Genomic DNA, 57,671 nt, shown 5'->3' on the forward strand with positions numbered 1-57,671 from the left:
ATTCAGTCTCATTCTCTCATTTTTTCCTGAATTTATTCTCAATGCCCTATGAATTTCTCTTTAGTAGTCAAATGGGAATTAAAGTCTATATTTTTACTTTCTTTATTGCGTATTTATATTTAAGCCTTTATGCTGCTTATGATACTTGTATATATACTACATTTTGAAGTGCGGAATGTGGGTTTAATGATTTATGATGATAACCGCACTAAAGCCCAGGGGAAAATTACTGCTTTGTTGGAAGATTTGGTTTGAATTATAAGTAAGTCGGCGGGGAAATTTATAACTATGTAACGGAAATTTAACAATAATACCCATTGTTATGATTTGCTATTTTTTCCACGTACCACCCATGTGCATTTAACCTCACTACCTCTCCTCGGTCTTTGACTTTCTGTGGCACATCCACAGTTCTCAGTTTTAACAGCATTTCGTCTTGCTTACGAGTTAAAAATACCCTCAAACGAGCGCCCATATCTCTATCACCTTGGTAGATGTCTTCTCCGTATTTACTTATCTTTACATAGTTTGGTTTTTTCACGCCGACTTACTTACATTTTGAGAAAAATGTTTGCTAAAAGACTTGTTTTTTAGTAAAAACTATGAAATACTCCTAAAATAATACTTTAATCCGACCGATAAACCGTAGTTAATTTTAAGCCCTGGTATTTTGCCAGTCAAAAAAATGTAACTCGTAGAAGTGAAATTGCTTCACTTCTATCTTTGGCTGTCATTCAAGTTGCAATTTTTATAATTAGGAGATGCGGAATAAATGTAAAACATAGATAAATCAAAGGATTGAGGCGAAAAATAGAACAATGAGGTGCAAGGCTTCGCCGTGAGCGTCAGCCGATAGCGTAGCGTGGCGTTAGCCATACGGTTTTTCAAGATAGGAGTAGCAAAATTGAAAATAGTGAGCGTGAAATAGGGAAAAATTTGTTGCCAACAGATAGCCCAAACTCTTGTCTTTTGCCTGTCTATACGAAAATACTTTTATGGCTTACGCCACGCTATCAGCAAGCCCTAATTAACTAAAAAATCAAACAAATTCCAATCAAGGAAAGGACTAAATGAGTACATTACAAATTTATTTCGCTAAAGCCTCTACTTTTTCCCAAAGAACCCGTGTAGTGTTGCTGGAAAAAGGAATTGATTTTACACCAGTTGAAATTGATTTACAGAATAAACCAGAAGCTTTTACCCAAGTTTCTCGCTATGGAAAAGTTCCAGCCATCAAACATGGTAATGTGGAAATATATGAATCCGCAATTATCAATGAATATTTAGAAGAAGTATTTCCCGAACCAGCTTTATTACCTCATGATCCTGCTCAAAAAGCGGTTGCAAGAATTTGGATAGATTATGCTAATACCCGTTTAGTTCCAGCTTTTAATAAATTCCTACGTGGTAAAGATACCCAAGAACAAGAACAAGGAAAGAGGGAGTTTTTAGAGTCTCTTTTGTATATTGAAGAAGAAGGATTAGGTAAACTTTCTGGTAATAGTCCTTACTTCTTAGGTGAAAATCTGAGTTTAGTTGATATTAGTTTCTATCCTTGGTTTGAAAGATTACCAGTTTTAGAGAAATTCCGTAATTTTACATTCCCCACAGAAACACCTAAATTACAGGAATGGTGGCATAATTTACGTCAACGGGAATCTATTCAACAAGTTGCCAATCCTACAGAATTTTATGTAGAAAGATTCGCTAAAATTCTTGGTTTAACGGTAACAACGGCGTAGAATGCGGTTTTTGAGATTACTTTAATATTCCTGCTAATTAAAGTAATTTCACTAAGTAATGAAGATTTTGATGAAATAGAAATAAAGGTGAAAATGATGTTTAAAAGTTTTTCTTTAAAGAATCTGAAAAAACCTAAGTTATTTGCTTTGGTGACAGTGTTTTTTGCATTTTTAGTAAGTATTCCCTTATTACCTTTGCCAGTATTATCAGCTAATTCTCGCGCCAACATTCAATTTGTTTCGCCAAATTGGGTAGCTGAAAACGCCAAAGATCCTAACCTCAGAATTTTAGATGTACGTAATTTTCCTCTCGACTATATAGAAGGACATCTTCCTAATGCTGTAAACATTGCTGATACGGCTTTTAGAGGTCCAAAAGAAGGATTACCAGTACAATATTGGAACAATCAAAAATTAGGAGAAATATTTGCTAATTCAGGAGTAACAAATAACAGTCGTGTACTTGTATATTCAGATGGGAGAGATGTTTTAGGTGCAACAATGGTTGCTTATTTACTAGAACGTTCTGGATTGAAAGATATTGCCGTATTGGATGGTGGTTATGCAGGGTATCAAGCTGCTCAAGATGTAACTAAAGAGTTTCCTAAATATTCCGTTGGTAAATTCACAGTTAAAGATAATCCTTCAGTGCGTGTGAATTTAAATGATGTGAGAAAACTTATTGGTAAACCAGGAGTTGTTTTTATTGATCCTAGACCAGAAAAATTGTTCCGGGGTGAGGAAAATCTTTGGATACGCAATGGACATATTCCTGGTGCGCGGAATATTCCTTGGGTAACATTTACAGATGCTAAAAATCCTCACAAATTAAAGTCATTAGATGAAATTAAAAAAATTCTGGCAGATAAAAAGATTACTCCTGAAAATGACATTATTGTTTCTTGTAGTACAGGACGAGAAGCCACATTACAATATGTGGTTTTAAAGCATCTGCTTAATTATCCCAAAGTCAGAATTTATGAAGGTTCTTGGACAGAATATAGCACTCACAAAGATTTACCAGTGGCTACTGGAGAGGAGAAATTAACGTAAGCATTCAGCTTTCAGCCGTCAGCCGTCAGCCATCAGCTATATACCTGAAATATGGAAATACAAAGAATGAAAAGAAACAGAGGCAGATAACATTCCTAAGATGAAAACGTCTGAATACTGACAAACTAACTTAGAAAAGAGATCAGGTGAAAAATCAATCCATGAGATATGCAATTTTGTTAATTACTGCTGCAATGTTGATCTTTAGTTCTGGATATGTGTTTGCTGCTAATAATCTCGATCAAGATAACTTGGTCAGTTGTAGAAGTAGTCAAGAAGAACCTCCCAGTGATTCTACAAGCGATCGCTCAGGAGCTTAATACAACGTAAAATGCGGTTTTTAATATTGCTCCTCATTCAAGTAGTTGCACTGATATCGCTATTTACCAATTCACCAGCATTTGCCGTTAACCCCTGTCCTCCAGGAATGGTAATGATTTCTGGAGGTACATTCAAAATGGGAGCAGATGATTCTGGTTTTGAGAAAGAGCAAACAGCAGAAAATGTCACAGTTACATCGTTCTGCATTGATAAATACGAAGTGACAAACGCCCAATTTACAGAGTTTGTCAAAGCCACAAACTATGTAACGGTTGCCGAACGCCCTTTATCTAAACAGCAGTTTCCCGACTTATCAGATGAAGAAAGATTACCCGGTTCTCTAGTTTTTCAAATGCCAAAACCAGGAGTTAAGCGAGTTCAGCTTCTTAGTTGGTGGCATTGGACACCCGGTGCTAACTGGCAGCATCCCTTCGGCAGTGATAGCACAATTGTCGGTAAAGAAAACTATCCAGTTGTGCATATTGCTTATGAAGATGCACTAGCCTACGCCCAATGGGTAGGAAAATCACTACCAACAGAAGGACAATGGGAATATGCTGCTCGTGGTGGTTTAGAAGGTGCAACTTATACCTGGGGAAATCAGTATTCAGCCAAAAAAGCCAATACTTGGCAGGGGATTTTCCCATTTTTCAATACCAAAGCTGATGGTTATGTAGGAACAGCAAAAGTAGGCTCTTTCCCACCTAATGGTTATGGACTTTACGACATGACCGGTAACGTTTGGGAGTGGACTTCCGATTTATTCAACGATAGATCCCCGACTTCTCAAAGAAGTGGGGGATCTGTTAACCAAAGTTTTGATCCTAAAAAACCCACAGAAACCGCCCTGCACGTCATCAAAGGTGGCTCTTACCTATGTGCGCCAAACTATTGTAGCCGTTATCGTCCAGCCGCAAGGGAATCAGAATCTCCTGATACCGGAACAACCCATATCGGATTTCGCTTAGTCAAGAACTTGACGAGGTGACAGGTAACAGTCAGCAGAAGAACTTTATTAGTCTTCCTCATACAAGACTTATAAGAAAAACTCTCTGAAACCCTCTTTTCTTCGTGTTCTTTGTGTTCTTCGTGGTTCGTTTTTCTCTTATTTGTACATAAGTCTTAACACTCTTAATCTCTCTTTGCACCTCTGCGTGAGACAAAAAAATAGTCCTAAAAGGTTATTGTATGTTCCATTCAACTTTACGTGCGATCGCCTCCGGCGCTGCGCTCCGCGCAATCGCCCTATCTCTTTCCATCATCTTTCTAATTACAACAAACCCCGCCCTAGCCGCAACATCAAAAGTTTTACCAGTAAATCCACCATCTTTTGAAGGTAAAATTGGTATAACTTATCAAGAATCAACACCGGATTTTCCTGCACCTATTAAAGCCCCGGGAAAAGCCCCCAATGTACTATTAGTATTGTTGGATGATGTAGGTTTTGGGCAAGCGAGTACCTTTGGTGGACCCGTAGATACCCCGAATTTAACTCTTTTAGCTGAAAAAGGATTACGTTATAACCAATTCCACACTACAGCCCTCTGTTCACCTACACGGGCAGCTTTATTAACTGGACGCAATCATCATTCAGTCGGTACAGGTGTAGTTGCAGAGTTAGCATCAGGCTTTCCTGGTTACACAACTATTTTACCTAAGAGTGCGGCTACTGTAGCGGAAGTATTACGGCAAAACGGATATAACACCGCAGCTTTTGGTAAATGGCATAATACACCAGATTATGAAACCAGTGCAGTTGGTCCCTTTGATCGCTGGCCAACAGGGTTAGGATTTGAGTATTTTTACGGTTTTTTAGGTGGTGATACTAACCAATGGAGTCCGGCTTTAGTAGAAAATACTAAGCGAGTTGCACCACCAACCAATAACCCTGATTATCATTTGACACCAGATTTAGTAAATCATGCCATTAGCTGGATTCATTCTCAACAGTCTATAGCTCCTGACAAGCCCTTTTTTACCTATTTGGCTACCGGTGCTACCCATGCACCCCATCACGCCCCCAAAGCCTGGATAGACAAGTATCAAGGCAAGTTTGACCAAGGCTGGGATAAATTACGAGAAGAAACCTTTGCACGTCAGAAACAACTGGGTGTAATTCCTGCTAATGCCCAACTTACCCCCCGTCCCAAAGAATTGCCAGCGTGGGATTCCTTATCTCCAGATGATCAAAAAATCTATGCCCATGAAATGGAAGTATTTGCGGGATTTTTAGCACATACCGACCATGAAGTAGGAAGATTAATTGATGCCATTGACCAAATTGGTGAATTAGACAATACCTTAATTTTCTACATCGTTGGTGATAATGGTGCTAGTGCTGAAGGTGGTTTAGCTGGTAGCGTTAATGAATTAAAAGTTTTCAATAAAGTACCCGAAAGTCGAGAACAACTGTTAGCTTCTTTAAATGACTTAGGTAGTCCCAAAACCTTTAATCATTATCATGCAGCTTGGGCTTGGGCTGGTACAACTCCCTTTCAATGGACTAAACAAATAGCCTCTCATTTTGGTGGTACTCGTAACCCCTTAATTATTGCATGGGGGGATAAAATCAAAGATCAAGGTGGACTTCGTAGCCAATTCCATCATGTTATTGATATTACACCAACTATTTTTGAAGCTGCGGGAATTACTGCACCCACCCAAGTTAACGGGGTAAAACAACAGAAAATTGAAGGAACAAGTCTCGTTTACACATTTGATGATCCTGAAGCTGATTCTAAACACGAAACCCAGTATTTTGAGATGTTTGGAAACCGGGCTATTTACGATGATGGATGGATAGCTGCGGCGCGTCATCCCCGATTACCTTGGCAGGGTACAATCAATGCAGACTTCGAGAAAGATCCTTGGGAACTATACAACATTGAGGAAGATTTCAGCGAAGCCAATAACCTAGCATCTGAAAATCCAGAGAAACTGGAAAAACTGCAAAAGTTGTTTTTATCAGAAGCGCGTAAACACAAAGTTTTACCATTAGATGATCGCGTTTCTGAAAGATTTGATGTTCAAAGTCGTCCTTCTCCGGCCACAGGACGCACCACCTTTACTTACTATTCTGGTGGAGTTAGCATTCCCGAAGGTAGCGCCCCAAGTTTAAAAAATAGATCCTTTAGTATTACTGCTGATGTAGAAATTCCAGAAAGTGGTGCGGAGGGTGTTTTATTAACTCAAGGTGGACGTTTTGCTGGTTGGGGATTTTTCCTAGAAGATAGTAAACCAACCTACGTTTATAACTTTGCTAATTCCGAACGCTACATTATTCAATCTCCTGAAAAATTAGCCCCTGGTAAATCAACAATTAAATTTAATTTTGATTATGACGGTGGTGGAGTTGGTGCTGGTGGAATTGGCAAGTTATTTATTAATGATCAACAGGTGGCTGAGGGTCGAATTGAAAAAACTTTACCCTACCGTTTAGCTTTAAATGAAACTTTTGATGTTGGTCGAGATACAGGTACTCCGATTGTGGAAACCTATCAAGTACCGTTTGCGTTCACAGGTAATTTACAGAAAGTTACTTTGAATTTGAAGTAATTGTTTTCTCACGCAGAGGCGCAGAGGCGCGGAGAGCAAGATAGAGTATATTTTAAAATTCATGCTGAGTTCTTGCTTTCTTCTTTGCGTCTTTGCTCCTTGGCGACTTTGCGTGAAATAAAAAATTTATGCACCAAATTATTCCCATCCTTGACAAAATTGCATTTCTGGCTTTTGTTGTTGCTACTATGTTTGGTACAGGTTTAAAGTTAACTGTACAACAGATTTGGCAACCTCTTCGTAATATCCGTTTGGTTGTTTTATCGCTAATCACAAATTTTGTTTTAGTGCCGCTTTTTGTATATTTGTTGCTGCAATTAATACCTGTTAATGAACCAGTGAAAGATGGTTTTATCATTATGGCATTAGCATCAGGTCCTCCAGCTTTACCTAAGCTTGCCCAAATAGTGAAGGGTAATTTAGCCTTTTCTACAGGGTTGATGATGATGTTAATGTTCGGCACTGTTTTTTATATGCCGATTGTATTACCATTAGTTTTACAAGGTGTAGAAGTCAATTCTTGGGATATTGCCAAACCTTTAATATTGATGATGTTAACACCATTGGGAATTGGATTATTAATTAAGAATAAATCGGAAGATATCGCTTTCAATCTGCAAACAATTACTTTCAAAATATCTAATTTTGGATGGCTTTTAGGTTTAGGAGTGAGGTTGATAGTACACTTCAATGAAATTATTGTTTTATTGAAAACTGGTGTGATCTTTGTTTGTGCTATTTTTATTATCTTTTCTTTTACTGTCGGTTATTTATTAGGTGGGTCTGGTATTGATACTCGAAGAGTTTTAGGAGTTGGAACTGCTCAACGTAATTTTGCTGCTGCTTTATTAATAGGTACGAGTAATTTTGATGATCCAAACGTGATTAGTGTGATTATGGTGACGAGTTTATTAATGATGGTTTCAGTTCTGATTTTGGGGAAAAATTTACCAGAATTAGATCAAGGACAGAGTGTGGAAATAGAGCAAGAGCATTTGGAAGTTTCGTGATGACATTAAAATGATTGTATTCCCTCAATATTTTGGAGAAAAAGTTATTCATTTGAGGGTGCAAAAAGCAAGGTAAAACCAATATATGTAGGGGTTGCTGAGAAAGTCTTTCCGTTAAGGTAGGTGACAGGTGATAGGTGACAGTGATAAAAGCCTTTCAGTGTCTAAGTTTTAGTTTTGGTTGATGCCCTAACCGCCTTGTCTACGGCTATATTAGAAAACTATGTATAGGGGAGAGTTTGACGGTAAAAAAGAATGGTCTCGTCAAATTAACAAGACCACAAAAATAAATGTTACCACTATTTTATCAAACAATCCTGCAAAAATACCTGAGCAATAGCTATGATGCCAAGTAACTGGTATAGAGAAAGTTTAACTAATTGGCATAAGCCAACTTTTTGACATCTGGTTGGGCATTATTTACAGCTTGCACAAAGTTTTTTACAACATCTTGTAGGCGTTGTTCAAGTTCTTGATCTAACTGCAAGCTACCATCAGCTTGAATTTGAATTTGCTTATCCACTGCGTAAACTGTACTTAAAATATGCCTTGCACCTAATTCACCTAAAACTGGTTTTAGGGCATATTCAATTGATAACAAATGAGCAATTGTTCCACCCGTAGCTAAGGGTAAGATAATCTTATCTGTCAAAGCTTTCTGTGGTAGCAAATCTAAAAAAGATTTCAGTAAACCTGTATATGCAGCTTTGTAAATTGGAGTGGCAATAATTACGCCGCTTGCTTGTTCTAGAAGTGCTTTTGGCTGTTCTAAAGCTGGGCTGTTATAACGCCCATAAACTAAATCCTCAGCAGGTAAATCTCGCACAGAAATAATATTGGTTTCTAAACCTTGTTGGGAACTCAATTGAGTTGCATATTCCAACAGTCCATAGGTTCTGGAAGGATGAGAAGGACTACCAGCGATCGCTAAAATATAAGCCATGTTACAAAAACCTCTTGATTTAATTAATCTACAGTTGCTACTGTTGTTTCTCGAAGTTGTTCTTTAAGCTGTTGGGGAAATTCCCGGTTAGCAACAATCTCGCCAAAGGGACTTAATAGTTGCGGTTCTACTATTGGTAAATTATCCAAAGGTAAGCGAGGAAAAAGCAATTCGGCTACTCGATAAGCTTCTTCTAAATGGGGATAACCAGAGAAGATAAAAGTATCAATTCCTAAGTTTGCATACTCCTCCATTCTTTTAGCAACAGTATCAGGATCACCTACTAATGCAGTTCCCGCACCACCACGCACCAAACCAATTCCTGCCCATAAATTAGGGCTAATTTCTAACGCTTCCCGACTGCCATTATGTAATTCCTTCATGCGTTTTTGTCCTTCAGAATCCATGCGAGAATAGGCTTTTTGGGCTTTGTTAATAGCCTCATCATCGACATAGCGAATCAAATCATTAGCTGCATCCCAAGCTTGACTCTCAGTTTCTCTGACAATTACATGAAGACGAATCCCAAACCGTAAGGTTCTACCTTGTGCTTCTGCTAAACGTTTTACAGAGGCGATTTTTTCTGCTACTTGTTCAGGTGGTTCACCCCAAGTTAGGTATACATCAACGTGCTTGGCAGCAATTTCTTGGGCAATAGGAGAAGAACCACCAAACCACAAAGGTGGATAAGGCTTCTGAACATTAGGAAATAGTATTTTACCTTCTTTGATGTTGAGATAATCACCTTCAAAGTTAGAAATTTCACCTCCAGCAATTTCTCGCCAAACTGTTAAAAATTCATCAGTTAGTTGATAGCGATCATCATGATTTAGGTGCAAACCATCACCCGCTAATTCAACAGGATCACCACCAGTAACTACATTAATTAATAGTCGTCCGCCAGAAATTCTATCAAAAGTTGCAGCCATTCTTGCAGCTACTCCTGGTGACATCAACCCCGGACGTATCGCCACTAAAAACCGCATTTTCTTGGTGTGAGTTACCAAGGTTGAAGCCAAAATCCAAGCATCTTCACAAGAACGACCTGTAGGTAATAAAGCTCCTGTAAACCCTAATTGATCAACCGCTTGGGCAATTTGTCGCCAGTAATCAAAATTGACTGACCTTCCACCTATAGCAGTTCCTATATAGCGTCCATCGCCATGTGTGGGAATAAACCAAAGAACTTGCATGATATTTAAGTGTAAAACTTTGTGATCAAAAACTCAATCAATAACTACGGTAATTCTATCGGCAAACCGTATTATTGAGGTAATGTTTAAGAGTATTGCACAAATGAATCAAGAAAAGCAATACTTTTGCAGAAAATACTGTAACTATATCGAGTATTAGTAGATTAACCCTTTAAATAACTGGGATTCCATTGCAACCAATAATTTTCCAAAGCTCTAGCTATAACATCAGCCAGCTTACCAAAAATAGCATATATTAAAATGCTCAAAACCACCACATCTGTTTGCATAAATTCTCTGGCGTTCATCGCCATGTAACCAATACCAGAATCAGCAGCAATAGTTTCAGCAACGATGAGAGTTAGCCACATAATCCCTAAAGAAAACCGTACACCAACTAAAATTGAAGACATTGCACCAGGGAGAATAATTCGCCAGAACAAACCCCAAGTATTTAAACCGTAAATTTTACCCATTTCAATTAATCCCCTATCAACACTACGAATCCCATGAAAAGTGTTTAAATAAATAGGAAATATTACACCCAAAGATACCAGAAATAATCGTGCCTCATCACCAATACCAAACCATAAAATTACCAATGGAATTAATGCTAAGTTAGGAATATTCCGCAACATTTGCAGAGATGTATCTAGCAATTTTTCAGCAATTGGTGAAATACCATTTATTAAACCTAAACTAAAGCCAATACTACCACCAAGTAAGAAACCCGAAATTGCTCTGGCTGCACTAATACCAATATTTTTAAATAATTCACCAGAAGCACCCATTTTAATGGCTGCATTTAAAACAGATAATGGTGCAGGTAATATCCTAGTGGGAATGACTCCAACCGAAGATAAAATTTGCCAGACAATCAGGATTAGTACAGGTACAACCCAAGGAACGAGTGACTGAATATAGCGATTTTTAATTAGTCGGAACAGAAATTTATTTTTTTTCATTGCGTAGCTAGAGGAAATAGGCGTAGTTGGAAATGAGGATGATTTCATAATCGAAAAATTAAGAAGCTGCTGTTTACAAAATTTGTCTGTAAAATAAAAATGAACAAGTAAAGGAAATAATTTTCTTTCGCTCCTTCTTTTTAATCCTTTTGCAATACTGTCCGATTAAGAATTTTTGTAGGTTGGGTTAAACGATAGCGAAACCCAACAAATCCTTGTAAATTTTGGATTTCGTTCCTCAACCGAACCTACGTTATTTCATTTTTTTGAGCTTAACCAACAAATTTTGATTTCCTTTGTAGCTATACAGATTCAAGAAAAGAAGGCGACAGATGGATAGGTTGGGTTGTAGCTTGCTTCCCGGAGGTTACAAACTGAAAACCAACCTAAATCTGTAACCATCATTTTTAAATTGGTATTATCTGGTTATCTACTACTAAGTCTTGGGGGCGTGATACTTGCGTATTGTTGTGAACTTAAAAATGATTCTCTCACTGCAATTTTTTGAGGTATTACCCCCTCTTTATGGAACAAATCAGCAATACGTTGTTGTTCACGAATTATAGAGTCACTAATTTTTTGTAACCGAAAAGTGCGGCGACGAACTACCACACTTAATAGCGCGGGGTCAAGTTTCAATTCAGGTGCGAGAATTTTCACAACTTCATTAGGATTAGATTCAGCCCAAGCACCTAGCTTATCTATTTCCTCTAGAATTACCCGTACAAGTTCAGGATTTTCTCTGGCAAAGGCGCGTCTTGCCATAACAAATCCACCTTGAGTGGCAATTCCTGACGCATTTCTTAAAACACGGGCATTGGCAGTTCTTTGAACTACAGCAATAAAGGGGTCCCAAGCTACCCAAGCATCAATTTTCTTTTGAATAAAAGCATCACGGGCTTCCGCAGGAGTTAAACTTACTGGTTGAATATCGCTAAATTTTAATCCTACTTCAGCCAACGCTCTTAATAGTAAATAATGAGAGGCTGAACCCCTTTGGAACACTACTTTCTTCCCTTTTAAATCCCTGACACTTTTAATAGGGGAATCCGGCTGAACAACAATTGCGCTACCTTCACCTTTACTCGGTTTACGTGCAGCAAGATAGGCAAGTTGCGCGCCAGCAGCTTGAGCAAAAATAGGTGGAGTTTCCCCTACATTACCAATATCAACTCTATTGGCGTTCATTGCTTCCATCAGTTGGGGTCCGGCAGGAAATGGAGACCATTCTACCTTGATGCCTAAAGGCTCAAGACGCTTATCTACTACTCCTTTTATCTTCACAATATCGCCAGATGTTTGATAGGCCATGCGAACAACTTTGACATTAGCTTTGATACCCGTTTTATTAGCAGGACTAGCATTTTGTGCTTGCACAACGGTTGTAGCAATAGGAGCAGTGAAAAATACAGCCGCCAATGCTGAATATTTGATAAATTTTTGGACAACTGTGCGACGGGGTAAGTTGAAATTAAAGTTCATCATTTTTTATTGAAATTTGCGTGATTTGGAAGATGTTCAAGGTAGGAATTAATTGTCCAAGCTTGCACATATTTAATTTCATAAGTTACTTGATATTGAAAAGCAGATTTGTCCAAAATTTCTGCATAATTAACTTCTAGCGGTTTTTAGTTGCACGGTCAACAAATCTAAAAAGGACGACTACCCGCTAAACTAATCCGTTTTAAAACTCGACGTTGATTAGGATCAAAAGCTTGACGGTAATGCAATGTAGATTGATTATCCCAATAAACAATATCGCCTACAGACCATTTATGTTGATAATAAAATTGATGCTGATGCAGATGATATCGCAACTGTGCAATTAATTCTTGACCCTCTTGGGGATCTAAACCTACAATTTCAACTTCTGTGGCGTAATCTAAATATAAAATCTTCTTGCCACTTTCTGGATGTGTTCTTACTAATGGGTGAGGAAATACAGGACTAATTAGAGCAATATTCTTATCCTCACGATATTTTTTACGCGGTTCTCCTGGTTTATTTAAAAATGGATTATAAGTAATCAACTGTAAATTAGCAATTCGTTTTTTTGTTGATTCATCAAGGGTTTCATAAGCTAAATTCAGATTTAACCATGAAGTATCTCCCCCTGACGATGGAACTTCTAAAGCATAAAGTAAAGAACCACTGGAAGGAAAAGGAGTCCATTTGTGGTCAGAATGAAAAGCTAATTCACCTGTTCCTGTATAACCACCATCAACATTAGAAACAGGAATTATGACTGGTGTTACTCCGGGCTGAGAAGCGAGAACTGGAATATTATCTGGAGGGACAAAAAGAGAACCAAAGTAAAAACTAAAGTTTAAAAATTGCTCATCAGTCAAACTTTGATTTTTGAAGATGAGAATATGATAATCCCGCAGTGCTTGTTTTAATTGTAAAATAACTTCAGGTGCAATGGTTTGACTAGCATCTAGTCCAGTAACTACTGCTCCCAAAGGTGCATCAAGAGGAGTAATTTGAAATTTTGTTAAAGTTAGAGTTGTCATAGTTGAAATTTCAAAATCAATACTTGCAAATTGAATCAGCTATTTAAGCGAAATACTAAATCAGACCCATTATTACTTACTAGCTAACACTTCTTTGGGAGTAATTTCTGCATATTGTTCCGGTGTTAAAAACCCATCTTTAACATTAACTTTCTTGGGTATTAGTCCCAAACTGTACCATTTATCTGCAACTTCTTGTTGCTTGTTGATCACTGCATCGGTAATAGGCACTAATGCAAAATCATATTTGCTGTGCATTTTTTCTAATGTTGGTGGATCAAGTTGAGTCACAGGAGCTAACAATTGAGCAATTTCTTTGGGATTGTTCCTAGACCAAACCTGTGCTTTTTGTAATTCTTCCAAAAAGATTTTAATCACTTGAGGATTTTCTTGATAGAATTTACGGTTTGTGGAAATAAAATTATTAGTATCTCTTAAACCATTACTACCATCTATCAATACACGACCAACTTTGTTCTGCACATTTCTGGTAACGAATGGCTCCCAAATAAACCAAGCATCAACTTTACCTTGACTAAAGGCTGCATTAGCATCTGGAGGTGCTAGGAAAACAGACTCAATATCAGTTAGTTTTAAACCTTCTTTTTCTACGGCTCTAACTGTCAAATAATGCCCAATTGATGCTTTTTGAAAAGCAATTTTTTTACCTTTTAAATCCTTGACACTTTTAGCAGGTGAATTAACTGGAACTAAAAGAGAAACTGATTGACCATCTGAAGAATTAGCAGCTAAATAAACGAGAGGTGCGCCAGCAGCTTGGGAAAAAATAGGAGGTGATTCAGCAGTGGAAGCAATATCGAGTCCACCTGCATTTAAAGCTTCTAATTGTTGTGGACCTGCGGCAAATTCAGGCCATTCAACTTTATAACCTAGAGGTTCTAAGCGTTTTTCCAGAGTACCTTGTTTTTCTAGAACTGCTAAGGCAGTAAGTTGTTTAGAACGAACTATCCTCACTACTTTTTGGGTAGAGGTAGAACTATTCCCAGAGGTGGATGTATTAGTTGTATTAGATGCTGTATTATTTGTCTCTGAATTATTTTTTTGCGGACTATTGCAACTAAATAGTGTAGTTGATAGAACTAAACTATAACCAAAGGCAAATAAGGCATGACGACGAGTAATCCGTCGGTGTTTCCATGATTCAATTTTATCTTTCCAATTTGGCATTATTAAACTACCTTTTATTATTGATTAGGTCAAAAATTTGTCAGCTATTTAAGTTAAGAAAGTGAGGTGGGAAAGGAACACCCACCCCGTATAGGTGCGAGAAAAACTAACTGCCACTGACTGAGAAGAAAACTGAGTAATACTAGATGAAAGTTGCTAGTTATTGATTAATTAACCAATTTATGGGTATACAGAGTCCTGTAGAGTAAAGTTGCGAGTAAAGTTGTGGGCATTTAGGCGATCGCAGAACTAACAGAACTAAAAACGTATTCTACTTCTGGCTGTTGATGTTGATGTTCTGGTTGACCCATAACTCGGTTTAAAATCTTCTCCACTGTCTTAGCAAACTTTGCATCTCCTCTAGCCCGTGGACGTGGGAGATCAATTTTCACATCCATACTAATTTGACCATCTTCAATTAAAACTACCCGGTCTGCTAATACCACAGCTTCTTCTACATCATGGGTAATTAACAGTGCTGTAAACCCTTGTTCTCGCCACAAACGTTCTAATAATTGTTGCATTTCAATTCTAGTTAGGGCATCCAACGCCCCCAAAGGTTCATCTAGCAACAATAAAGAAGGTTTACTTGCCAATGCCCTGGCTAAAGCCACCCGTTGTCTTTGTCCACCGGAAAGGACAGAAGGCCATTCGTGGGCGCGGTCTTCTAACCCTACCTCACGCAGCACTTGTAAAGCTGTTTGCCGAGCATAAACTTTGGAATTAGCACCTATTAAACCTAATTCTACATTTGCCAAAACTCGCTGCCAAGGTAACAAACGAGAATCCTGAAACATCATCCGAACGGCTGGATTAATAGGTTTATCACTATATTTGCCGTTTAACAAAACATGGCCATCACTGGGCGCATCTAGCCCAGCCACTAGACGTAACATTGTACTTTTACCACAGCCACTCCGACCAACAATAGCCACGAATTCTCCTGGCTGAATCTCCAAATCAATTCCTTTTAAAACAGTTTTGTTGCCAAAAGATTTGATCAGTCCTTCAAGATTTAATTGCATTCCTTTATTAGTCATGTTCAAAACCTCTTACTTTTAGATTGTTTACTTGTTAGTGGGAGTAAAGCTGTCAAATAAAAATCAGCAATGCTTATGTAACAGTTTTCTGAGCCGAAATCCTTAGAAAATCAACATATAGCAGAAGACAGGAGGTGAAACACACTGCTATTAATGTTCAGTAATGTCCTAATCTGAATGGCTACAGCTATATTTATGCTCAGGCTTTAGGAAATATGCAAGATTGACAGCAATTCCTCTCTTTTATGAGGTTGATTATCGTATCTCTGGACAAAAAGCTTTAGTAAACAAGCCTCTGGCATTACTGCCAATATGCTTGTTTCTGTGTTGTTTGGTTTAATCTACTGTAAGTCGGTAGGAATACCGTAGCTTTATTTTAGTGTTGCACAATTAGATAAAAATTGCAAGCATCTTTGAGAAAAAATATGAAAAATAGACATAAAAAAATCCCCACTAAGTTATGAGGATTTATTCCATACAAAATTTTTGCAATTAATAGATTAATTGCTTACATCAAACAATAAGAAAAATTTATTTTTGAATATTCGTTAACAAATTCTGATCATAGGACTGAGGTCTAAGGGACTTCCAAAAAAAATATCCCATCGTTTTGATAGCAGAGGAGCAGGGAGCAGGGGGAGGAAAAGTCGTTTTGATGACAGTAATTCGTATAATTTATTTTTTGGAGTTCCCTAAACTGAAAATCAAGACTTTAACATCAAGCGGCTTTCACTCCTGACTCTTGAATTCTGCTATAATTATCGTAATTCAAACCCCAAATTATTCAGAATTTCCTTTAACCTATGACGACCAGATAAAGATTCAGCCGATGCTACTCTTTTACTAGAATGTTCCGACCAATCACCAGGAATATTGATATGTTGTGAATTGTAAAAATTTTCCATGATTTGGTTATATTCTGATATTCCTTGCTCTTGTTCTGCCAGGTTATATGTTTCTCGATGTAAAACTACAGATTGTGGTAAACGTGGTTTAATTGCCACATTGACAACGGGATCTGTATAGCCCACACACAAACCAAAAACAGCAACTACATGAGGAGGTAAATTCAAGATTTGGGCTACCTCTTGTGGTTTATTTCGTAATGCACCGATATACACAGTTCCTAATCCCAGAGATTCTGCGGCGACTACTGCATTTTGCGCTGCTAAGGCTGCATCTATAGCCGCCATCAAAAACATTTCTAAATAATCTAAACCTTGATATGGTAGTCCACGACTTTCGGCAATGTAAGTTAGTCTGGCTAAATCTGCTAACCATACTAAAAATAAAGGACATTGACGAATATGTGCTTGATTATTAGCTAGTTTTGATAATTCTTCTTTACGATTTGCATCTTCAACTGCTACTACACTCCATGTTTGAAGATTGGAGGAAGTAGAAGCAGATTGAGCAGCAGCGATTAAAACTTCTAAAGTTCCTGGGGGTAAAGCATCAGGTAAATAGGCGCGAATAGAACGATGGGATAACAGAGTTGCTAATGTGTCACTCCAAGGAATATCTGGATTAAATTTATCATTACCATACCTGCAATTTAGTAATTGAGTTAGGTTAGTCATAACTTTTAACTTTCGGAAAAATAATGATAGCAAAGAATGAAAATGTCTGAATCAGGATGTCCAGGATTAAAGGATTAACAGGATTAAAGACTTTTAATAAATACGGAATCCTGCCAATCCTCAAATCATGTAAATCTTGATATGGCTTGCGCTATATTATCAGAGGTATTGTACTAGGTTAAAACCTGAAGGTAGTACGCAGCCAACCAACTATACTAGCAGGATTGCTGGCATCTGAATCTGGTGCTGTCACCCAAATAAATCCAGGTGTAATCTCAATATTATCAGTGAGTTTATATTTATACCATCCCTCAATGTGCAGTGAAGTATCTTTGTCTGCTTGACCCTTACCTGCTCCTAAATCTACATTTGAACTTAAACGAGTCAGTGTTGGTGCTTGACCCACAAAAATAGCGCCTAAGCTACCTTTTTTACCCAAATCGGGAAATGTTATTCCTGCTCCCCAGTTCCAGACTTGACCATCTCCATTCCCTAGATAACGATGGGCTGAATAGCCTACAAAAGCATTAGCGGTTAACTTTGGATTTAGTCTGTATAATGCCCCAAGTCCATAGAGATTTCCCACGGTTCCCGCACCAGGTACGGTACTATTTGCTAAGTTACTACCAGCAGCAGGTCCAAAGTTTGTTCCCCCTTGACCAATTGCACCTGGTGGACTGTAGGTATTAGCATAACTCAACCCCACGCGAAAATTTTTATCGCGGCTAAAGTAGGTTAATTGTCCAAAAGCCACATATCTGCCTGTAAATAAACCATTATTAGGTAAGGGGTTATTACCATTAGGCGCACTATAGGATGCTCCTAATTGCCACTGGTCACTGAGATTATGGAGAATAGCAATTCCTGGTCCTGTATCTCCATAGTTATAGACCATATTGCGTCGGGAAAATCGTGTTATCCCATTAGTGAAAGAGCCTTCAAAGGGGTTAGTTGGTCCACTTAAACCTATTTCATTAGCTCCATCTGACTGAGCAAAAATATTAAATTGCGTCTTTTTACCAACAGGAAAACGATAACGAATACCACTAACAAAAATCTGATTGGGTTGAGCAGGATCAGGTCTACGATTATCGGCGGTTCTGCCATCAAATGTTCCAAGAAGGCCAGTCCTAGTTTGTCCCAAAGATTCAATATTTCCACCTGAAAGGACTAATCGCAGTTGATCTTTACCAGTAAAACTTGTGTTTAATGCTAATTGAACTGCATTTTGAAATGTGATAATATTAGGTGCTGGTTTTTTGGTGATCACGTTATTGCCCGCTAAAACACCTCCCAGCACGAACTGAGCCTGACCGCTCAGTGTAGTTGTTGTCGAAAACTGATTGGCTTCTATTTCTGCTGTTCTTGCTTCTAAGTTATCTAGTCTTCCGCGTAATTGAGCAAGTTCGGTACTAAATTCTTCAGTTAATCGCTGTATACTTTCTAAATCTGTTTTCACCGCTAAATCAGATGTAGATGAGGCAATAAGTTTGTTGACTTGATCTAAGCAAGCGTTTAAACCTGCTGTAAATTCATAGCGACTCAAGGCACGATTACCTTTAAATTTACTATCTGGATAACCAGCAATACAACCATAACGTTCTACTAAAGATTGCAAAGCTTGAAATGCCCAGTCAGTTGGTTGGACATCTGAAAGCTGGGATACCGATGTCAGTTGTGACTCACTATCTTGAAACTCATCAGATGAATAGGAAAGTTCTGGGTTAGGTTCTTTTTGGGCAATTATTTGAGTAACTTTTTGAGTAACTTTTTCAGAGTCAGGGATATTTATGCTGACAGTTGATAAGGTCTCTTTACCTGTCGTCTCCTTTTCTTTTCCTCTTTCACTAGCAAAAGATTTTGTACTAGCTGCTAAGACTAACAGGAATATAGACATTGGTAAAGTAAGCAATAAATTCCAAGCAGTTTTTTTCATTTTGGTTGATAACCCCACACACACACAGAATTAGAGCCGATACGAAATTACATGGAATTTCACACTGAATCACAGGAAAAAATCGAACTTCTCAGATAGAACTTTCTTGTAGGTCTATCTGGGTTAGTTTTGTATTCTTAATGACATGAAAACCTAGAGTAATGACATAATTACCTTATGTATAAAAATAATATACGGTAATTTGGTCGAGATACTGTAGTTAATGATTGATAAGTAGCACTATTTCATAAAAAAACTAAAATGTGAGTATTGATGGATACATTTTTTAGAATTTTAAATTAATTGCTACAAAGGGTTGTCTATCTCGTTTGGGTATGATAGGATAAGTTTTAAACTATTAACTCCGACAAATCAGTAGACTTAGTGTAGTTTCAGAAGATAGCCATATTTTTAGTTTTTGTAGCAAAATGGAATTAAGGAGCATTATTCAAACATTATGAAATACAACCAACTTGGTGCAAGCGACCTCAAGGTTTCAGAAATTTGCTTGGGAACGATGACCTATGGACATCAAAATACTATTGAGGAGGCGCATCAACAACTTGACTATGCTGTTGCCCAAGGGATAAATTTCTTAGATACTGCGGAAATGTATCCAGTCCCCCCTCGTGGTGAAACCCAAGGAAAAACTGAGGCTTATATTGGGGAATGGTTAAAGAAACAGCAACGAGATAAACTAATAGTTGCGACTAAAATTGCAGGTCCCGGTCGTCCTTTTTCCTGGTTGAGAGGTGGAAATAATAAAGTTGACCGTGAGAATATTACACAGGCAGTAAATGATAGTTTGCAGAGATTACAAACTGATTATATAGATTTGTATCAAATTCATTGGCCTGATCGTTATGTTCCTACTTTTGGACAAACAAGTTATAATCCAGAATTAGAAAGGGAAACTGTGCCTATTGCGGAACAGTTACAGGCTTTTGCTGATGTGATTAAAGCGGGGAAGATTCGCTATTTAGGTTTAAGCAATGAAACGCCTTGGGGGGTAAGTGAGTTTGTTCGCATTGCTAATGATTTGGGATTACCTAAAGTTTTGACAACTCAAAATGCTTATAATTTACTCAATCGTAATTTTGAATCAGGTTTAGCTGAAGTTTCTCGTTATACAGATGTGGGTTTATTGGCTTACAGTCCTCTTGGGTTTGGGTTTTTAACTGGTAAATACATAGAAAATCAACAATTAGAAAATACGAGAATATCTCTGTTTCCAGGTTTTGGACAACGTTATTTAAAGCCCAATGTACAAGAAGCTGTGGTAGCTTACGTTGAGGTTGCTAAAAAATATAATCTCACACCTGCCCAATTAGCGATCGCCTTTGTCAAAAGTCGCTGGTTTGTGAAAAGTACAATTATTGGTGCAACAACTTTGGCACAATTGCAAGAAAATATAGACAGTGTCAATGTGGTTTTGGATAAAGAGATTTTTGCAGAAATAGATGCAATTCATACTCGTTATCCTAATCCAGCACCTTAACCGGGGTTTGTAAAAAAAATACAAAACTAGATCCTCACTTCACAGAAGACGGCGAGGAAGCCCATATCTTCAATGGGTGGGAGGAATCGCCGCCTGCCGTATTGATTTGCAATTTGCTGATCAGGAATCAACAAGAATAAAAATTAATTAGGGTTTGCTGAAAAAGTCTTTCTTTGAAGATTAAGGATTTCAAGGAGTCAGGAGTTCAAGGATATCAAGGAGTTTTTTGTATTTGGAAACGAGGTAAAAACCAACAAAGTGCAAGGTTTTCCTACTCATAGTTTCCAAAACCTTGCACCTATTTTCTTTGTGATCACCCTCAAACTCTTTATTCATCGTGGTTTTCAGTTTATTCAGCAAACCCTAATTAGGGCTTGCTGAGAAAGTCTTTCCGTGAGGGCATAGGAGTCAGGAGTCAGGAGGAGATTTGAAAATTTCTTTGCCATCTCTCGAAATCCCAAAAAATGCACACTTTTTCCAATATACCCTTCAAACCCCTTGCACTTTTTTCCTCTTTATCAGCCTGTAACCTTTGATATATCTGGGTTTTACATTTATTCAGCAAAACCTAATTATTGTATTAGGTAATAAACAAACTTGATTTTTGATGACATATTTCATTATTATACGCCAAATATGCTATAAGTTAGGCTAAGAAGAACTAATGATGTAATGATGACATAGACAAAATTTCGCTGTAAAAGAAAAGTGAAGAAAGAAATGATCACACGTAAAATAGGGATAGCAATTAGTATTAACAGCCCTAATTGAATAATTCCCCGTCGGCTACCTGCCAAAATCGCTGTCACTACACCTGTTGGGGAGCGAAACTCAGATGGTGTGCCTAGAAATACTTGGTATTCAGCAGGTTCAGAGCCATGATGAATTAAGTACAATATACCTCCGAATAATACTATAGAACTAGCAATTAAAACTCCATATTTAAGAAGGTTACTGAGCAAATATTCTAATTGTTTTTCACTTGCTGATTTTGTCAGTTTTTGATTACTAATAATTTCATTATGATTTATGTGTGCTTTATGATTGAGGCGCTGTGCTTCTAGTTGTTGGATGTCAGAATCTTTTTCCTCTGATTCAAAAGTGGAGAGTTCAACTTCTGTGTCAGCTTGTGTTGAGCAAGTCCACCGGAAACCAGAATTTAATTTATACATAATTATAAACCCCCTATTAAACTGTTGTAAACCATTTTTAATGCCATTACCACCAGTACAAGACTGAAGATAATTCTTAAAGTTTGGGTTTTAGCACCGATTAAAATTCTTGCTCCCAAAAAAGCACCCGGTAAAACTCCTAACATGACAGGCATAGATAACCCAGGATCTATATATCCCCGGCTTAAATAAACACCAGCAGAAGTTGCGGCTGTCACACCAATCATAAAATTGCTAGTAGTGGTGGAAACTTTAAAAGGGAGACGCATGGCCTGATCCATTGCTAACACTTTGAATGCTCCCGAACCAATACCCAATAAACCAGAAAGCACTCCTGCTATTAACATAATGCTAAACCCAGCAGGTAAAGAATTGACATAATAAGGCATGACACCATTAGGAGTTGGGTAAGTACCATTTAGCTGGAGATATTCTGCTAGGGTATCGGTGGAAACAATTTCTGTATGTTCTGGTCTGGGTCTTTGAGACAAATATGCTGAATAAATCAGAACAACTGCCAGAATAATTGTGAGGAATTTGACAGAAACAAAGGCAGCTAATAAAGCTCCAATAATTGCACCAATGGTTGTGGATACCTCCAGAAACATTCCTAACCGCAGATTAGCAAAGCCTTTTTTGATGTAAGTAGAAGCTGAACCTAAAGATGTTGCAATGACTGATACAAGTGATGCACCAACGGCATAGCGAATATCAACACCAAAAACGGAAGTTAATAAAGGAACTATGACAACTCCACCACCTAAACCTGTTAATGATCCCACTAAGCCAGCACTAAATGATCCCAGCCAAACTAATAAAGAAAATGCTAATATGCTCAATTTTTTTTCCTCTTTGGTTATTGGTTATTAGTTATTAGTCATTAGTCATTAGTCATTAGTTATCGGTCATTAGTAAAAATATTTTCCTACCCATTTCCCCATTTCCCCATTGCTACTGTCACTTATTATCTACCAAAATTAATCAGACTAAAGCTATTACTATCAAGAAAGATAAAAGCACCTAATCCGATCAAAACATAGGGCATGAAACGATGACCATATTGAGTGAAAAGATGAGCGATCGCTTGGTTATGAGTTAACTTATATGCAATGTAGCATAATACTCCCACCAACAGAAAGAAAACACTCAAAATCACCAAAAGACTCTGCCAATTACTGCTGGCAAATATCGGCACGTAAATACTTATGTTATCTGTGCCATTAGCAAAAGTAATAGCTGCAACACTGTAAGTTTGCAGATTAAAAAATTTGGCTAACAGTGATTGATGAGAGACTTCTGTTTCTGTATCTACATTTTCTGATTCTTCAACTTCTGAAGTTAGTAAGCTTTTGATGGCAATGATAATTGGTACTAAACCAAACAAACCAATCCAAGGACGAGGCAGAATTAATCCACCAAAAAAACCAGGCAAACTAGCCAGAACTAAAGCTGTAAAACCTACATACTGACCAAGAATAATATGCCACCGTCGAAACTTCACATTTACTTGTGAGAAAAACAAAGTCAGAATTACTAAATCATCAATGTTGGTAGCACTAAAAGCAGCGGCTCCCGTGCTAATTGCAGTTATTAGTCCACTCATAGGAATTTTGGATTTTGGATTTTAGATTTTGGATTATTACTAGAAGTAAATGGATGATTGATTAATGTTGATTCTTGGCAATTACCAATCACCAATTACCAATTACCAGCCATTAATAGTTATCTCTATCGGTGAAACTTGCATGAATTTCTTCAACTCGTTGTTGCATTCCTATTACTAGATGGGGAGAACGTTGTTTTTTGATCAGAAACCAACCACAAGTGGCAACAAGATACATTAAGAACAGGTAGGGAAAATTATTGTAAGGAGCTTCGGGAACTGGGAAAAGGCTATTACCAGGAATACCTACACTACCAACAATGGGGATCATCATAAAACCCACCGCTAAAATGGAAAACATCACATCTATCGGACGGAGTTTTTTGATTTTGTATAGATAGACGGGAGCCGCAACGGAAATTAGAATATAGACAGTTAAAAATCCATAACTACAAATAGATCCTAAATAACCCATGCACTCGAAGAGTTTGATGTGAAAGAAGGACATTATCGCAGGGATCAAAAATGTCAATAATGAACACATTGTTAATGCAACGTGAGGCGTTCTATTAGCTGAGTGGGCATTACCTAAAGACGCATGAAATAAACCATGACGAGCCATTAAAAATGCTACTCTAGCCGCAGGATTAATACTGCCTAAAATACAAGAAAAAAAACTAAATAAAGCTCCTAAACCTACTAATTCTCCTAAAAAACCCACTCCAGCTTGTTGGGAAAGAAAACCCAGAGGTTCTTCTGTTTCAGCAATAGATACTCCAGTACCACTAAAACCAAGAACTTCTATATAAGTAGTGGAAACAAAAAATAAACCTGCAAGAATGACACTACCCATTACTGCTCTGGGTATTGTACGTAATGGTTTTTTGGCTTCATCTCCCAAGCTAGTAGCACTTTCAAAACCCGAAAAGCCAAACATTACTAATACTAAACCTGTGGCTATATTACCTGGATTCACACCAGATAAAGTTAACTGAGACATATCCACAGCAAAGCCTTTTTGCGCCCAGATAATTATGCACAAAATTACAATCAAAACCAAAGAAGCACCTTCTAACAAGAGCATAGCTACTGCTGAAAGTTGAATATCTTTATAAGCTGCATACCAGGAAATTCCTGCACCAATAGCTAAAAGTGTAATGCTAGAAGGGTGAATACCTAAATGGCCAATAAAAATTCCACTAAAATTCGCAAAGCCGCAAAGAACTGACATTCCAGTAAATAAATAAGCCAGCACTAAACTCCAACCGCAAATTACACCTGCTGTTGGTCCTAAACCTTTGGTGATGTAGGAATAGAGTGAACCGGGAGAAGCGGAACGACTAGCGAATTGGTTGATATTAATGCTGACTAATAATAGCCCTATCAACCCAATTACAAAACTGAGCCAAGTACCATTTCCTGAAAGTGCCACAATCAAACCAATATTAGATGCTGGTATAGTTGTTGGTGCAATGACGGCAAAGGATTGAGCTAAAACTTCCGAGAAAGAAAGGCAATTTGGCTTTAATCCATGAATACTTTGATGGGATGATATTTCTTGACTCGTTTTCATGTTTTTCTATTGTGAAATGACACATATGTAGATAGGCAATGGAGAGATTTTGACTTATGTCTGAGTAATACCTGATGGCAGCTAATAAAAAGCTAATAAAAGTTTCAAATCGTCCTTTTTGCGTGAATATTTGTAAGCCGATTGGACAGCGATCAATTCTTCGTCTGTATTTTGGCTATGGCTAATTTTTAGTTATACCTTTTAGGTTAGTCAGACCAAGGGAGCAACGCGATTTTGTGAGGTGCGGAAATCGGCTACGTAAATAGCCTATTTCACGATGCGATCGCAATGGAAAAACTGGATTTTATTGAGAATTAAGCTATGTAATTGAGAATTTAACCCCGATCTCACATTTTCGCGTTGCTCCCCAGACCAATTATTTGTAGGTTCTTGACACAGCTATCTATAATAATCTGCAACTGTACTTATAGATAAGTCCCCATCTCTATTAATTACAGTTACTATTATTACTATTATTTAGTTGTGTTTTCTTTGACAAAACAAATATTACCCTATGTATTTTTATTATGCAAGTCTTTTAGATTATTTTTGGCGATTTTATTTTTAATTTATCAATCCTCAAAAGTTCATCGGAATTTGAGGATATTTATTTGTATAAAAATTTTGTTAAATTTGATTTTTTCATAGTACAAAAAAATACATGCATTGATTATGGGATATTTAAATATAGGTATCAATAAAAAGCTTGAAAATAATAGAAAAATTGCATATATATATACGTATTTTAGATAATACACTGTGTATCATAAGACTGAAAGTGATATTGTTGCCAATATGAAGTGAGGATGGTAATTTAAAATTGCCAATTATCCAACCAGTAGAAATATCTATGACTTTGCAAATTTATCTGTGTCATAAATATGCTTTTTGACATCTTCTCAAAGTCCTTCCTACTGCGGCTTATGGGCATAAAATCAATATTATCAAGCCAGGAATTACCGTCATGAAAAGTCTGAAGTACATATTAATGATTGCAATATGCTGTATCAGTCTATTCTTTGCTGAATCTGCATTGGCAGATCCGCCACGATATACTAAAAATCCTGATTACATAGCACTAACTAAACAATTGAATCAATTAGAAACTGCCCAAGCTACACAAACCCCACCCGAAGGCTATACATTAGAGCAACTAGACCAAATCATCAGTGATTTAGAATTACAAAAATTGGCCTTTGAGTCAGGGATTGATTGGGGACAATGTAGTAATCAAACAGGTAAAACTCTAGCCATATATGGACCTGAACCAAATTTAGAAGAAGATGATTACTCCGAAGGAGCAGCATTATATTTTTTAGGTGATAATCAGACAACAAAAAATAAATGGAATTGCAAAGGAATCTATTTTCCCGTAGATGTCAAAGTTGCAGCTTTAGGGTTAGACGGACAAAGCCAAGAACTAACTGGTGGTATTGTCATCAAAGTGGCTAATGGCACTAAATTAGTGTTGAGAACCAACCCAGATACAGGTGCGATTGAATTTAACCAAGGCGGAACACAAATCTTCAAACCTGGTGAAATTAACTGGTTTATTCCTAATGTTTCCCAAGCAGTTGTAGATGCAAGAGTTACTAACGCACCTGCTAAAAAGGCTTAATAGTCATTAGTCATTAGTCATTAGTCATTGTTGAGAAGATGCAAGAAATAAGACTAGACAACATAAAAACTCAAACTCTTTTTCAGGTGTTCCATGATTCTGAAAACCTCTTAACTTCTTCTCCTGACTCCTGACTTCTTAATATAAAATCTATTTTTCTTCAGGTAATAGAGTAGTTTCAGGTTCTATGCTGCGATTAACAACGGTGACTCTATGCAAGTTAGGTTTGATAATTAAACTAACACCAATAGCCCAAGCTAATGCAACCATCCAACCGGCAAGAATATCACTGGGAAAATGCACTCCCAAATATAGGCGTGTCCAAGCAATAGCTAAGAGGTACAAACTACCAACAGTCAGAACTAGCCACCGCCAGGGACGATGCCAAGTTAAAATAAGTAAAATTGCAATCAATGTCATACTCGTCATTGCATGACCACTGGGAAAAGCATAATCAAATTCAGGTGCTTTTGATAGCCACAATTGAGGACGCACGCGGTGCATAAATTCTTTAGCGGTGCGGTTAATAACCAAGTTTCCTACAGATGTAATTAATAAATAAGCCAGTGTTCTCCATCTGTGTTTGCGTAATAAGAGGATAGCGATCGCACTCAACACAGGAAACGCAGTCCAGAATGATCCCCACTTGGTCAGCACTACAGCGATAATATCTAGTTGGGGATTAGCTGTAGAATGAATAGCCATCAAAATTGGCACATCCCAAGGAAACCCACCTTCATTTTGCCAAATTTTCACTGCTAGGATTTCTACAACCTGCAAAGGTAAATACACACCCATCAACATCAGCAATAAAGAACGCCAATGGGAAAGCAGCAGGTTTCTGATAAAAGTAAGCGGTGACTTGCGTCTCTCCTCAAATATCCTTGCTTTATTCATCACTACAAGTCTGATTGATATATTAGGTGAGTTTAAATATCTATACTATCTATTTTAAAAAAGAATAGGGAAAAGGAAAAAGGTTAGTTGTCAGTAATTAGCCATCTCATATTTTTTATTTGACTATTTAGTTAATTGAATAGCAATACAATCCCACACAACTGTAGTTTGTATTTTTCTATATTCGAGATCCTGTAATTATCTTTCCTTGGACAAATAATCACGAAAAAAGATAAATTTACAGACCTTTACTCTAGACGTTTGACAATTTTGATCGTAAAATACGGTAAGTCAATCGGAATTAAGTAATTTAGTTAAATTGAAAAAATAACCACCTGCATTTTCACCAAGCAGAAAAACTCATCCTTTAGGAGTTATGACAGTCTGCTCACGAGGTTTATAGTTATCCTTAACTCTTGCATATCACAGCTAAAACCCACTACCAAAAGGAATATGGACTACTTATTACTACCCGTTTTCAGCTTTTTCATTGGCATTGTCGTCGGTTTAACAGGAATAGGCGGTGCATCTTTGATTACTCCCATGTTGATTTTTGTTTTTCAAGTACCACCTTCTATTGCTATCAGTTCTGATGTTGTAGCTGCCACCTTAATGAAAGTAGTAGGTGGAGTGAAACACTGGCAACAGAAAACCCTTGATCTAGAAATAGTCAAATGGCTGGCAATGGGTAGCGTTTCCGGTTCATTAATGGGTGTAGGAGTTTTACACCACCTTAGAAGCAGTGGAGAAAATAACATAGACAACCTGTTGCTTCGGCTATTAGGAGTAATGATCTTGATAGTGACATTGACAGCATTCATACAAATGTTGTTAATGACATTTTTTCCCAAAATCAATTTACCCGAACTGCCAAAATTAAATGTCAAAACTAATAAAGGACGTTTTCTTACCGTACTTCTTGGCACAGCTTTAGGCTTTTGTGTCGGTATGACAAGCGTTTCTTCAGGTTCTATGTTTGCCTTAGTTTTGATAGCCTTCTTCCGTCTAGATCCACGTAAATTAGTCGGTACAGATATTACCCAAGCGGCAATTTTATTAATATTCACATCCCTGGGACACCTAACATTAGGAACTGTGAATTGGAATTTAGTATTACCAATTTGGATCGGTTCAGTTCCAGGAGTTCTCATTGGTGCTAAACTTTGCCAAATAGCACCACAACGTCCACTTAGATTTATTATTTATAGCATCTTGGTGATGGTAAGTTGGAAATTAGTCGCACACGCATGATTAAGAAATCAAAAATTAAAAATTAAAAAATACCTGCTACCGATTTAATCATGTCAAAAGTACCTCGTTCATACATAATAAATAACCCCAAACCAATTAACACAAATGGGACTATAGCCTTACCATAACGACTTAAAATATAACCAATAGTAGCTTGACGACTTAATAAATAAGCAATACCACACCAAACCCCTATCATGCCCAAAAAAACAGCCAAAATAATTCCTAAACTGGCAAAATTCTGCCCAGCAAATAGGGGTATGTAAATACTGATATTGTCACCACCATTAGCAACTGTCACAGCCGCAACTTTATAAGTATTTGAGTGGAGAATACTCAATAAGAAAGAGAATATCAGGTTAGGATGTGATGACTCTATAAAATCAGTATTGACAGTCTGAACTTCTGTATTTTCTTCTTCCCGATTTAATAAGTGTTTAATACCAATTACTATTGGTAATAATCCTAATAATCCAATTAGTTCTCGCTGTATGACTAAGCCACCAAAAAAACCTGGTAAGCTGAGAAGAATAATGGCAGCAAAGCCAAGGAATTGACCAATCAAAATATGTCTACGGCGAAAATTATTATCTATCTGCGAAAATAAAAGCAACAGAATAATAATGTCATCAATATTAGTGGCTGTAAAAGCAATGATGCCTTGAGTAAAAGCAGTAATTAGACTATTCATGGTCAAGTTTTATAATATACTGTTTATAAACATATCAATATTTGTCATCCTAAAATGAAAATTATCCAGAATGAATGATTTATTAACATCCATTATCACAGGAGTAGTTGCTTTTAGTGCCACCAATATAGATGATATTGTAATTTTGCTAGTGTTTTTCGCTCAGGTAGATGATAATTTTCGCCCTTGGCAAATTGTTATAGGTCAGTATTTAGGTTTTACTATTCTCGTCATTCTCAGTTTACCAGGCTTATTTGGTGGGTTAATTCTACCTGAAAATTTGATTGGTTTATTAGGTTTAATTCCTATCGCTATGGGAATCAGTATTGTTGTGAATCAAGAAACAGATTCATTGGCAGAAGTTTCACCAGAAATTACACTATCTACAACATCAAAAAATCGGATTTTTTTAAACTCCCAAATTTACACAGTCGCAATGGTAACTATTGCCAATGGCAGTGATAATATTAGCATTTATATACCTTTATTTTCTAGCACAAGCTTATATAGTTTTTTAGTAATCATCGCTTTATTTTTTTTCCTATTGGCAGTTTGGTGTTACGCAGCATATAAGTTAACCCACCAGAAGAAAATAGCCAATTTTTTAACCAAATATGTTAATTCTCTTGTCCCTTTCGTGCTGATGGGTTTAGGGTTTTTAATTGTCTGGAAAAGTCAGGCTTTTACTCTGATTAAACTCCTTGGTAGTTGTGTTTGTTTGCTGGTTTTAGTGAAGAAAAATTGACTAATGAGTAAAGTCTCAAACTTGTAAGCATTCAGCCGTCAGCTAAAACAGCTTATCAGACTAAGTTTAAAGGATTTTTAAGGTAGACTGATACTACAATCAATTCCTTATTCCTTACTCAAGATGCTCATAAATTCTAGATAATAGCTGATTACTGATTACTGACTGCTGAATACTTACTCAAACTTGCGTCAACCATTCACTTTCTTCTGGATCTTTAAACAACGGAGTGCTAAGGTAGCGTTCACCAAAGCTAGGCTGCACCATAACTATCAATTTGCCTTCATTTTCTGGACGCTTGGCTACTTGTAAAGCTGCATATAAAGCAGCACCAGTAGAAATTCCTGATAGCAACCCTTCTTCTTTTGCTAAACGGCGACTGTAAGAAATTGCTTGTTCATCTGTGACTTGAATGATTTCATCCACCAGTTCTGAACGATAAATGGCAGGAATAAATCCGGGTCCGATACCTTGTATTTTGTGTGGTCCTGGTTTTCCCCCTGCTAATACCGGACTATTGACTGGTTCAACGGCGATCGCCTGAAAGCTGGGTTTACGTTGTTTAATTACTTCGGAAACTCCTGTAATTGTTCCTCCAGTTCCTACTCCAGCTACCAGAATGTCAACTTCCCCATCTGTATCATTCCAAATTTCTTCAGCCGTAGTACGAGCATGAATTTGGGGGTTGGCAGTATTGCTAAACTGTTGCAACATATAAGCATTAGGGGTTCTGGCAACAATTTCTGTGGCTTTGGCGATCGCTCCCCGCATTCCCTCTACCCCTGGTGTTAATTCCAACTGCGCCCCATAAGCCCTTAACATCAGTCTTCTTTCTTGGCTCATGGTATCTGGCATTGTTAAAATTAGACGGTAGCCTTTAGCAGCAGCCACCATCGCTAAAGCAATGCCTGTGTTACCAGAAGTGGGTTCAACTAAAGTAGTTTTACCAGGAATAATTAAACCTTGTTCTTCTGCGGCTTGAATCATATTCACGCCAATTCTATCTTTTACGGAGGCCGCAGGATTCATACTTTCTAGTTTGACAACAATTCGTGCCAATGCTCCCCAGGTTTGAGGAATTTTGTTTAATTGTACTAACGGAGTGTTGCCAACCAACTCGGTAATATTTTTTGCTATTCGCATCGCCATACCTCTTGATAACTAAATGTAATACATGGGACTATTTTGAGCGCGAGTTTCTCTTTCCTGACACAAATCTTGGAGTGTGTAGCCGTGCAGCACTTCAATAGCAGCATTGTTGGCTTTTTCCCAAATTTCCCAAACCAAAGTCTTTTCTATGGTTGATATCTCAGAGTTTTTTTTATCTTTGCGTTCTCCTTCTACCAAAGAAACAATTTCTAGCAAAGTAATCTGCCAAGGTTCATGTACTAAAAGGAAACCTCCTTTTGAACCGCGCTGACTTTGTACCACGCCTGCACGTCGCAATTGAGTGAGAATCTGCTCTAAATAACGCTCTGGGATGGGTTGCTTGGCAGCAATATCGTTCATAGTCAGAGGCATTTTCTTATCGTGGTGAATGGCCAGTTCTAACAATGCCAATAGCGCGTATTCCACTTTGGCAGAAAGATCCAGAAGGGCATAACTTTGGCTATTCAAGTCTGTATTGATAATACTACTGTACATTGATAGGTTTAGGGGTGTTTATACGAAATCAGTTACCTTCTAAGTGTTAAATGTGATATTTTCCCACCTACATCAATAAAATAGCATAACTCTATCGGATTACTGTAGTTTATAGATATATTTCTCAAAATTGCTTCATTTTTCGTATGATTTACAATATACTACAAATATAATCTAGCAAATATTTGAGTCACAAAGCATTGCAAATTGAGGATTTTAGCGTTGTAGGGACAACGCACAATGATCAACCTATACCGTTTTTTTGTAGTCAAAAATTACCCATGAGACATAGCTTTTTAGAAGCCAATAATATATACTACGGTTAATCTATCGGGAAATTGTAATATAGATGCTGATGCCACTATACACTGGTCTAACTCAATCATCTAGGAACATTCATCAAAAGCATTTCCCCAGGCGATCGCTATTGCCAGTCCAACAAAATGCTCTTTGGCAAATTAAAAGCGGATTTGTGATGACTTATTCTTATCTAGAAGACGGTACCACAGTAGCTTTGGGATTATGGGGTCCTGGGGATGTAGTGGGTCAAGTTATATCGAAAATGAAACCCTATCAGATGGAATGTTTAACCACAGTAGAAGCGAGTATTTTACCTGTGGATGATTGGCATCAACTCACAGAAACTTTACTCCACCACATCCACCAAGCAGAACAATTAATGATCATTCGCAGCCATAAAAAAGTAGAAACCATGCTGATTCAATTATTAGCATGGTTATCACAAAAGTTTGGCTCACAGGTAGAACAAGGAAGATTAATAGATATGCGTCTGACTCATGAAGATTTAGCCGCACTGGTCAGTTCTACCCGTGTAACTGTTACTCGTATACTAGGACAATTGGAACAAGAAGGATTAATTGATAGACTTTCTTTAAATCGGATTATAGTCCGACAGGAGGATATTTGGTATTACGAAATTTAAAGGATGTTGGAAAAGTGGGAGAGGCCGTAAGTAATGAGACAGAATTAATCACACAAATGATTTTTCTGTTCCCTGTTCCCTGTTAAGAGTTCCCTCTCTCAACAAGTGAATTTAATTTTGTCCGACTACTTACTAATATTTATCATCAAAAATCAGAATGTTTTGTACTGGTTAATTTGTCTCAATGCTGGACATTTTCTCTTTTTCTGGGTTAAACTACAGTAAACCGATAGAATTAATGTACTTTTATGACCATCCTCGAAACAAAAAGTCCAGAAGCTAGTGTCAATTGCGAAAACCTAACCATCCCTCCAGCACAGTCCAGCATCAACATTTGGAAGAAGTTGAGGGGTGGAATATTGCTAGTGTTGGGATATTTACTTTCTCCCCTATGTTGGTGGAATGATTTATTATTCAACTTGCCCATTGCCTACTTTTTTGGGTATTTATGTAGTTTATTATCACCAAAATTACTTTTTCCCTGTACTATTATTGGCTATTGGCTATCAAATATTATAGGCATCTTATTGATGCAATTTGGTTCAGTGGATATGTTTCAAAAAGAAAACAAAGAACGTAATTTGAAAAAAGAGTTGTTCAATAGCCTGGTTTCTTCAACTGTGTATACAATAATGATTTTACTTTTAATCCAATTGAAGATTATTGATACTCCTACTTTATTTACCAATGGGTGATTGAGGATTTATATAATTACTTGAATATTTCCTCATTGTTAATTTCCCTCAGATGTAATTAACTCCTGAACATTACCCAGAGTCAGATTATCTTTACCCATAATTAGTGGTAGCTTTCCATTCCATTTATCTATAGCTTGCCTTTGTATTAACTCAGGTGTCAAAATGTTTCTGAGTAAGCTCTGAGCTTCTGCTTCACCCTTAGCTAGATTAACTTTTGCTTCTGCTTCTTTTACTGCTTTTAAGGCGGTAAATTCAGCCTGTTTTGCTTCTTGTGCTGCAATTTGTTTTAACTCTACTGCTGCTCTAAATTGATCAGAAAAGCGAATTTGAACTAAAAAAATATCATTAAAAGCTATATTATATTCTCCTAATTTAGCTTTTAATGCCTGATCTAATTCTGTTTTGATATTTGCGCGTTTTGTAATTACTTCTTCAGCCGTATATTGGGCAATGACTGATTTTACTACCTCTTCAATTACTGGATTAATAATGCTTTCAATAACAGTAGTTATATCACCTATTTGCTGGAAAACCGTGTTGGACTTATCTGGAATAATATGCCAATTAAGAGCTATATCAATAAAAACATTCTGTAAATCTTTAGAAGCAGCCTCAGTCGATCTTTCCTGCTTTTGAATTCTGACACTAATTTTTTTAACTGTATTGACAATAGGGATAATTAAGTGAATTCCCTCTTCTAATATTTGTTCTTGGACATGACCAAATTTCATTAATACACCACGTTCACCAGCATTAATTATCACAAAAGGCGTAAATAAGAGGGTGAGTAAGCATAGTAAAGCAGTCAGTTTACCAACATTGTTTAAAGCGTTATGTTTTTTCATCCCTATGGTATTACCTAATCTTTAAAATATGCTTTTTTAGCACTTTATGCGAATAATTATCCTAAATATCGAATTAATTGGTTAATTAATAAACTGCATTTTTATCTACTATATTACGTAAATTTTCAAGAAACAAGGGTGTAGGGGTATAAGGGAAAAAGCTGTTTCTTCCATTTATAGCGAATGGCGATGACGAGCGAGCTTTAACTGATTTTGGTGTGGAAGAATCATTTTAACAGGCTGCTAAACGTTTTTAAGAACATTATGGCTGGAAAGGGGAGCAATTACCACTACTTTTGACCACACCCCTTGATTTTCTGTAAATTGATATGTTACTGTGTATTTATCCTTAATCTACTAATTCTCGATAGGTTTACCGTAAATTAAAAAAGGAGTGATAAAAAACACTCTCCAAAATCTGAATTTTTAGCAATCGGGAATCTTCTTTTATGCCAAAAGATTGGTTAGAATGGCACGAGCTTTACAACACTGAAGCCAAATTACAGCAACGGCTAGAAATCGTGCGGGAATATATTTCCTATAGTTTAGATAACTCACCAACAGGGGCTATTCGGGTAGTTAGTGCTTGCGCTGGTGATGGACGAGATTTATTAGGAACATTAGCAAATCATCCCCGCACTAAAGATGTATATGCAAGATTGGTAGAAATCAATCCTGAGTTAGTTGAACGTGGCCGCGCAACTATAGAATCATTGGGTCTAACAAAACAAATTGAGTTTATCAATGATGATGCAACTGCTGCTGATAATTATGTAGGAGCAGTACCAGCAGATATTGTCATTGTTTGTGGTATTTTTGGCAATTTAGCTGATGAAAATGAACTTAATCGTTTATTAGGAAACTTGAGTTTTTTGAGTAAAAAAGGCACGTTTGTGCTTTGGACTCGTGGACATTCTAACGGTATTGCTTATTCAGAAACCGTGCGTAAATACTTCCGCGATTTTGGATTTGAAGAAGTTAACTTTAAACTCACAGCAACAGGAGATATGGGAGTGGGGATTCATCGTTATTTAGGTGAAAATATACCTACACCCAAAGAAGAAAAACTATTTGTATTTTCTGGAGTTCCAAATAAGGCGAGGTAAGAAATGTCTATTACAAGCACTACCATATCCAGTTGGGAACAATTATTAGAAAAAGCTCGACAAAATACCCCTGCACGTCGAGTTAAAAGACCAGGACAAGCACCTTCTACTGCGCCTGTTCCTAGCAGTCTACATAAACTTCCGCCTGAGAGAAAACCACCAGTATTGTTATATAGAGATAGTAACTCTTGGTGTCCTTTTTGCGAAAGAGTTTGGTTTGCGTTAGAAGAAAAACAAATTCCCTTTGAAACAGAATTTATTGATCTGAGTAATAAACCTAAATGGTACACAGATTTAGTACCAACAACCCTTGTACCTGCTGCTAAAATTGAGGGTAAATTAGTTTATGAATCTAAAGACATTCTTTTAGAATTGGAAGAACACTTTTGCGAAACGTTATTACCAGAAGATCCAGAAGAAAATGCGATCGCCAGACAATGGGTTGAAGATGCAGAAACTAATGGTTTTCGGGATATTGCCTACAATTTTCTGAGACAACCTCCAGAAGATGCCAAAGAATTAGCAAATTTACAGGCAGAATTTGAAGCTAAATTAGATGAAATTGAAAAAACTTTAGGGAGATATCCAAAACCCTATTTTTTATCAACATTTAGCCTGGTAGATATTATGTATAGTCCCCATTTAGATAGATTGGCGGCTAATTTACCAGTATATAGAGGATATCACATCAAAGGAAATCCTCGTTTTCCTCTCATTAATGTTTGGTTTGCAGCACTTAAAAAACGTCCTGCTTACAACAGAGTTAAATCAGACAATATTACTAATAATTTACTTTTACGGCGTAGATTTGGCGTAGAACCTATTGGTAGTCCCTTACCTTTAGAAATAGCTGATGCTGAATTTATTGAATATCGTGCAGAAGCAGCAGAAAGATTAGGTGATAATCGGGAAGCTGCTATTAGCGATATTCTCAAAAATTCTGGAGTTCAATCTTTAGGTGATATCTCGATAATTAAAGAAGTTGTGGATTTTCACTTACGATTACTAGCTGATTATCTCCTGAATGGTAATAACGAAATATTACTAGGAGGAAGAACTGGAGGTAAAGAAAGTATAGATCCAATTATCGCTGCTACAGGGGCTATTACACTGGCTTATATCAGAAATAGAATTTGTGCGCCACGAGATATGAGTGCTGGTGCTGCAACCGCTTTACGAGTCGGCGCAGATAAAGTTTTAGCATCTATTTATTGATTTGATAACAAGAGGAATCAAAATGACTAATTTAAAAAAGGTTAATGATGATTTGAGTATTGCTGGACAAATTTCATCCAAGGAACTACAACAATTAGCAGTAGAAGGTTTTAAATCAGTTTTGAATTTACGTTCTCCTGATGAAAATGGTTTTTTCCATGATGAAAAGCAAGAAGCACAAATTGTAGGATTGGAATATACAAACATTCCCTTAAATTCTCAAGCACCAAATCCGAAATTAACAGCACAAGCAATTCAAGCTGTTGAGAACTTACCTAAACCAATTTTAATTCACTGTGCTGGTGGTGCAAGAGCGGGAGGAATAGCCTTAATTGCAGAAGCAATTCAAGCAGGTTTAACTTATGAAGAAATTGCTCAAAAAGCTAATGAATTAGGAATTAATTTAGAACAGCCACATCTCAAGCAATTTCTCTTAGAAAAATTTGCAGCTAGACAAAATTAAGTTGTAAGCTTTGGCACACAAAGTAAAATTCAAAATCTAAAACTTTACGTCTTTGCTCCTTTGCCTCTACCCTGCGGGATCTCCTAACGGAGATTGCGCGAAATATAACTGTAGTCATTTAGGTTAGGACATTCTTGATTTTTAAAACCTAATTATAGCATGGGCTTCACTTTTGCCTTCTGCTATACATTAACGAATCCCTTGGGTAAATTTATCGGGTGCAATTTCTATGAGTTTAGAACTAAATCTATCAGGTAAAACAGCAATTGTTACAGGTGGTAGTGCGGGAATTGGGTTAGCTACAGCTAAAGCTTTGTATAGTGAAGGTGTGAATGTAGTTATTGCAGCCCGCAATCAAGAAAGATTAGAACAAGCAGTTTTTGATATTCAATCTTTACCCACAACTGGAACTAAAATTATTGGCATTAGTGCTGATTTAACTAAAGCAGAAGATGTTGAGAAAGTTGTCTCTACAACAATTGCAAAATTCGGTAAAATTGATATCTTAATTAATAATGCTGGTTCAGCCCGTGCTGGGTCATTTTTAGAATTAAGTGATGAGGCATTTTTAGATGCTTGGAATTTGAAACTTTTGGGTTACATTCGTTTGGTGAAAGCAGTTGTCCCCTATTTGAAAAATCAGCACGATGGACGCATTGTTAATATTATTGGTGGTGCTGGACGTACACCCCGCCCCAACTTCCTACCAGGAGGAACGACAAATGCAGCATTGCTCAACTTTACACGAGGCATTTCTAAAGAATTAGCCCAAGATAATATTAGAATTAATGCCATTTCTCCAGGATTAACAGACACAGAAAGAGCCAAAACTTTAGCAGAACAAAATGCCGAAAGTTTGGGTATTAGTGTGGATGAATATAAAGCCCAAGCAATCAAATCAATACCTTTAGGAAAAATCGTCAAACCTGAAGAAATTGCAGCCCTAGCTTTATTTTTAGTTTCTGATTTAGCTGCTTCTATTACTGGTGCAGAAATTCTGGTGGACGGTGGAAGTACACCAGGTGTTTAAGAGGATGTTTGTACAATCTCTGATGGTGTATCAAACAATCTCAGTTCCCCCCTCGCTTGATAAGGGGGGAATGAAGCTATCAAAGTCCCCCTTTTTAAGGGGGATTTAGGGGGATCTACAGGTATTAGATACCACAAGAAAAAGGTTTCAAACAACCTCTAAGTTAGTGTGTAGGTGCAATTTTTCAATAAATTAATGTTACAAAAAAGAGGAATTTCCATGACTCAAAAACAATTATTTTCTCAAGATAGCGATGTTGATCAAACCTTATTAGCTGATGTATTAGTAATTGGTGGCGGACCTGCTGGAACTTGGTCAGCGTGGAGTGCTGCTAATGCTGGTGCAAAAGTGGTTTTAGTAGATAAAGGCTATTGCGGTACTAGCGGTTGTGCAGCTGCATCAGGTAACGGTGTGTGGTATGTTCCACCAGAACCCGACAGTAGAGAAGCAGCAATGGCTTCTAGGGAAGCTTTAGGAGGATTTTTATCTAGTCGAGATTGGATGCAACGGGTACTAGATCAAACTTATGCGAACGTCAACCAACTAGCTGACTGGGGTTATCCTTTCCCTACAGATGAAGAAGGTAGACCCTATCGGCGCAGTCTCCAGGGTCCAGAATATATGCGTTTGATGCGGCAACAAATAAAGCGGGTAGGGGTAAAAATTTTAGACCACAGTCCAGCTTTACAGCTATTGGTAGATGCAGAAGGCGCTGTAGCTGGAGCGACGGGAGTTAACCGTCAGACTGGTGAAAAGTGGGTTGTGCGATCGCATTCAGTGATCATTGCTACTGGAGGCTGTGCTTTCTTGAGTAAAGCCTTGGGTTGCAATGTGCTAACAGGGGATGGATACCTGATGGCAGCAGAAGCGGGTGCAGATATGTCAGGAATGGAGTTTTCCAACGCCTATGGCATCGCACCTGCTTTTTCTTCTGTAACCAAAACCTTATTCTATAATTGGGCAACTTTCACCTACGAAGATGGGACACCTATCCCCTGTGCTGGTTCGCAAAAAGGGCGTTCTGTCATTGCCGAAACTTTGATAACTCAGCCTGTTTACGCCATCATTGACAAAGCATCAGAAGAAATGCGGGTGACAATGCGTTTATCTCAACCCAATTTCTTCCTACCTTTTGATCGTGCAGGTATTGATCCCTTTACTCAACGTTTCCCTGTGACTCTGCGTTTAGAGGGGACTGTTCGTGGTACAGGTGGGATTAGAATTACTGATTATACTTGTGCTACTTCTGTGCGTGGACTTTATGCTGCTGGCGATGCAGCCACAAGGGAATTAATTTGTGGTGGCTTTACCGGTGGTGGTAGTCATAATGCAGCTTGGGCGCTATCTTCAGGGTATTGGGCAGGACAGTCTGCGGCTACATACTCCCACAATTTAGGTGTACAAGCCAACCAAAGACCAGTTCAAGCTGTAGGTGGTGCAGGATTTATTTCTGGTAGTCAGCGCCAAACTGACAGTGAAGAAATAATTAAAGCTACTCAAGCGGAAGTTTTCCCTTATGATCGCAACTATTTCCGTAATGAACGCAGTTTGATAGAATCATTGCAAAGATTACATTTTCTTTGGCATAAAATTCGTAATAGCGAAGTTGCAAATAATAGCAATATTGTCCGTACCAGGGAAGCAGCTGCAATGGTAGCTACAGCCAGATGGATGTACAGCAGTGCCTTGGAACGGAAAGAAACTCGCGGAATGCACAAACATTTAGATTATCCACAACAGGATACTAATCAACAACATCATTTAATTAGTGGTGGTTTGGATCAAGTTTGGGTAAAAGCTGCACCTATCCAGGAAGTAAAAACAAAAGAACTGGTAACTGTGTAAATAGTAGGTTGGGGAGCCATCGCCTTGGACGGGTTTCCCGGCTTGTGGCGAATGGCGTTTGACGCAAGGAAACCCAACATGATTACAACTTGAATTGAACGCAGATGGACGCAGATGAACACAGATAAAGATGGATTAATCAAGGGATTGCAGGATTATATGCAGCCTCACATAAAATTGGTATAACCCAACCTACATCAATATTAATTTTGGTTTTTATTATGATTGAATTAGTTAGTGAATCGCGGTGCATTCAATGTAATCTTTGTGTTAAAGTTTGCCCAACAAATGTTTTTGATAAAGTACCAGATGCACCTCCGACAATTGCTAGACAAAGTGATTGTCAAACCTGTTTTATGTGTGAATTATACTGTCCGGTTGATGCGCTGTATGTTGCACCAGACGTAGAACCATTAACAGGAATTAACGAACAATTATTAGCAGAAGCTAAACTTTTAGGCAGTTATCGTAAAAATATCGGTTGGGGAAAATCCGTTACAAGCACAGCGAAAGAAGACTCAACATATAAATTGTTGCAGAAGATGAAATAGAACATCAAAAATCATCCAATTTATCAATTATGAAACTGATTTTACCAGTAGAAATTGCCCATGAAATTGAGCCGCATTTACCTGAAAATACTACTGTAGTGCGTGTAGATAGTGAGGGCAATATAGATGGAGATGCTACAGATGCAGAAGTTTATTTTAGTTGGTTTTATCTCAAACCAACTACTTTACATCGAGTATTAGATGCTGCGCCTTTATTGCGTTGGCATCATGCCCCAAATGCAGGTGTAAATCATATTTTGACACCACAATATTTAGAAAGGGATTTAATTTTAACTAATGGTGCAGGGGTTCATGGTATTCCTATTGCTGAATTTGTGATTACTTATATTTTAGCTTATGTAAAACAGCTACCGAAACTTTATCAACTACACACTGAGCATAATTGGCAAAGAGGTTTACCAATTCAAGAATTATTCGAGAAAACCTTATTAATTATCGGCGCAGGTGGAATTGGTCAAGAAATTGCTGTTCGTGCTAAAGCTTTTGGGATGCGTATTTTTGGCAGTTCTCGTCATCCCAAACCGTTACCAAATTTTGATAAAGTAGTCGGTGCTAATGAGTGGAAAGAACTACTTCCAGAAGCAGAATTTGTGGTGATTGCTACACCTTTAACGCCGGAAACAAAGGGAATGATTGATGTAGAAACCCTGCGTTTATTCCGCCCAGATTCCTATTTAATTAATATTGCACGGGGAGCAATTGTTGATGAATCAGCACTTACTAAAGCTTTACAAGAAGGTTGGATTGCTGGGGCGGCTTTAGATACAGTATTTACAGAACCATTACCAGCAGAGAGTCCTTTGTGGACATTACCAAATGTGTTTATTACACCCCATTGTTCTGGAAATTCTCCCAGAGTTAAAGAGAGAACACTTGCCCTATTTCTTGATAATTTCAACTGCTATTATCAAGGTAAGACTTTACGCAATGTGGTAGATAAAACTGCTGGTTATTAAATAATAATAAATATAAAACAAGTATAGGTCAACGTAAGTTGGCCTTTACATTTTCAACGTAGATTACGCAAATTATGCAGTTATTATTTAGTCGGTTGGGTGAAATAGCTACACTCTTTTTTAAACTAGGTGTTATTGGCTTTGGTGGACCAGTTGCCCATATTGCCATGATTGAAGATGAAGTAGTGAAGCGTCGTCGGTGGTTGACACAAGACCATTTTCTCGATTTACTAGGTGCAACCAATTTGATTCCTGGTCCCAATTCCACTGAAATGGCAATTCATGTGGGATATATTTATGCAGGATGGGCAGGATTAATTGTCTCAGGTGTTTGTTTTATATTACCTGCGGTTTTAATAACAGGCGTATTTGCCTGGATTTATGTTAATTATGGTAGTTTACCTCAAATTGCACCTTTACTTTATGGGATCAAACCTGCTGTTTTAGCGGTTATTGTCAATGCCCTTTGGGGTTTGGCAAAAAAAGCGGTTAAAAACCGTCAATTACTGATTATTGCTATAGGTGTGGGATTACTGGTATTAATTCGGCAAGTGAATGAAGTAATTGCCTTATTGTTTGGGGGATTACTAGGTATGATTTGGTTACATCCTAGAAATCAAGACAAACCACCAGGAAATAAACCTAACTTATTGATTGCTGGCTTAACTACAGGTGCAACTTTACAGACAACATCTACAATTAGCACTGTGGCAGGTACATCTATTCATTTATGGCAATTAGGTTGGTTTTTTCTGAAAGTTGGTAGTGTTTTGTTTGGTGGTGGCTATGTGTTAATTGCATTTTTGCAAGGGGGATTAGTTCAAGAATATGGCTGGTTAACACAACAGCAGTTACTAGATGCGATCGCTATTGGTCAATTTACCCCTGGTCCAGTGCTGTCTACTGCCACCTTTATCGGCTATGTCTTAGCTGGTATTCCTGGTGCGATAGTAGCTACCATTGGTATTTTCCTACCATCTTTTTTCTTCGTTGCTGCTTTAAATCCGATTATTCCCCGTTTACGCAGTTCTGCTTGGACAAGATCATTTTTAGATGCTGTGAATGCCAGTGCTGTAGCATTGATGGTAATAGCTGCCTTGCAACTGGGAATAGCTACTTTAAAAATAGCAAAACCACCCTATGTAGATATTTTTGGGATAGCGATCGCACTCATTTCCATAGTTTTGATTACTCGCTACCGCATCAATGCTGCTTGGCTAGTTTTAGGTAGTAGTTTAATTGGTTATGGTGCTATGGCTTTAGGTTATATCAATTGACAATTCATATCACCAAGTCTCGACAAAGGGGAAGCTGAATCTGAAATTCTGTTCCCTTTCCTGGTTCTGAGAATAAATCAAGTTTGCCACTGTGTCGTTCTACCACAATTTGATAGCTAATTGATAATCCTAGTCCTGTTCCTTGCCCCACTGGTTTGGTTGTAAAGAAGGGATCAAATACTCGTAGCTTCGTATCTTCTCCCATACCTAATCCATTATCTGCAATGTAAACCAAAACCCAGCGATTATCTATCACATTAGTCCTAATAGTAATGGTAGGAATAAAATTATTTGGCTGATGAGTAATAGTTTCTTCTAAAGCATCTATGGCATTACTCAAAATATTCATAAATACCTGGTTGAGTTGTCCTGGAGAACAATCTACTAGTGGTAAAGTACCATATTCTTTATTAATAACAATTGTAGATTTATGATACTTTGATTTCAACCGATGCTGCAAAATTAATAATGTATTTTCAATGCCTTCATGAATATCAACTGGTTTAATTTCTGCTTCATCCAAACGGGAGAAATTTCGGAGAGAATGGACAATATTTCTAATTCTTTCGCTACCTACTCGCAGAGAATTGAGTAATTGTGGCAGGTCGTCACTAACAAATCCCAGTTCAAATTTTCCTATTGCTACTTGAACTGCATTTACAGGTTGAGGATAGCATTGTTGAAAAGTTTGAATTATATTTAATAAGCCTTGAACATATTCTTCTAAATAGTTGAGATTGCCATAAATGAAATTTACTGGATTATTAATTTCATGAGCAATTCCCGCTACTAATTGCCCTAAACTTGACATTTTTTCACTGTGAATCAATTGCATTTGTGTTTGTTGCAATTCTTTCAATGCTTGTTGCAAATTCTGAGTTTGGGTTTTTAGCTGTAATTCAGATTCTCGTAATTCTGCCTCGGCTTGTTTGCGTCGGGTGATATCAGTGTGAGAACCTGCCATGCGGTATGGTTTGTTCCAAACATCTCGCAATAATGTTCCTCGGCAAAGTACCCAGAGATAGTTACCATTGCGATGTTGCAAACGATATTCTTGTTCGTAGGTGGCAAGTTGCCCTTCAAAATATTGCCGAAAAGTTGTTAAAACGCGATCGCTATCATCTGGATGTAACCGCTGTTTCCATTCTTGAAAATGATTTGGGATTTCAGCTTCTGTATACCCTAACATTTCTTTCCAGCGAGTAGAAAATAAGACTTCATTAGTGTCTAAATTCCAGTCCCACAGCCCATCATTTGATCCTTTAACAGCTAGTTGAAAACTGGAAGTTATTTTACCAAAATCTTTATAAGGATGAACTTGCAAAACTTGAAAGCACTCATGAATGGATTGATAATTGAGGGGAATTGTCCAGCCTTCAGATTCTGCGGCTTTTGCTGCTGGATGATCCTTTGGTAATTTTAGCAGGGCGATCGCCACTTGTTCAGCCAATTCACTCGAAGTTTTTTGAGTAACTGCAAACGTCCATTCAGGATATAATCGCGTACTTAAAGCAAAAGGAAACTTTTCTCCATACTGCGTCTGCTGATTGATAATTTTGAAGTTTTTTAAATCAACTTTTCCCTCTAAAGCCATCTGTTCCAATACATTTGTAGAAATAGTCCCCGCATCTGCCTTACCTTCTCCAACAGCATATATCACTGCATCATGACTATTCGTAAATTGCAAACTTTGAAAATCCCGGTAAGGATTGATCCCTGCTTCTACAATTTCTCGCCATGCTGAACGCCAACCTCCAAAAGAATTTTCCGCAACAGCAACAAAGTTTTTACCCCGTAAATCTGTAAGATTTTGAATATTATCACAATCAGCCTTACAGAAAATTACCCCACCAAACATAGTGTAAGCTCGTCCCATTCGCAAATGCTTTAAAGTTGCCAGCCGATTTACTCCATAAAGGGCTTCAAATTCCACATATATAGCCGGACTCGTAATCACAAACTTCACAACATTCTGTTCAATAGCAGCCTCAATCTGGGTGAAATTTAGAGGAACAATAGTAAAGTGATATTCAGATAGTTCAGAGGTAAGATAATCTGCTGTTTTTTGCCAAGTTTGTAGAGTATTCTGGATATCTCGATGTGCTAAAACACCGATTTTAATCAGGAGTTTCATTGCTTAGTATTAATTGTATAATAATGGAATTGAGCCTCCGGGCATAATATTTGCTGTTATGCTGATAGAATCACGAGATATTAATTGTTAATTAGGGGATGCTGAAAAAATGTAAAACCCAGATAAATCAAAGGTTACAGGCTGATAAAGAGGAAAAAAATGCAAGGTTTGTGAAGGGTATACCGGAAAAAGTGTGCATTTTTTGGGATTTCGAGAGATGGCAAAGAAATTTTCAAACCTCCTCCTGACTCCTGACTCCTGACTCCTGACTCCTATTCCTTCATGAAAAGACTTTTTCAGCAAACCCTAATTAGACCAGTATTTTTTGACTTATTTACTGTTAATCATCATCATCAGCAGGATCATTTAGCTGTGAAGCAATTGGTTGACTATTTTGACCAGTTAAAAATCTCAAAAAACGATTAAGTCGCTTCATACCACTCAGAGTAATTAAAGTTAAAAATCCTCCCAATAATCCCATTTGCCACAAACCACAACCAATGGCTGCTCCTAATCCTGCTGCTGTCCAAACACAGGCCGCTGTAGTCAAACCCCGGACTTTTGGCACTTCAGATTTTCTAGGAGATTCTTGCAAAATTAATCCTGCACCAAGAAAGCCTATACCAGTAGTTACACCTTGAATGGTACGACTTAGGGCATTAGTCGCAGCGAAGGAACTTTCACCTTCAGCTTGCAAAGGAATCATCACAAATAGTGCTGCTCCCATACTCACTAACATGAATGTCCTCATCCCTGCTGGTCTACCACCTTTCTGACGGTTCAATCCAATGATGCAACCGACTAAAAGAGCCAGTATTAGTCTAAAACCTATATGTATCCAATCATCGGCAGCCAAAAACATTGCACTCATGGATTGATTCCTCTGTAAGATGGAACGGAGTTTTGCACCTATTACCCGCAGGGCGAAAGATTACCCACTCGTCATCGGTGTCAGTCCAACTCCGGTAAGTTGATAGGCTTAAAGTAGTTTGTTGCTACTTTAGCAGAAAATTAAAAATAAGTAAAATAACTGAGGTACGCCCAATAGCTACAGCAATTGAGAAAGCTGCCGCATATCATTAAAAACTATCTTCGCTCCAGCAGCAGTAAGAGCGGTAGCATAGCTATGTTGGGCATAACCAAAAACAGTCATTCCTGCCGCACATCCGGCTTGCACACCTGGTACAGAATCTTCAATCACAACACAATGTTCTGGATTTGTGTTCATTTGCTCGGCTGCATGAAAATACACATCAGGAAAAGGTTTAGGACGCGGAACATCATAACAGCTATATATTTTTCCTTCAAATTGATGTAGAAGTCCTGTTAATTTCAAAACCAGTTGAATATGACGGTGGCTGCTATTCGATGCCACACATTTTGGTAATGTAATTTGTTCCAATAGTTCGGTAATGCCTGAAACTGCCTGTAATTCCTGCTGCAATGCAGGAAATTCTCTTTCCTTACAAATTTTGATAAAGTTTTTGGGCAATGGTTTCTGGTAGGATTGCTCAATAATTTCTAAACAGGTTTTCAAAGACTTGCCTATAAATTTTTGAGTCACTTCTGCATGGGTGATAGGAAAACCAAATTCAGTGAGCGTTTCTGCAAAAATGCGATTGATAATTGGTTCGCTATCAACTAACACTCCATCACAATCAAAAATTACAAGTTTGAACCCAGTTTCACCCATATTGTTACCTCAAATTTACTATTGGATTGCTAATCGGCGCATTTGGACTATCTCACTTAGTATATAACCGAATATTATAACTGAATGCTCATTAAGAAAGTAATCCCATTTCTTGATATATTGGATTTACCAATTTTCTAATATTTGATAATTGTCTAGCAAAAAAATAAGTTCCCAAAATACAACAAATACCGCCAAATAATAAAGCATTATCAACCCCAATATAATTTGCTAATCCTCCGAAAAATAAATTACCAAAAGGTAATATTCCCAAAAAAGTAGTCATAAATATACTGGTTACTCGTCCTCTTTTATCTTCTTCCACTAAAATTACTTGCAGAAAATTACTAATAGAAGCTAGAGTCAGGGTGTTTGTTAATCCCACAATAAAGATTAATACCAAACAAATTTCTAGCTGTGTGGAGCGAGAAAATAATATTAACGATAATCCCAGCACTAGAGTAGAAATTGCCATAACTTTCTCTAATCCTATTGCTTGTTTACGCTGCATTAGATAAATACCGGAAAATATAGAACCAAAAGCTGTAGCAGTCATGAGAAAACCCATTGTTTCTGCATTGCCTTTTAATACTTCCTTGGCAAATATTGGCATCATATTTATATAAGTCATTGCCATAAAACAAACTATAATTTGCAAGATTAAAATGAATTTAATCGGTGTAAAATTATATGCAAAAATAAATCCTTCTTTAAGGTTATGCCAAATTTTTTTAGAGGAAGATTCTGTATTAATGCTGAGGTTAATTTTCATTGTTAAAATAGCTGATATAAAAGGTAAGTAGCTAATAGCATCTACTAAAAAGCATGAAGCTGCACCATTTTTTGCAATCATCAAACCCCCAATCATGGGACTAACAAATTTAGCGGTATTAATTAAAAATGAATGCACAGCCATCGCACTATATGTATCACTTCTATTTTCTACTAATCTGGGAATTGTTACTTGACGTGCTGGTAAATCAAAAGCTTTGACAATTCCTTGAAGAGTACCAATGATAATAATAGCTATAAAATTAATATGATTACTAACAGTTAAAAAGGTTAATAACAAAGATAGAAAAATAGAAACTATCTGAGTAGTTAATAACACATATCTTAAATTCCATCTATCTAGTAATACTCCTATTATTGGTGTAATAACCAAACCCATAGCTTGATTTGTAAAGCCAGCGATACCAACTAACATTGGTGAATTTGTTAATTGATAAACCATCCATACTAAAGCAATTTGTGTCATCCAAGATCCAAAAAAAGACAGGCTTTCACCAATCACAAAACAAGCTAAGTTGGGTGATTTAATTGCAGGTAGAGCTTCCAAAAAAGCAACTATTTTGTTACTTTTCTTGAAAGAAGTTCTATTTTGTTTTAACATTAAAACTACCTAATTTTTGATATGATTTTGGTGATTATCGATCTTGCAGAGTAGGCCGAATCAAGATTTCATTCACATTTACGTGCTGTGGTTGGGTAACAGCATAAATTATTGCTGCTGCTATATCTTCACTTTGTAATGGTGTAATTGCTTTTCGTCTGGTTTCAATTTCCTGCTTTGCCACTACATCGGTAATATGCTGATCAATTTCTGTTTCTACCAAACCAGGCTCAATAATAGTAACACGGATATTATCTTGATACACTTCTTGCCGTAATGCTTCCGAAAAGGCGTTTACACCCCATTTAGTCACATTATAACCAGCCATTCCTGCACGAGCGATGCGACCAGCTACGGATGAAATATTAACGATATGTCCTGATTTCTGCGCTTTGAATATAGGTAAAACTGTGTAAGTTGCGTACATTAACGCCAGAACATTAATATCAATCATTTTTCGCCAGTTTGCGGGATCTGCATTTTCAATCCTGCCTGGAAATGATATACCTGCATTGTTTACCAAAATATCTACGCGCCCAAATTCTGCATTAGCTTTTTGGATCAAATTTTTAACCTGTACTTCATCGGTAATATCTGCAACAACAGGTAATGCTTGTCTACCATTTTCAGTAATATGTTTTGCTACTGCTTCTAAACGCTCTCCCCTTCTGGCAGCAATTACTACTTTTGCCCCTTCTGCTGCTAATGAAATAGCCGTAGCTTTACCAATTCCCGAAGAAGCTCCGGTAATAATAGCCACTTTACCATCTAATTTACCTGCTATAGTAAACACCCATTGATTAATTAATAAAATACGGTAACTTGATAGAGATTTTGTAGATTTAAAATCAAGCATCTCATAGATCACTAGAAAAAGCAAGAAAAGTATTCTCTAAAGCCGCAGCAATATCTATAAATACCTGACTTGTAGCTAAACTAGAGTCAGCAAGGGTAAGAGGTTGACCAGTATCACCACCATTACAAATACGCGGATCGAGGGGAATTTTGCCTAAAAGCGGTGCTTGGAGTTCATTTGATAACTTTTCACCGCCACCACTACCAAAAATCGGAGTTTCTTCCCCATTTAAGCCGATAAAATAGCTCATATTCTCGATAATACCGAGAACAGGAACACCCACTTGACGAAACATATAGATACTGCGACGCACATCAGCAACAGCCACTTGTTGAGGTGTTGTTACCAATATCACCCCACAAATCGGGCTTTCTTGCACAATCGTGATTTGAGCATCACCAGTACCGGGAGGCAAGTCTATCAACAGATAGTCCAATTCTCCCCACTCAACTGCATGGATAAATTGAGTAATGATTTTATGTAAGACGGGTCCACGCCATGCTAGAGGATGATCCGGTTCTGCCAACAATCCTACAGACATGACTTTGATACCATGAGCTTCTAAAGGTAAAAATTTCTGACCATTAGCAGTATCAATAACTGTAACTTCCGATTGTCCTAATCCCAACATCTGAGGAACATTAGGACCATAAACATCAGCATCTAATAACCCAACTTTCGCTCCTGTTAACCTCAAAGCTGCGGCTAAATTAACTGCGGTTGTGGATTTACCCACACCCCCTTTACCGCTAGATATGGCTAATGTCGTTTTTACCCCTGGAATTGTACAAACTTGAATGTAGGTTTTTTTACACCAAGTTAATGATGATAAAACGGTTTCTATTTCTGCTTCTAAGTGCTGCTGACGAGAACCTATATACAAGCGCAAATAAATATATTGATCAACTATCCGCAGATTTCGCACCATTCCTAAACTAACGATGTCGTTTTTTAGGGTAGGTTCAATTACTTGTTTCAGGAGTTGAATAACTTCTTCTTGTGGGAGATGGGAAGAATCTGTTTGTACTTCCTCTTGCAAAAGGCTATTGTTCAAATCTGATTTTTTCAGCATTTCACGGCGATCTGGTATATAAAATTACGAAGTGAATAACTAAATGACAGAATAATTACTTTTTTTAAAGAAAAGCTTGCATTTCAATTTCCTCTATGTGATATTTTAAGAGTGAAATACGGTAACTCGATTGACATACTGTAGTTTTATCATGAATTGACTTAAAGTTTGAATATTTTATTGACCTTTACAAGTAGGGTAATGTTGAGTAAATTCTTTCTATTCCGATTATTTGAAGTTGGAATCACTTTTCTTAAAAAATCGAACTTTCGCAATTTTTCCTTACTGTTTGCAGTTGGATTAAGCTTGACTTTAGCTATTTCTGCTTGTTCTCCCAACACAACCGAAACAGCTAGTCCAAGTTCAACTTCTAATGCAGCAAATAGCAATACCGTAATTCGCATTGGCTACCAAAAAGCTGCAACTGTTCTTTACGCATTAAAAGCAAAAGGGGAATTAGAAAAAGCGTTAAAAGCCTCTGGTGCTTCTGTGACATGGACTGAATTTCCCGCAGGTCCACCGATGTTAGAAGCTTTAAATGCTGGTAGTATTGACTTTGGTTACACGGGAGAAGCACCACCAATTTTTGCTCAAGCAGCAGGTACACCATTTGTATATGTTGCCTATGATCCTTGGACTCCCAAAGCGGAAGCGATTATTGTCCATAAGGATTCACCTATTAAAAATGTGGCTGATCTTAAAGGTAAAAAAGTTGCTTTTGCGAAAGGATCAAATACTAACTATCTAGTAGTCAAAGCATTAGAAAAAGCAGGATTAAAATACACAGATATCAAACCAACTTTCCTTCCTCCAGCAGATGCTCGTGTAGCATTTGAAGGTAGAAATGTTGATGCTTGGGCAATTTGGGACCCATTTTTAGCCGCAGCCGAAAAAGCAACTGGCGCACGCACTCTCACAGATGCAACTGGACTAGCTCCCAATTTAGGTTATTATCTGGCTGCTAAATCTTTTGTAGATAAAAATCCAGAAGGTTTAAAAACAGTTTTGGATGGGGTAAATAAAGTTAGCGATTGGGCAAAAAATAATCCTACTGAAGTTGCTCAGTTACTTTCACCTGTATTGGGTATAGATGCGGCTGTTTTAGAAACAGCAGAAAAGCGGCGTGATTATGGTGTACTACCTCTGACAGAGGAAGTAATTAGCAAACAACAAGAAATTGCTGATACTTTTTATCAAATCAAATTGATTCCTAAAGAAATCAAGGTTAAAGAAGTAGTTTGGCAAGAAAATAAATAATTTATAGTTGGTAATTGGTAATAGAAAAATTACTAATTATCAATTATTTCTAAAAATCTTCCTTGACTTTCTCTGCGCTCTCTGCGCCTCTGCGTGAGAAAAAAATTTTGAATTCTTAAAAGAGTGGTATATGGTAACAAACATCAATACACAGTGGCTAAAAACCGACGTTTTAGTAATTGGTGGTGGGACTGCGGGGACAATGGCAGGAATTAAAGCCAAACAAGCAAATCCTGATGCTGAGGTGTTAATTTTAGAAAAAGCAAATATTCGCCGTAGTGGGGCGATCGCAATGGGAATGGATGGAGTTAATACAGCCGTTATTCCTGGCAATTCCACCCCAGAACAATATACCCGCGAAGTCACCATTGCTAACGATGGTATTCTGCACCAAAAAGCCGTTTATCAAACAGGTAAATTAGGTTTTGAAACCATTCAAGAATTAGAGAATTGGGGCGTTAAATTCCAAAAAGATCCCCAAGGAAATTACGATGTTAAACAAGTGCATCGGGTAGGAAAATATGTCTTACCCATGCCAGAAGGTAAAGACTTAAAAACCATTCTTACCCGCCAAGTTAAACGCCATAAAGTGAAGGTTACAAACCGCGTTATGGCAACTAGAATATTAGTAAAAAATGGTAGAGCCATTGGTGCAGTTGGGTTTGATGTGCGCGGTGGAGATTTTGTAGTTATTCAAGCTAAAGCTGTTATACTTTCTACAGGTGCTTGTGGACGTTTGGGTTTGCCTGCATCTGGCTATCTTTATGGAACTTATGAAAATCCTACAAATGCCGGAGATGGTTATTCAATGGCTTATCATGCAGGAGCAGAATTAAGCAATATTGAATGTTTCCAGATCAACCCATTAATCAAAGATTATAATGGTCCAGCCTGTGCCTATGTTGCAGGTCCATTTGGTGCGTATACAGCCAATGCTGAAGGAAACCGCTTCATTAATTGCGATTATTGGAGTGGGCAAATGATGTTAGAGATTTGGAAAGAATTAAACTCTGGTAAAGGACCAATTCAAATGAAAATGACTCATTTGGATGAGGATACAATTTCCGAAATTGAGTCCGTTTTATGGGCAAATGAAAGACCGAGTAGAGAACGTTTTCATGAGGGTAGAGGTGAAAATTACCGTACTCATGGCGTAGAAATGAATATTTCAGAAATAGGATTATGTAGTGGACATAGTGCTTCTGGTGTGTGGGTGAATGAAAAAGCAGAAACTACAGTACCCGGACTTTATGCAGCCGGAGATATGGCCAGCGTTCCTCATAATTATATGATTGGTGCATTTGTCTTTGGTCGGTTAGCAGGAGAAAATGCCATTGATTATATTGAAAATTTAGAACATATAGAACCTGATCCTGATTTTCTGGAAACAGAAAAAGCGAGAATTTATGAACCATTAAATCAACCAAATGGTATTCCTCATACTCAAGTTGAATATAAGTTACGCCGAATAGTGAATGATTATCTACAACCACCAAAATCCGGTAATAAAATGGAAATTGGACTAAATAATTTTGTGCGTTATCATGAAATATTAGCCCAAATGGGAGCGCGTGACCCTCATGAACTGATGCGGTGTATGGAAGTACATTTTATCCGTGATTGTGCAGAAATGGCAGCACGAGCATCTTTATATCGTCGGGAAAGTCGTTGGGGTTTATATCATTATCGGTTGGATTTTCCAGATAAAAATAATGAAGAGTGGTTTTGTCATGTAAATTTGAAAAAGAATGAATTAGGAGAAATGATTTTATTCAAACGTCAAATTGAGCCTTATGTTGTGGAGGTTGATTTACAGCAAGAAGTTTATGATGTTGCGGTTAGATAATTAGATAATTAGTAAATCAGAAACTAATTAAAAACCTCCTTATTTTTTGATAGTCAACCTACTTGAATAACTAGAACTACCCATGTCAGAAAACTATCGTTTTGAAACCCTACAAGTCCATGCTGGACAAGAACCTGCACCTGGTACTAATGCCCGCGCTGTACCAATTTATCAAACCACTTCCTACGTTTTTGATGATGCTGAACATGGAGCGCGGTTATTTGCTCTCCAGGAATTTGGTAACATTTATACCCGGATCATGAATCCGACAACGGATGTATTTGAAAAAAGAATTGCGGCTTTAGAGGGGGGTGTAGCAGCTTTAGCTACTGCAAGCGGTCAAGCAGCCCAATTTTTAGCCATTAGTACAATCGCTCAAGCAGGAGATAATATTGTTTCCACCAGTTTCCTCTATGGGGGAACTTATAACCAGTTCAAAGTTACTCTTCCACGATTGGGGATAAATGTCAAATTTGTGGAAGGAGATGATCCAGAAAATTTCCGTCAAGCAATTGATGAAAAAACCAAAGCCCTGTACGTTGAAACCATTGGTAATCCCCAGTTCAACATTCCCGATTTTGCCGCTTTAGCCCACATTGCCCATGAAAACGGCATTCCTTTAATTGTAGATAATACCTTCGGCGCTGGTGGTTATTTAGCTAGACCAATAGAACATGGTGCAGATATTGTTGTTGAATCTGCTACTAAGTGGATAGGTGGTCATGGTACATCCATTGGCGGCGTAATAGTAGATTCTGGTAAATTTGACTGGGGTAACGGTAAATTTCCCCTCTTTACCGAACCTTCCCCCGGTTATCATGGATTGAATTTTCAAGAAGTTTTTGGGAAAGGCAGTCAATTTGGTAACATTGCCTTTATTATTCGCGCCAGAGTCGAAGGATTACGAGATTTAGGAGCAGCACTGAGTCCATTTAATGCTTTTCTACTACTGCAAGGATTAGAAACCCTTTCCCTGCGTGTAGAACGTCATATCAACAATGCTTTAGAATTGGCCAAATGGTTAGAACAACAAGAGCAGGTAGCATGGGTTAATTATCCAGGACTTCCCAATCATCCATATCATGAACGCGCCAAAAAATATCTCCGACATGGCTTTGGAGGAGTTCTTAATTTTGGCATTAAAGGTGGATTAGAAGCAGGTAAAGCCTTTATTAGCAATGTGAAATTAGCCAGTCATTTAGCAAATGTTGGTGATGCAAAAACCCTTGTTATTAATCCTGCTTCTACAACTCATCAACAGCTAAGTGATAGTGAACAAATTTCGGCTGGTGTAACACCAGATTTAGTGCGGGTATCTGTGGGAATTGAACATATTGATGATATCAAAGAGGATTTTAAGCAAGCATTTCGGCAGGTTTTTAAGTAATAGCTAATTGGTAATGGAAAAATAACTAGACGTTGCTGATTGAGAATATAAATTAGTCTCACGCAAAGGCGCAAAGCCGCAAAGTTAGAATTACCAATTATCAATTACCAAAGGACTTTAAACCCTATTCCCTGTTTTATGAAATACTTAAACTTCATTTCGCCAAAAACCCAGTTTTATCAACTTTCAGAACCATTTCCATTAGAATCTGGTGAAGTATTAATTAATGTTCAGGTTGCTTATCGTACCTGGGGAAAATTAAACGCAAACGGCGATAATGGAGTCTTAATTTGTCACGCGCTTACTGGTTCTGCGGACGCTGACGACTGGTGGGGAGATTTGTTTGGTTCTGGGAAAGCCTTTGATCCTGATCAGGATTTTATCGTGTGCAGCAACATTTTAGGAAGTTGTTACGGTACAACTGGAGCAACTTCTATAAACCCAAATACAGGGAAGGTTTATGGTGCATCTTTTCCCAGAATTACAATTCGGGATATGGTTAATTTGCAAGCTGCACTATTAGAATATCTGGAAGTTAAATCTCTACGGTTAGCAATTGGTGGTTCGCTGGGTGGAATGCAAGTTTTAGAATGGGCTTTATTATATCCAGAAAAGGTGAGAGGGATCGCACCAATGGCATCACCTGGAAAACATTCAGCATGGTCTATTGGTTTAAGTGAAGCACAAAGACAGGCAATTTATACAGATCCAAATTGGCAAGGGGGAAACTATACAAGTGATGCACCTCCGAATCAAGGACTAGCAGTAGCACGAATGATGGCAATGATTACCTATCGTTATTGGGAGAGTTTTACAAATCGTTTTGGCAGACAGCAAAATGAATCTAATCAGTTTGCCATATCTAATTATTTACATTATCAAGGTCAAAAACTAATAGAACGTTTTGATGCTAATACTTATATTACATTAACTCATGCAATGGATAGTCATGATGTGGGATGGAATAGAAAAGATTATCAATCGGTTTTGCAAAGTATCAATCAACCAACTTTAATTATCTCCATTGATTCTGATGTTCTTTATCCTCCAGTAGAACAACAAGAATTAGTAGATTTAATTCCTCATGCTCAATTGGGTTTGCTCAAATCAATCCACGGACATGATGCTTTTTTAATTGATATGGAAGCATTGAATGAAATGGTGGTTTCTTTTAAGGAAGAATTGGAATTTTTTGTTTAATTTTTAATGACATTAGGGAGTTACACAATTATGGCTTTAATTAATCAAAGAGTAGATGTCCCGGTCATTGTGGATGAATCTAAATGTTTAGAAAAATGTGTTGCTTGTATTGAAGTTTGTCCTTTGGATGTGTTAGCAAAAAATCCAGAGACGGGAAAAGCTTATATGAAATATGATGAATGTTGGTTCTGTCTACCCTGTGAAAAAGAATGTCCAACAAATGCGATTACAGTCCACATTCCTTTCTTGTTGCGGTAGAGGTGCAGAAATGTTTACAGATACAGATTCAGATTTAAATCAATGGTTGGAAATGTTGCGATCGCCTGATGTGAGCGATCGCCTAGTTGCGGTAAAATCTCTACAGCATCTAGGAGAAGACGCAGCAGTTGACGCTTTAATTATCGCACTCGAAGACGAAAGCACCGCAGTACAAAAAATAGCCGTATCTGCACTTTGGGAACTTGCTAATCCCGTTGCTGTACCCGCTTTATTAAAAACTCTCGCTTCCCCAGATATAGAAGTTCGCACTGAAGCATTATCAGCATTAGGTGAATTAGTCACCACAGATCATTTATTGCTTTTATTGGATGCACTGAATCAAGAAAATATCAATCTCCAAATTAACATCTTAATCTTATTGCGGAAGATACATGATATTCAATCTTTACCTGCGGTGTTATCTTTTTTTGATTCCAAATATTCAGAACTCCGAGAAGCTGCTGTGACAACTTTACGTTATTTAAACCAAGTACAAATCTGTCCACCAGCTTTATCTTTAATTAATGATTCTGATGATAATGTCCGTCGTGCAACAGCATTAACTTTAGGACATTTAGTAGATCAAGAAATTGTCACATTATTGAGTCAATTATTAACTTCCGATCCTGATTGGCAAGTACGACGCAATGCAGCTAAATCTCTAGCAATTCACGCTAATTCAGAAGCAATTACAGCTTTGAAAATTGCTCTAGAAGATGAACATTGGCAAGTGCGAAAATTCACGCTTCAAGTATTACAAAAAATGCCAGATCAAAATTTATTGCCTGATTTGATTAAAGCACTAACAGACGAATATTCTGATGTCAGAAAAGAGGCAGCTATAGCACTTGGTAACTTAGAAAATGCTGATGCTTTAAATGCACTTCAACAAGCACTAGATGATCCTGATAGAGATGTTTCTATTTACGCGGAAAGAGCAATTAAAAAGATTGAAAATTTGGCTATTTAAAGATGTACAAATTTGCCCCTGCTTGGGAACAAGAAACAATAGTTTTTGGTGCTTCTCGACCTGGATATACTGATAATCAGGTATATGATTGGATTGAGTTTATGAAATTCCAAAATATCAGGCGAGTTTGCTGTTTACTTAGTGAAAAACAACTAGCTAATTATGCCCACCTTTTAGATAAATATCGGCAAGAATTTGGTAATAAAAAAATTTGTTGGACACCAATTGAAGATTTTTATTTATCTGATTTAGAAACACTCACAGAGAAAATTATACCTTTTTTGATCACAGCAAATCAACAAAATGAAAAAGTAGTTGTGCATTGTGCTGGTGGAATTGGCCGCACTGGACATATATTAGCAGCGTGGTTAGTTACTATGCGGGGATTTTCTAATCAAGATGCAATTTCTGCTGTTATAAGAACAGGAAGAAATCCTCATGAAGCTGTAATGTTAAATGAAAATCCATTACAAATTGCACGAGAATTAAATGTGCTGCTGAATAATTGTCGTCTAGCATTCTTAACTAATTGATGGATATTGCTGAATTTGTCTGAAAAATCAGCAATTTATCAACACTTTACCTTTGATAAAATAGGTGATTATCAAAATCATTGTAAAATTGCAACCGACCAGTTCCCACAACTAAATTATTCGTCTTTTCACCAGAGGAAATAACATGAACTCGAAATAGATAAATACCTTCACTGACGGGATTATAAAAAGGTTTTAAAGCAATAGTAATTGTTTGATTTGCAGAAATTGGTTTATCAAAAGTAGCAATGATAGTTTGTGGTTGAGTTGAACTTTTGGTTAGGGTAATACCTAGCTTTTCTTTTTGTCCATCTGCTTCTACAAAAGCAAAACTGTTTTTCTGATTGAATTTGATATTTTCTACACCTTCTATTTGTGTCAAAACAACTTG

53 protein-coding genes (1 of these 53 running past the window's edge) are annotated in these 57,671 nt (G+C 37.4%); 27 read left to right on the forward strand and 26 right to left on the reverse strand.

What is annotated here, in order from left to right; genetic code table 11:
- Nucleotides 1-301: 301 nt before the first annotated feature.
- Nucleotides 302-541: a hypothetical protein gene (locus IQ237_RS16520; RefSeq protein ID WP_194057027.1), complete on the reverse strand. Its 240-nt coding sequence runs from the start codon at nucleotides 539-541 to the stop codon at nucleotides 302-304.
- Nucleotides 542-1,070: 529 nt separating this feature from the next.
- On the opposite strand from IQ237_RS16520, the gene IQ237_RS16525 reads away from it, so the two are divergent.
- The 6 genes from IQ237_RS16525 (at nucleotide 1,071) to IQ237_RS16550 (ending at nucleotide 7,681) form a co-directional block, all read left to right on the forward strand.
- Nucleotides 1,071-1,742: a glutathione S-transferase family protein gene (locus IQ237_RS16525; RefSeq protein ID WP_194057029.1), complete on the forward strand. Its 672-nt coding sequence runs from the start codon at nucleotides 1,071-1,073 to the stop codon at nucleotides 1,740-1,742.
- Nucleotides 1,743-1,838: 96 nt separating this feature from the next.
- Complete coding sequence (locus IQ237_RS16530; RefSeq protein WP_228020391.1) at nucleotides 1,839-2,795, forward strand: sulfurtransferase; 957 nt, start codon at nucleotides 1,839-1,841, stop codon at nucleotides 2,793-2,795.
- A 146-nt stretch (nucleotides 2,796-2,941) separates the two neighbouring features.
- The gene (locus IQ237_RS16535) at nucleotides 2,942-3,115 is read left to right on the forward strand and encodes a hypothetical protein (RefSeq protein ID WP_194057173.1); all 174 of its coding nucleotides are present in this window, start codon (nucleotides 2,942-2,944) and stop codon (nucleotides 3,113-3,115) included.
- Between the two features lie 11 nt (nucleotides 3,116-3,126).
- Nucleotides 3,127-4,104: a formylglycine-generating enzyme family protein gene (locus tag IQ237_RS16540; protein ID WP_194057033.1), complete on the forward strand. Its 978-nt coding sequence runs from the start codon at nucleotides 3,127-3,129 to the stop codon at nucleotides 4,102-4,104.
- Between the two features lie 200 nt (nucleotides 4,105-4,304).
- Nucleotides 4,305-6,671, forward strand: coding sequence for an arylsulfatase (locus IQ237_RS16545; RefSeq protein ID WP_194057035.1), 2,367 nt, complete (start codon nucleotides 4,305-4,307; stop codon nucleotides 6,669-6,671).
- 128 nt (nucleotides 6,672-6,799) lie between these two features.
- On the forward strand, nucleotides 6,800-7,681 hold the full coding sequence (locus IQ237_RS16550) for a bile acid:sodium symporter family protein (RefSeq protein ID WP_194057037.1): 882 nt from the start codon (nucleotides 6,800-6,802) through the stop codon (nucleotides 7,679-7,681).
- Between the two features lie 376 nt (nucleotides 7,682-8,057).
- Here the strand turns inward: IQ237_RS16550 and ssuE are convergent, their stop codons facing one another.
- The 9 genes from ssuE to IQ237_RS16595 form a co-directional block, all read right to left on the reverse strand.
- The gene (ssuE, locus tag IQ237_RS16555) at nucleotides 8,058-8,624 is read right to left on the reverse strand and encodes an NADPH-dependent FMN reductase (RefSeq protein ID WP_194057039.1); all 567 of its coding nucleotides are present in this window, start codon (nucleotides 8,622-8,624) and stop codon (nucleotides 8,058-8,060) included.
- Between the two features lie 23 nt (nucleotides 8,625-8,647).
- The gene (ssuD, locus tag IQ237_RS16560; protein ID WP_194057041.1) at nucleotides 8,648-9,817 is read right to left on the reverse strand and encodes an FMNH2-dependent alkanesulfonate monooxygenase; all 1,170 of its coding nucleotides are present in this window, start codon (nucleotides 9,815-9,817) and stop codon (nucleotides 8,648-8,650) included.
- Between the two features lie 164 nt (nucleotides 9,818-9,981).
- Entirely contained in the window at nucleotides 9,982-10,782 is an 801-nt protein-coding gene (gene ssuC, locus IQ237_RS16565) for an aliphatic sulfonate ABC transporter permease SsuC (protein WP_194057043.1), read from the reverse strand.
- 426 nt (nucleotides 10,783-11,208) lie between these two features.
- The gene (locus IQ237_RS16570; RefSeq protein ID WP_194057163.1) at nucleotides 11,209-12,264 is read right to left on the reverse strand and encodes a sulfonate ABC transporter substrate-binding protein; all 1,056 of its coding nucleotides are present in this window, start codon (nucleotides 12,262-12,264) and stop codon (nucleotides 11,209-11,211) included.
- A 167-nt stretch (nucleotides 12,265-12,431) separates the two neighbouring features.
- Nucleotides 12,432-13,295, reverse strand: coding sequence for a TauD/TfdA family dioxygenase (locus IQ237_RS16575; protein WP_194057045.1), 864 nt, complete (start codon nucleotides 13,293-13,295; stop codon nucleotides 12,432-12,434).
- Nucleotides 13,296-13,367: 72 nt separating this feature from the next.
- On the reverse strand, nucleotides 13,368-14,483 hold the full coding sequence (locus tag IQ237_RS16580; RefSeq protein ID WP_194057046.1) for an aliphatic sulfonate ABC transporter substrate-binding protein: 1,116 nt from the start codon (nucleotides 14,481-14,483) through the stop codon (nucleotides 13,368-13,370).
- Nucleotides 14,484-14,716: 233 nt separating this feature from the next.
- Nucleotides 14,717-15,523, reverse strand: a complete 807-nt coding sequence (locus IQ237_RS16585) for an ATP-binding cassette domain-containing protein (RefSeq protein WP_194057048.1) — start codon at nucleotides 15,521-15,523, stop codon at nucleotides 14,717-14,719.
- A 758-nt stretch (nucleotides 15,524-16,281) separates the two neighbouring features.
- Nucleotides 16,282-17,103, reverse strand: a complete 822-nt coding sequence (locus IQ237_RS16590) for an NADPH-dependent oxidoreductase (RefSeq protein ID WP_194057050.1) — start codon at nucleotides 17,101-17,103, stop codon at nucleotides 16,282-16,284.
- Between the two features lie 178 nt (nucleotides 17,104-17,281).
- A complete protein-coding gene (locus tag IQ237_RS16595; protein WP_194057052.1) occupies nucleotides 17,282-19,039 on the reverse strand; it encodes an iron uptake porin in 1,758 nt (585 codons plus the stop codon).
- A gap of 457 nt (nucleotides 19,040-19,496) precedes the next feature.
- On the opposite strand from IQ237_RS16595, the gene IQ237_RS16600 reads away from it, so the two are divergent.
- The gene (locus tag IQ237_RS16600) at nucleotides 19,497-20,537 is read left to right on the forward strand and encodes an NADP(H)-dependent aldo-keto reductase (RefSeq protein WP_194057054.1); all 1,041 of its coding nucleotides are present in this window, start codon (nucleotides 19,497-19,499) and stop codon (nucleotides 20,535-20,537) included.
- A 623-nt stretch (nucleotides 20,538-21,160) separates the two neighbouring features.
- Here the strand turns inward: IQ237_RS16600 and IQ237_RS16605 are convergent.
- The 4 genes from IQ237_RS16605 to IQ237_RS16620 all read right to left on the reverse strand — a co-directional run bounded on the left by IQ237_RS16605 (nucleotide 21,161) and on the right by IQ237_RS16620 (nucleotide 24,885).
- Entirely contained in the window at nucleotides 21,161-21,709 is a 549-nt protein-coding gene (locus IQ237_RS16605; RefSeq protein WP_194057056.1) for a DUF1634 domain-containing protein, read from the reverse strand.
- 2 nt (nucleotides 21,710-21,711) lie between these two features.
- Nucleotides 21,712-22,548, reverse strand: coding sequence for a sulfite exporter TauE/SafE family protein (locus IQ237_RS16610; protein ID WP_194057058.1), 837 nt, complete (start codon nucleotides 22,546-22,548; stop codon nucleotides 21,712-21,714).
- Between the two features lie 125 nt (nucleotides 22,549-22,673).
- Nucleotides 22,674-23,312, reverse strand: coding sequence for a cadmium resistance transporter (locus IQ237_RS16615; RefSeq protein WP_194057060.1), 639 nt, complete (start codon nucleotides 23,310-23,312; stop codon nucleotides 22,674-22,676).
- 112 nt (nucleotides 23,313-23,424) lie between these two features.
- Nucleotides 23,425-24,885: an APC family permease gene (locus IQ237_RS16620; RefSeq protein WP_194057062.1), complete on the reverse strand. Its 1,461-nt coding sequence runs from the start codon at nucleotides 24,883-24,885 to the stop codon at nucleotides 23,425-23,427.
- Nucleotides 24,886-25,849: 964 nt separating this feature from the next.
- On the opposite strand from IQ237_RS16620, the gene IQ237_RS16625 reads away from it, so the two are divergent.
- The gene (locus IQ237_RS16625) at nucleotides 25,850-26,503 is read left to right on the forward strand and encodes a hypothetical protein (protein ID WP_194057064.1); all 654 of its coding nucleotides are present in this window, start codon (nucleotides 25,850-25,852) and stop codon (nucleotides 26,501-26,503) included.
- A gap of 150 nt (nucleotides 26,504-26,653) precedes the next feature.
- Here the strand turns inward: IQ237_RS16625 and IQ237_RS16630 are convergent, their stop codons facing one another.
- On the reverse strand, nucleotides 26,654-27,400 hold the full coding sequence (locus IQ237_RS16630; RefSeq protein ID WP_194057065.1) for a phosphatase PAP2 family protein: 747 nt from the start codon (nucleotides 27,398-27,400) through the stop codon (nucleotides 26,654-26,656).
- A 453-nt stretch (nucleotides 27,401-27,853) separates the two neighbouring features.
- Here IQ237_RS16630 and IQ237_RS16635 point away from each other — a divergent pair, with 453 nt between their 5' ends.
- On the forward strand, nucleotides 27,854-28,651 hold the full coding sequence (locus IQ237_RS16635) for a sulfite exporter TauE/SafE family protein (RefSeq protein WP_194057067.1): 798 nt from the start codon (nucleotides 27,854-27,856) through the stop codon (nucleotides 28,649-28,651).
- A 22-nt stretch (nucleotides 28,652-28,673) separates the two neighbouring features.
- Here the strand turns inward: IQ237_RS16635 and IQ237_RS16640 are convergent, their stop codons facing one another.
- The gene (locus IQ237_RS16640; protein ID WP_194057069.1) at nucleotides 28,674-29,342 is read right to left on the reverse strand and encodes a cadmium resistance transporter; all 669 of its coding nucleotides are present in this window, start codon (nucleotides 29,340-29,342) and stop codon (nucleotides 28,674-28,676) included.
- Nucleotides 29,343-29,412: 70 nt separating this feature from the next.
- On the opposite strand from IQ237_RS16640, the gene IQ237_RS16645 reads away from it, so the two are divergent.
- Nucleotides 29,413-30,087, forward strand: a complete 675-nt coding sequence (locus IQ237_RS16645) for a cadmium resistance transporter (RefSeq protein WP_194057071.1) — start codon at nucleotides 29,413-29,415, stop codon at nucleotides 30,085-30,087.
- A gap of 180 nt (nucleotides 30,088-30,267) precedes the next feature.
- On the opposite strand, the gene cysK is transcribed toward IQ237_RS16645, so the two are convergent.
- Both cysK and IQ237_RS16655 read right to left on the reverse strand, forming a co-directional pair.
- Complete coding sequence (cysK, locus tag IQ237_RS16650) at nucleotides 30,268-31,230, reverse strand: cysteine synthase A (protein WP_194057073.1); 963 nt, start codon at nucleotides 31,228-31,230, stop codon at nucleotides 30,268-30,270.
- A gap of 18 nt (nucleotides 31,231-31,248) precedes the next feature.
- The gene (locus IQ237_RS16655; RefSeq protein ID WP_194057075.1) at nucleotides 31,249-31,731 is read right to left on the reverse strand and encodes an Rrf2 family transcriptional regulator; all 483 of its coding nucleotides are present in this window, start codon (nucleotides 31,729-31,731) and stop codon (nucleotides 31,249-31,251) included.
- A 355-nt stretch (nucleotides 31,732-32,086) separates the two neighbouring features.
- On the opposite strand from IQ237_RS16655, the gene IQ237_RS16660 reads away from it, so the two are divergent.
- A complete protein-coding gene (locus tag IQ237_RS16660; protein WP_194057076.1) occupies nucleotides 32,087-32,674 on the forward strand; it encodes a Crp/Fnr family transcriptional regulator in 588 nt (195 codons plus the stop codon).
- Nucleotides 32,675-32,922: 248 nt separating this feature from the next.
- Nucleotides 32,923-33,369: a hypothetical protein gene (locus tag IQ237_RS16665; RefSeq protein ID WP_194057078.1), complete on the forward strand. Its 447-nt coding sequence runs from the start codon at nucleotides 32,923-32,925 to the stop codon at nucleotides 33,367-33,369.
- Nucleotides 33,370-33,407: 38 nt separating this feature from the next.
- Here IQ237_RS16665 and IQ237_RS16670 read toward each other — a convergent pair whose 3' ends face one another.
- A complete protein-coding gene (locus IQ237_RS16670) occupies nucleotides 33,408-34,217 on the reverse strand; it encodes a prohibitin family protein (RefSeq protein ID WP_194057080.1) in 810 nt (269 codons plus the stop codon).
- A gap of 449 nt (nucleotides 34,218-34,666) precedes the next feature.
- Between IQ237_RS16670 and IQ237_RS16675 the strand changes: the two genes are divergently transcribed.
- From IQ237_RS16675 to chrA, 8 genes are all read left to right on the forward strand, one after another.
- On the forward strand, nucleotides 34,667-35,323 hold the full coding sequence (locus IQ237_RS16675) for a class I SAM-dependent methyltransferase family protein (protein WP_194057082.1): 657 nt from the start codon (nucleotides 34,667-34,669) through the stop codon (nucleotides 35,321-35,323).
- Nucleotides 35,324-35,326: 3 nt separating this feature from the next.
- On the forward strand, nucleotides 35,327-36,538 hold the full coding sequence (locus IQ237_RS16680) for a glutathione S-transferase family protein (protein ID WP_194057084.1): 1,212 nt from the start codon (nucleotides 35,327-35,329) through the stop codon (nucleotides 36,536-36,538).
- A 22-nt stretch (nucleotides 36,539-36,560) separates the two neighbouring features.
- Complete coding sequence (locus IQ237_RS16685) at nucleotides 36,561-37,001, forward strand: beta-lactamase hydrolase domain-containing protein (RefSeq protein ID WP_194057086.1); 441 nt, start codon at nucleotides 36,561-36,563, stop codon at nucleotides 36,999-37,001.
- A gap of 229 nt (nucleotides 37,002-37,230) precedes the next feature.
- Nucleotides 37,231-38,031 carry an SDR family oxidoreductase gene (locus IQ237_RS16690; RefSeq protein ID WP_194057088.1) on the forward strand — a complete coding sequence of 267 codons (801 nt, stop codon included), beginning with the start codon at nucleotides 37,231-37,233 and terminating at the stop codon, nucleotides 38,029-38,031.
- 219 nt (nucleotides 38,032-38,250) lie between these two features.
- On the forward strand, nucleotides 38,251-39,876 hold the full coding sequence (locus IQ237_RS16695) for an FAD-dependent oxidoreductase (RefSeq protein ID WP_194057090.1): 1,626 nt from the start codon (nucleotides 38,251-38,253) through the stop codon (nucleotides 39,874-39,876).
- Nucleotides 39,877-40,097: 221 nt separating this feature from the next.
- Nucleotides 40,098-40,427 carry a 4Fe-4S binding protein gene (locus IQ237_RS16700; RefSeq protein WP_194057092.1) on the forward strand — a complete coding sequence of 110 codons (330 nt, stop codon included), beginning with the start codon at nucleotides 40,098-40,100 and terminating at the stop codon, nucleotides 40,425-40,427.
- A gap of 29 nt (nucleotides 40,428-40,456) precedes the next feature.
- Nucleotides 40,457-41,404 (forward strand): D-2-hydroxyacid dehydrogenase, encoded by a 948-nt coding sequence (locus IQ237_RS16705; protein WP_194057094.1) that lies wholly within the window; start codon nucleotides 40,457-40,459, stop codon nucleotides 41,402-41,404.
- A 74-nt stretch (nucleotides 41,405-41,478) separates the two neighbouring features.
- Complete coding sequence (gene chrA / locus IQ237_RS16710) at nucleotides 41,479-42,681, forward strand: chromate efflux transporter (protein ID WP_194057096.1); 1,203 nt, start codon at nucleotides 41,479-41,481, stop codon at nucleotides 42,679-42,681.
- Between the two features lie 4 nt (nucleotides 42,682-42,685).
- Here chrA and IQ237_RS16715 read toward each other — a convergent pair whose 3' ends face one another.
- The 6 genes from IQ237_RS16715 to IQ237_RS16740 all read right to left on the reverse strand — a co-directional run bounded on the left by IQ237_RS16715 (nucleotide 42,686) and on the right by IQ237_RS16740 (nucleotide 49,811).
- Nucleotides 42,686-44,815: a PhnD/SsuA/transferrin family substrate-binding protein gene (locus tag IQ237_RS16715; protein ID WP_194057098.1), complete on the reverse strand. Its 2,130-nt coding sequence runs from the start codon at nucleotides 44,813-44,815 to the stop codon at nucleotides 42,686-42,688.
- Nucleotides 44,816-45,155: 340 nt separating this feature from the next.
- Nucleotides 45,156-45,686 (reverse strand): MgtC/SapB family protein, encoded by a 531-nt coding sequence (locus IQ237_RS16720; RefSeq protein WP_194057100.1) that lies wholly within the window; start codon nucleotides 45,684-45,686, stop codon nucleotides 45,156-45,158.
- A 177-nt stretch (nucleotides 45,687-45,863) separates the two neighbouring features.
- Complete coding sequence (locus IQ237_RS16725) at nucleotides 45,864-46,508, reverse strand: HAD family phosphatase (RefSeq protein ID WP_194057102.1); 645 nt, start codon at nucleotides 46,506-46,508, stop codon at nucleotides 45,864-45,866.
- Between the two features lie 91 nt (nucleotides 46,509-46,599).
- The gene (locus tag IQ237_RS16730) at nucleotides 46,600-47,901 is read right to left on the reverse strand and encodes an MFS transporter (RefSeq protein ID WP_194057104.1); all 1,302 of its coding nucleotides are present in this window, start codon (nucleotides 47,899-47,901) and stop codon (nucleotides 46,600-46,602) included.
- Nucleotides 47,902-47,935: 34 nt separating this feature from the next.
- Complete coding sequence (locus tag IQ237_RS16735) at nucleotides 47,936-48,757, reverse strand: SDR family NAD(P)-dependent oxidoreductase (protein ID WP_228020393.1); 822 nt, start codon at nucleotides 48,755-48,757, stop codon at nucleotides 47,936-47,938.
- Between the two features lies 1 nt (nucleotide 48,758).
- A complete protein-coding gene (locus tag IQ237_RS16740; protein ID WP_228020394.1) occupies nucleotides 48,759-49,811 on the reverse strand; it encodes an Mrp/NBP35 family ATP-binding protein in 1,053 nt (350 codons plus the stop codon).
- Nucleotides 49,812-50,030: 219 nt separating this feature from the next.
- On the opposite strand from IQ237_RS16740, the gene IQ237_RS16745 reads away from it, so the two are divergent.
- The 7 genes from IQ237_RS16745 to IQ237_RS16775 all read left to right on the forward strand — a co-directional run bounded on the left by IQ237_RS16745 (nucleotide 50,031) and on the right by IQ237_RS16775 (nucleotide 57,280).
- Complete coding sequence (locus IQ237_RS16745) at nucleotides 50,031-51,086, forward strand: sulfonate ABC transporter substrate-binding protein (RefSeq protein WP_194057108.1); 1,056 nt, start codon at nucleotides 50,031-50,033, stop codon at nucleotides 51,084-51,086.
- 130 nt (nucleotides 51,087-51,216) lie between these two features.
- A complete protein-coding gene (locus IQ237_RS16750; protein ID WP_194057110.1) occupies nucleotides 51,217-52,932 on the forward strand; it encodes a fumarate reductase/succinate dehydrogenase flavoprotein subunit in 1,716 nt (571 codons plus the stop codon).
- An 82-nt stretch (nucleotides 52,933-53,014) separates the two neighbouring features.
- The gene (locus IQ237_RS16755; protein ID WP_194057112.1) at nucleotides 53,015-54,319 is read left to right on the forward strand and encodes an O-acetylhomoserine aminocarboxypropyltransferase/cysteine synthase family protein; all 1,305 of its coding nucleotides are present in this window, start codon (nucleotides 53,015-53,017) and stop codon (nucleotides 54,317-54,319) included.
- A gap of 138 nt (nucleotides 54,320-54,457) precedes the next feature.
- Complete coding sequence (gene metX, locus IQ237_RS16760; protein WP_194057114.1) at nucleotides 54,458-55,519, forward strand: homoserine O-acetyltransferase; 1,062 nt, start codon at nucleotides 54,458-54,460, stop codon at nucleotides 55,517-55,519.
- 30 nt (nucleotides 55,520-55,549) lie between these two features.
- Nucleotides 55,550-55,777, forward strand: a complete 228-nt coding sequence (locus IQ237_RS16765) for a ferredoxin family protein (protein ID WP_194057116.1) — start codon at nucleotides 55,550-55,552, stop codon at nucleotides 55,775-55,777.
- A gap of 10 nt (nucleotides 55,778-55,787) precedes the next feature.
- On the forward strand, nucleotides 55,788-56,747 hold the full coding sequence (locus IQ237_RS16770) for a HEAT repeat domain-containing protein (protein ID WP_194057166.1): 960 nt from the start codon (nucleotides 55,788-55,790) through the stop codon (nucleotides 56,745-56,747).
- Nucleotides 56,748-56,749: 2 nt separating this feature from the next.
- Nucleotides 56,750-57,280, forward strand: a complete 531-nt coding sequence (locus IQ237_RS16775) for a dual specificity protein phosphatase family protein (RefSeq protein WP_194057118.1) — start codon at nucleotides 56,750-56,752, stop codon at nucleotides 57,278-57,280.
- 46 nt (nucleotides 57,281-57,326) lie between these two features.
- Here IQ237_RS16775 and IQ237_RS16780 read toward each other — a convergent pair whose 3' ends face one another.
- A protein-coding gene (locus tag IQ237_RS16780) for a DUF2808 domain-containing protein (protein ID WP_194057120.1) crosses the window boundary here: on the reverse strand, nucleotides 57,327-57,671 show its 3' portion. Its footprint extends 198 nt past the window's final position; 345 of the gene's 543 nt are visible here — the last part of the coding sequence; its start codon lies beyond the right edge, outside the window; its stop codon occupies nucleotides 57,327-57,329.

Origin of the sequence: Sphaerospermopsis sp. LEGE 08334 (assembly GCF_015207205.1) — a bacterium.
GTDB lineage: Bacteria > Cyanobacteriota > Cyanobacteriia > Cyanobacteriales > Nostocaceae > Sphaerospermopsis.

Coding starts and splice junctions, on each gene's coding strand:
- IQ237_RS16645 (WP_194057071.1), top strand. CDS start 29,413: ATGAATGATTTATTAACATCCATTATCACAGGAGTAGTTGCTTTTAGT.
- ssuD (WP_194057041.1), bottom strand. CDS start 9,817: ATGCAAGTTCTTTGGTTTATTCCCACACATGGCGATGGACGCTATATA.
- chrA (WP_194057096.1), top strand. CDS start 41,479: ATGCAGTTATTATTTAGTCGGTTGGGTGAAATAGCTACACTCTTTTTT.
- IQ237_RS16640 (WP_194057069.1), bottom strand. CDS start 29,342: ATGAATAGTCTAATTACTGCTTTTACTCAAGGCATCATTGCTTTTACA.
- IQ237_RS16775 (WP_194057118.1), top strand. CDS start 56,750: ATGTACAAATTTGCCCCTGCTTGGGAACAAGAAACAATAGTTTTTGGT.
- IQ237_RS16660 (WP_194057076.1), top strand. CDS start 32,087: ATGCCACTATACACTGGTCTAACTCAATCATCTAGGAACATTCATCAA.
- IQ237_RS16615 (WP_194057060.1), bottom strand. CDS start 23,312: ATGAGTGGACTAATAACTGCAATTAGCACGGGAGCCGCTGCTTTTAGT.
- IQ237_RS16630 (WP_194057065.1), bottom strand. CDS start 27,400: ATGAATAAAGCAAGGATATTTGAGGAGAGACGCAAGTCACCGCTTACT.
- IQ237_RS16735 (WP_228020393.1), bottom strand. CDS start 48,757: ATGCTTGATTTTAAATCTACAAAATCTCTATCAAGTTACCGTATTTTA.
- IQ237_RS16590 (WP_194057050.1), bottom strand. CDS start 17,103: ATGACTAACCTAACTCAATTACTAAATTGCAGGTATGGTAATGATAAA.
- IQ237_RS16605 (WP_194057056.1), bottom strand. CDS start 21,709: ATGTATAAATTAAATTCTGGTTTCCGGTGGACTTGCTCAACACAAGCT.
- ssuC (WP_194057043.1), bottom strand. CDS start 10,782: ATGAAAAAAAATAAATTTCTGTTCCGACTAATTAAAAATCGCTATATT.
- IQ237_RS16545 (WP_194057035.1), top strand. CDS start 4,305: ATGTTCCATTCAACTTTACGTGCGATCGCCTCCGGCGCTGCGCTCCGC.
- IQ237_RS16525 (WP_194057029.1), top strand. CDS start 1,071: ATGAGTACATTACAAATTTATTTCGCTAAAGCCTCTACTTTTTCCCAA.
- IQ237_RS16770 (WP_194057166.1), top strand. CDS start 55,788: ATGTTTACAGATACAGATTCAGATTTAAATCAATGGTTGGAAATGTTG.
- IQ237_RS16580 (WP_194057046.1), bottom strand. CDS start 14,483: ATGCCAAATTGGAAAGATAAAATTGAATCATGGAAACACCGACGGATT.
- IQ237_RS16620 (WP_194057062.1), bottom strand. CDS start 24,885: ATGAAAACGAGTCAAGAAATATCATCCCATCAAAGTATTCATGGATTA.
- cysK (WP_194057073.1), bottom strand. CDS start 31,230: ATGCGAATAGCAAAAAATATTACCGAGTTGGTTGGCAACACTCCGTTA.
- IQ237_RS16680 (WP_194057084.1), top strand. CDS start 35,327: ATGTCTATTACAAGCACTACCATATCCAGTTGGGAACAATTATTAGAA.
- IQ237_RS16725 (WP_194057102.1), bottom strand. CDS start 46,508: ATGGGTGAAACTGGGTTCAAACTTGTAATTTTTGATTGTGATGGAGTG.
- IQ237_RS16745 (WP_194057108.1), top strand. CDS start 50,031: ATGTTGAGTAAATTCTTTCTATTCCGATTATTTGAAGTTGGAATCACT.
- IQ237_RS16730 (WP_194057104.1), bottom strand. CDS start 47,901: ATGTTAAAACAAAATAGAACTTCTTTCAAGAAAAGTAACAAAATAGTT.
- IQ237_RS16670 (WP_194057080.1), bottom strand. CDS start 34,217: ATGAAAAAACATAACGCTTTAAACAATGTTGGTAAACTGACTGCTTTA.
- IQ237_RS16635 (WP_194057067.1), top strand. CDS start 27,854: ATGGACTACTTATTACTACCCGTTTTCAGCTTTTTCATTGGCATTGTC.
- IQ237_RS16720 (WP_194057100.1), bottom strand. CDS start 45,686: ATGAGTGCAATGTTTTTGGCTGCCGATGATTGGATACATATAGGTTTT.
- IQ237_RS16540 (WP_194057033.1), top strand. CDS start 3,127: ATGCGGTTTTTAATATTGCTCCTCATTCAAGTAGTTGCACTGATATCG.
- IQ237_RS16695 (WP_194057090.1), top strand. CDS start 38,251: ATGACTCAAAAACAATTATTTTCTCAAGATAGCGATGTTGATCAAACC.
- IQ237_RS16750 (WP_194057110.1), top strand. CDS start 51,217: ATGGTAACAAACATCAATACACAGTGGCTAAAAACCGACGTTTTAGTA.
- IQ237_RS16715 (WP_194057098.1), bottom strand. CDS start 44,815: ATGAAACTCCTGATTAAAATCGGTGTTTTAGCACATCGAGATATCCAG.
- IQ237_RS16755 (WP_194057112.1), top strand. CDS start 53,015: ATGTCAGAAAACTATCGTTTTGAAACCCTACAAGTCCATGCTGGACAA.
- IQ237_RS16705 (WP_194057094.1), top strand. CDS start 40,457: ATGAAACTGATTTTACCAGTAGAAATTGCCCATGAAATTGAGCCGCAT.
- IQ237_RS16655 (WP_194057075.1), bottom strand. CDS start 31,731: ATGTACAGTAGTATTATCAATACAGACTTGAATAGCCAAAGTTATGCC.
- IQ237_RS16575 (WP_194057045.1), bottom strand. CDS start 13,295: ATGACAACTCTAACTTTAACAAAATTTCAAATTACTCCTCTTGATGCA.
- metX (WP_194057114.1), top strand. CDS start 54,458: ATGAAATACTTAAACTTCATTTCGCCAAAAACCCAGTTTTATCAACTT.
- ssuE (WP_194057039.1), bottom strand. CDS start 8,624: ATGGCTTATATTTTAGCGATCGCTGGTAGTCCTTCTCATCCTTCCAGA.
- IQ237_RS16685 (WP_194057086.1), top strand. CDS start 36,561: ATGACTAATTTAAAAAAGGTTAATGATGATTTGAGTATTGCTGGACAA.
- IQ237_RS16665 (WP_194057078.1), top strand. CDS start 32,923: ATGACCATCCTCGAAACAAAAAGTCCAGAAGCTAGTGTCAATTGCGAA.
- IQ237_RS16585 (WP_194057048.1), bottom strand. CDS start 15,523: ATGACTAATAAAGGAATGCAATTAAATCTTGAAGGACTGATCAAATCT.
- IQ237_RS16600 (WP_194057054.1), top strand. CDS start 19,497: ATGAAATACAACCAACTTGGTGCAAGCGACCTCAAGGTTTCAGAAATT.
- IQ237_RS16530 (WP_228020391.1), top strand. CDS start 1,839: ATGTTTAAAAGTTTTTCTTTAAAGAATCTGAAAAAACCTAAGTTATTT.
- IQ237_RS16700 (WP_194057092.1), top strand. CDS start 40,098: ATGATTGAATTAGTTAGTGAATCGCGGTGCATTCAATGTAATCTTTGT.
- IQ237_RS16675 (WP_194057082.1), top strand. CDS start 34,667: ATGCCAAAAGATTGGTTAGAATGGCACGAGCTTTACAACACTGAAGCC.
- IQ237_RS16550 (WP_194057037.1), top strand. CDS start 6,800: ATGCACCAAATTATTCCCATCCTTGACAAAATTGCATTTCTGGCTTTT.
- IQ237_RS16765 (WP_194057116.1), top strand. CDS start 55,550: ATGGCTTTAATTAATCAAAGAGTAGATGTCCCGGTCATTGTGGATGAA.
- IQ237_RS16595 (WP_194057052.1), bottom strand. CDS start 19,039: ATGAAAAAAACTGCTTGGAATTTATTGCTTACTTTACCAATGTCTATA.
- IQ237_RS16570 (WP_194057163.1), bottom strand. CDS start 12,264: ATGAACTTTAATTTCAACTTACCCCGTCGCACAGTTGTCCAAAAATTT.
- IQ237_RS16625 (WP_194057064.1), top strand. CDS start 25,850: ATGAAAAGTCTGAAGTACATATTAATGATTGCAATATGCTGTATCAGT.
- IQ237_RS16690 (WP_194057088.1), top strand. CDS start 37,231: ATGAGTTTAGAACTAAATCTATCAGGTAAAACAGCAATTGTTACAGGT.